We start from the raw sequence: 57,671 nt of genomic DNA, 5'->3' as shown, positions 1-57,671 counted from the left end.
GGTGGCATGAGGCCCGCTGCGCATTGCGCGCAGGCGCTCGTCGAGCGGGCGCGGCACGACCCACGGATCTGGGTGGTGGACGGCGACCTGGCCGATTCGTACGGCGTGGATCGCTTCGCGCATGCGTATCCGGAGCGCTTCCTGATGGCCGGCATCGCCGAGCAGACGATGGTGTCGACCGCGGCCGGCATGGCCGCCTGCGGGTTGCGGCCGTGGGTGTTCTCGTTCGCGGCCTTTCTGTGTTTTCGCGCCTACGATCAGATTCGCGTCGGACTCGCGCAGACCGGCGTGCCGGTCACGCTGGTCGGCTCGCACGCGGGAGGTTGCGGCGGCCCGAACGGCAAGAGCCATCAGGCGCTCAACGACATCGCGGTGATCGCATCGCTGCCGAATCTCGATATCTGGACGCCCGGTTGCGACGAGGACACGCGATTCGTGGTCGACGCGGTGCTCGCGCAGGGCCGACCCGCCTACCTGCGCTACCCGCGCGAACCGTTTGGTGCGCTGCCGGGCGAGCCCGCCGAATGTCGCTGGATCGGTTCACGCGCGCGTTTCGCGCTGGTGAGCTGCGGGCTGTTCACGCACGTCGCGCTCGATGCCGCGCGCCGGCTGCGCGAGCACGAAATCGATGCCGGCGTGATCCATCTTACGCGGCTCGCGCCGTTCCCCGGTGCGGCGTTCGCTGCGCTGCTTCGTGATGTGGACGGACTTTGGGTGGTGGACGACCACACGCGCCGCGGTGGCCTGGCCGACCTGCTGCATGCCGAGGGTTATGCGGTGCGCGACCCGGTGTTTTCCTGGCCGGTCGGCTGGAGCGGCGATTTCGGGCCAACCGAGGTGCTGCTCAAGCGCCACGGGCTCGCCGCGGACGATATCGCCGCGCGCCTTGCCGGCGAGCTGCGGGGCCGCGGACGCGCGCCGCGTGGCGCGGTGCGCGCCGCCTACGAGGCGGGCCGATGAGCTCGGATCTGCTCGTGACGGGCACCGGCTCGCTCGCCGAGGCCGTGCTGTTCGATCTCGCGACGATGCCGGCCGGCTCGACGCCGCTCCGGATCGTCTTGGCCGGGCGCAACGCAGCGCGTCTGGCGTGGCTCGTGCACGCCACCAACGCGCGTGCCGTGGTGCACGGCACGCCGCATCGCGTTGTCGGCTGTGAGCTGGACTGGGATGCGGCGGGCGCGCTCGACAGCCTGCTGGCCACGCTCCGGCCGGCTCTGGTGTTCAACGTGGCCTCACTGCAGTCGATGTGGGAAATCGCGGCCGGGCGCGATGCCTGGGCCGCGACGATCCGCGCCCAGGGCTACGGCGCGACCCTGCCGCTGCAGGTGGTGCTCGCGCTGCGCGTGGCGCGCGCGATCGCGGCGCATTCCCCCGGCAGCCGCTTCGTCAATGCCTGCTATCCCGACGCGGTCAACGAGATCCTCGTGCGGCTCGGCCACGATGTCGTGTGCGGCATCGGCAACGTGGCGACGCTTGCCGCAGCGTACCGCGCCGAGATGGAACTGGCGCCCCGCGCCCGCCTGCGCATGCTCGCGCATCACTGGCATGTCGGCGCCGCGATCGCCGGACATGGCCGCCACCATGCGCCGCACGTCTGGGTGGATACGCAGGCGTGCGAGGCGCAGGCGCTGCCGGATCCACAGCTGCCCGGCGACGCATCGCTGAACCGCATCACCGGCGCGACCGGCGCCGTGCTGCTCGCCGCGCTGCTCGGCCGCGTGGCGCGCTACGCCGGGCATGCTCCGGGCCCGAACGGGCTACCGGGGGGCTATCCGGTCGTGATCGAGGGGGGCCGGCTCTCGCTCGATATGCCGGCGGGCGTCGCGGTCGAGACGGCCGTCGCGCTGAACCGCGAATGGAGCACCCGAGAACATGTCGAACTCGATGCTTCGGGCACTGTGCGCACCGGCACGCGGGCCGGCTCGCCGCTGCCGTGCGTCTGGTCGATCGGGACGGTCGAGCAGGTGGCGCGGCAAATGCTGTGCACCCGGGCCGAATTGCAAGCGATGGCGTCGCCGCCGCCCAAACAACAGGAAACAAAATGAATGAAGACAAGCGTAGCAACGGCGTGGACATGCTCCGAGGCATTGCGATCCTGCTCGTGCTGATCCTGCATTTCCATCTGACCTATCGGCTGCATCTGCTGCCGTTCGATCTTCCTTGGCTGTCCGACGCCATCAAGGCGCTTGCGCGCAATGGCAACTACGGCGTGACGATGTTCTTTACCGTGTCGGGCTTTCTGATCACGTCCACCTCGCTGCGCCGGTTCGGCTCGCCCACGCAGATCCGGCCCGGCACCTTCTATCGCTTCCGCGCCTCGCGCATCCTGCCCTGCCTGATCCTGGCGCTTGCGATCATGGTGTTGCTGAGCGGGTTCGACATGCGCTCGTTCGTGAACAAGCCCGATACGGCGAGCATGCCGATGGCAGTGTTCTCGGTGCTGACGTTCTGGCACAACGCGCTGATGGCGCAGGTCGGCTATTTTAATTACGCGATGAACATCCTCTGGTCGTTGTCGGTGGAGGAGGTGTTCTACCTGAGCTTCCCGATCGTGTTCCTGGTGCTCCGCCGTCCAGGCTACATCGGCGCTTGGCTCGTCGTGCCCATCCTGTTCGCGCCGTATTACCGGAGCCTGCATGCCGACGACGAGATCGTGGCGCTGTACGGCTATCTGTCGTGCTTCGACGCAATCGCGATGGGCTGCTGCGTGGCGCTGTTGCCGGCACGGCGCGTCGCGCGCGGCACCAGCGTCGCACTGCGGACCGTGGCCGGGCTTGCGCTCGCCCTGACCTATCTGTCGGGTCCGATCATGCAGCACGTGGTCTGGGGTGTGTCGACGGTCGCTGCATGCACCGCCGTAATGCTGTACTGCTTCCAGCACGAGGCGGCGCCCGCGCAGCCGGCGCGCACGTGGCGCGTGGCGCGCATGATCCGCTGGTTCGGGAAGCGCAGCTACGAGCTCTACCTGTTTCACATCGTCGTGCTCGGCATCCTGCGCGAGTATGTGACGCGCGAAAACGTCGGGCTATATGCAAAGCCCCTGTGGCTGCTGTTCTATCTCTGCGCGGCGGCGCTGGTCGCGCAGATCGTATTCCGCCACTTTTCCGAGCCGCTCAACGCGATGCTCAGGCGCGGCGCATCACGTCCGTCCACGGGCTTTCTTGAGAAATGATCCGTCATCGCGTAATCCAACGATCCAGGAGTGCTCCATGCATCCGAATCAACTGAACTTCTCCGGTGGCCCGGGCGCGCTGCCGGACCGCGTGCTCGACGAGTTGCGGCGGGCGGTCGTGGCCTTGCCTGAGACGAACCTGTCAGTGCTCGGCATGAGCCACCGTTCCACGTGGTTCGCGCGGCTGTTGGAGGATAGCGAAGCCGATCTGCGTGCCCTGCTGCGCATTCCGGACGATTACAGCGTGGTGTACTTGCAGGGCGGCAGCAGCCTGCAGTTCTCGATGATTCCGATGAACTTTCGCGTGCCGGGCGCGCCGCCGCCCGAATACGTTACGGGCGGCTACTGGAGCCGTAAGGCCATCGACGAGGCATCGCACGTGATGGAGATGCGCACTGTCTGGGACGGCGCGACAAGCGGTTACCGCGCGCTGCCGAAGCTCGCCGAACTGCACTGGCATCCTCGCGCCTCGTATCGGCACTTCGTGTCGAACGAGACCGTGGAGGGGCTGCAGTTTCCGGCCGTGCCGGCCGACGACGGCGCACCTTGGGTGGCGGACATGTCCTCGGATTTCGTGTCCAGGCCGTTCGACGTCGGTGCCTACGGCATGGTGTATGCGCATGCGCAGAAGAATCTCGGGCCGGCCGGCGTGACGGTGGCGATCATCCGCAATGCATTGCTCGACCGCATTCCTGACACGTTGCCGCCGATGCTCGATTACCGCACCCACATCCGCCACGGCTCGAACTACAACACCCCGCCGGTATTCGCGATCTACGTGATGGCGCGCGTGTTGCGCTGGATCCGCGACGAGGTGGGTGGCGTCGAGCGCATGGCGGAGCGGAACGCGCGCAAGGCGGCGCAGTTGTACGCCGGCCTCGACGACCTGCATGAAGTGGTGGATGCGCATGCACAGCGCGAGTGCCGCTCCACCATGAACGTGGCGTTTCGTTTCCGCGACGCGCGGCTGGATACGCGCTGTCTCGAACTCGCGACCGCGGCGGGGTTCTCGGGGCTCAACGGACATCGATCGATCGGCGGCCTGCGTGCCTCGCTCTACAACGCCGTGTCGGAGCAGGCGGTGGGGCAACTGACGGCCTTCCTGAAGGACTTCGCGCTGCGCCACGCATGATGCGCGGCCGCACATCCATACCGATGTCATGGCCTTCGGCCGGAGGAGATTGAACCCATGCTTTCCATCATTGTGACGTGGCGCAACCGCAACGAACTGCACGGCGCGCTGCCGGGGCTCGTCGAGACGGCACGGCATCTCGGCGGCGAAGTCATCGTGGTGAACTTCGGCGGGGACGCCGAGGCCCTCGCGCGCCAGACCGATGCGCATCGTGACGCGGTGAGGATCGTCGAATTGCGCGAGCAGCCGTATTTCCACAAGACGCGCGCCCAGAACCTCGGTGCCCACTTCGCGCGGCACGACATACTGTTCTTCTGCGACTGCGACATCATCGTCGAGCCAGCCGCGATCGCCGCGCTGGTCGCGCGCTTGGGTGCTGCACCGGACCTGTTCGCGACGCTGAAAGGGGTGCGCGAGACCGAGCGCAATTCGCGCCAAGCGAAAAACGTTGTGCGATTCGGATATCGGCTCGACGTGAAGATCCGCAACGGCCGAGAACTGGCCATCGTCGACCACGAGGAGGACGCGCAGGACGGCACGCGCCAGGCGCCGGGGCTGCTGCTCGTGCGACGCGACGATTTCCTGGCAATCAATGGCTACAACGGGCGCCTCCACGGGTGGGGATGGGAGGATCAGGACATGATCTCGCGGCTCACGCTCGGAGCGGGACTCACGCGCATCCAGGAGGGCCATGCGCTGCACATTTCGCATGACGACCGTGCGCGTGTCTCGCAATATCCCGTGGAGAACCGTTGGGAAAGTCGGGACAAGATGTTCCGCCAGGCGTTGGCCTTCTATGACAACAACGATTTCCTTGGCACGTTCGCGCAGGATGCCGAGCGGTTCTCGGACGAACTCGTGTCGATCGTATGAGCGCGACCGCTTGGGCGAGGCGCAGCAGGCGTCGCACCATCAACCCATGCCGGACCACTCGGGGAGGTCTCCGATGAGCACGACGCTCGAACAATCCGCCTTCGCATCGCCGGCCGGCGCCGACAACCGCATGGGCCACCTCGACTGGCTCGAGGCCGAGTCGATCCACATCCTGCGCGAGCTGGTCGCCGAGTGCAGCAAGCCGGCGCTGTTGTTCTCGGGCGGCAAGGATTCGGTCGTCGTGCTGCACCTCGCGCTGAAGGCCTTCGGCCTCGGCGCGAACCGCAAGACGACGCTGCCGTTCCCGCTCGTGCACATCGACACGGGCCACAACTACGAGGAAGTGATCGACTTCCGCGACCGCCGCGCGCAAGAACTCGGCGCCGAGCTGGTGGTCGGCCACGTCGAGGATTCGATCAAGCGCGGCACGGTCGTGCTGCGCCGCGAAACCGATTCGCGCAACGCCGCGCAGGCCGTCACGCTGCTCGAGACGATCGAGCAGCACGGCTACACCGCGCTGATCGGCGGCGCGCGCCGCGACGAAGAGAAGGCGCGTGCGAAGGAGCGGATCTTCTCGTTCCGCGACGAATTCGGCCAGTGGGATCCGAAGGCGCAGCGCCCGGAACTGTGGAGCCTGTACAACGCGCGCCTGCACAAGGGCGAGCACCTGCGCGTGTTCCCGATCTCCAACTGGACCGAACTCGACGTGTGGCAGTACATCGCCCGCGAGAACCTCGAACTGCCGTCGATCTACTACGCGCACCAGCGCGAGATCGTGCGCCGCAACGGGCTGCTCGTGCCCGTCACGCCGCTCACGCCGATGCGTGAAGGCGAGACGAGCGAGATCGCGCAGGTGCGCTTCCGCACGGTCGGCGACATCAGCTGCACGTGCCCGGTGGCGAGCGATGCGGACGACGTCGAGAAGATCATCGCCGAGACGGCCGTGACCGAGATCACCGAACGCGGCGCGACCCGGATGGACGATCAGGCGTCCGAAGCCGCGATGGAACAGCGCAAGAAGCAAGGTTATTTCTGAAGCACACGAGGACATTCAAATCATGAGCATCATCGAGAACACCGAAGACCTCGGCGTGCTGCGCTTCATCACCGCAGGCAGCGTCGACGACGGCAAGAGCACGCTGATCGGCCGCCTGCTGTACGACAGCAAGGCCGTACTGTCCGACCAGCTGTCCGCGCTGTCGCGCGCGAAGAACAAGCGCACCGTCGGCGACGAGCTCGACCTCGCGCTGCTGACGGACGGGCTCGAGGCCGAGCGCGAGCAGGGCATCACGATCGACGTCGCGTACCGCTATTTCGCGACCGCGAAGCGCAAGTTCATCATCGCCGACACGCCGGGCCACGAGCAGTACACGCGCAACATGGTGACGGGCGCATCGACCGCGCATGCGGCGATCATCCTGGTCGACGCGACGCGTGTGACGCTCGAGAACGGCGTCGCGCAACTGCTGCCGCAAACGAAGCGCCACAGCGCGATCGTGAAGCTGCTCGCGCTGCAGCACGTGATCGTCGCGATCAACAAGATGGACCTCGTCGACTACAGCGAAGCGCGCTTCAACGAGATCCGCGACGCCTACGTCACGCTCGCGAAGCAGCTCGGCCTGACCGACGTGCGCTTCGTGCCGGTGTCGGCGCTGAAGGGCGACAACATCGTCGGCGCGAGCGAACGCATGCCGTGGTACGCCGGCGAGCCGCTGCTCGACGTGCTCGAGTCGCTGCCGGTCGAGACGCAGGCGCATGACGCGCTGCGCTTCCCGGTGCAGTGGGTCGCACGCCAGGACGGCAGCTCGGCCGACGATTTCCGCGGCTACATGGGCCGGATCGAATCGGGCGAGGTGAAGGTCGGCGACGAAATCGTCGTGCTGCCGTCGAACCGCACCGCGACGGTCGCCGAGATCGTCGCGCCGGTGCCGGGCGGCACCGCGTCCGTCGCGCACGCATTCGCGGGCCAGACGGTGACGATTCGCCTGGAGCAGGATGTCGACGTGTCGCGCGGCGACATGTTCGTCACGACCGCCGAGCCGGTCGAGCCGGCGAAGAAGCTCGAGGCCGACCTGTGCTGGCTCGACGAGACACCGCTGTCGCCGCAGCGCAAGTATCTGCTGAAGCAGACCACGAGCACGGTGTTCGCGAAGATCGGCGCGGTCAAGGAAGTGCTCGACGTGCATACGCTGTCGCACGCGCCCGACCGCCAGGAGCTGAAGATGAACGACATCGGCCGTGTCGCGCTGATGCTGCAGAAGCCAATCGTCTGCGACACCTACGATGCACATCCCGGCACGGGCGCATTCGTGCTCATCGACGAGGCGACCCATCACACGGTCGCCGCTGGGATGATTCGCGCTTACTCGGCGGGAGGCGGCCTAGTGTCGCCTGACATCGGTGTGGCGGTGCTCTCGCGGCGAAATTAGGCCCTTCACAATTCCTTTCCAGGGAAATAGCTATGGATGACGATTTGTATTTCGTAGTGAGGAGCAGGGAGGGGCAGTACTCGGTATGGCTCGACGGTAGGAACCTCCCTGCCGGCTGGGAGACGGTGGGCGACCCCGCCAGCAAGCAGACCTGCCTGCAGCGAATGGAGAAACTTTGGACGGACATGGTGCCCGCCGGTGTTCGCGAACACCTCAATCAACATTCGAGATCGGAAATTGATCATGCCGTTCGATGAAATCGTATCCGTCGCCACCTTGCACCAGCGCAAGATCTCGGACTTCCGCAAGCATTACTTGAACCAGGAACGCCCGGTGAAGGTCCCGGCCATACTAGGCGGTCACATCATCCCCACAGAGCACGCCAACCTGGTGCGCCGGGCACTGCCGTTTCGCGAGGCGCAGCGCGTGTGGGGCGAGCTGGCGAAGGCCGCGGACACGCTCAGCGTAGACGTAGCCGAGCCGCCCTACGAGTGCTTCGCACAGGCCGGCCCGCTGTTCGGCGAAGGCGTCTCGCGCATCACCGTGGAACGCATGGCGGCCCGCAAGGACTCGCTCGGCTCGTGCGGCGACCAGACTCTCGACGAGCTGCTCGCGCGGCTGCGCTCGATGCTGGCCGCCCGCCAGTGCGGCCGCTGACGGGACGACCATGCTCATGTCCGAACCAATGCGTTCCTTCAATCCTGCCCCGCATGCGGCGGCGGGCATCTCGTACTGCTCGTTCGGCGAACTGTTGCAGGGCGTGCTGATTGAGGACGAGACGGACTTTCTCGTCACACTGCCGATCCGCAAGTTCTCGGTCAGCACCTTCGTGCCCGATCACAGCAGCTCCGAGATTGTTACGCGGCCCAGCGGCAAGACCAAGGCCGCCGCGCTGGCGCGTGTGATCCTCGCGCGCCACGGCAGAACGGTCGGGGGCACCTTCCATATCGACTGCGATATCCCGGTCGGCAAGGGTCTGAGCAGTTCCTCGGCCGACCTGCTGGCCACAGCGCGCGCGATCGAAGTCTATCTGGGCCGGGAACTGCCGCTGGAACAGCTGTGCCGCGACATGAGCGGCATCGAGCCGACGGACGGCGTGATGTTCGCGGAGTCGGTGGTCTATCTGCAGCGCAAGGGCATGCTGCGCGCACGGCTGGGCCGCCTGCCGAATCTGCAAATCGTCTCGCTCGACGAGGGCGGCACGCTGGACACGCTCGAGTACCACCGCGGTGGCGGGGCCAACCGCCATAACCGCGAGCATCGCAGCGAGTTCAACGACCTGCTGGAGCGGATCGTGGCGGCCTTTGCGGCGCGCGACCTAGCAGAGATCGGGCGCGTGTCGACGCGCAGCGCCCAGATCAACCAGAAGATAAATCCGAAGCGGCACCTGGCGACGGTGCAGGAAGTCAGCGCCGCGACGGGCGGGATCGGGCTGGTGACGGCGCACAGCGGGACCTGCACTGGGATCCTCTACGAGGCGGGCCGGCCCGATCATGCGCTGAACGTGGCGCGTGCCGTCGACGCGCTGTCGGCCTATGGAGGCGTGAGGGTCTATGACACGATCTGCTGAACGCCTGCCATGGCCCCCCGCGCGGCGGCCAGCTGCCGCGCCGGTCAGCTCATCGTCGACCGCTGCGTATACAACGGGGAGGAAGCATGAAACTGCATCGTTTGCTGTACCGGGAAATGCCGTTCGCTGCGCTCACGCCGGCCGGGCTGCAACGGCTCGACAGCGCCTTCGGCGAAATGGTCGCCGCCCATCCGCTGATCTGTTACAGGGAGCACCGCGCCGATCTCGAGCAGTGGCTGATCACCGACTTCGTCCACGCCTCAATGCTTCGCTATCGCGGCGTCGAATTCGTGCAGATCGAGCGCGGCACGGTGTCCTACTACCGGCTGCCGGGCGGGGGGGGGGGCAGCACCGGCCACGAGCCGGAAGGCACCTACCAGATCTCGATCACCTTGGGCGCGTGCGCCGCGTTCCGGCTCTCAATCCGGAAGCACCGCGCCGGCCGGCTCGAACTTCTGGAATTCGCGCCGGCCGCGTCCTGCCCGGTGGGCGGCCCGCATGTCGAGCTGCCGCGCCACGTGCTGGAGCCGAGCAAGTTCGCTGACGAGCTGAAGCTCGCGATCACCAGCGGGGTGGAGTGGTTCTACCGGTGCCATCGCAGCGCCGACGCGGCGTCTCACGCCGCGCTCACCTACGAATCGCGCGCTACGCGCTGGAAGAAGGCCGTGCGCGGCACCGGCGCCGATTCGAACGCCTATCTGTGGATGCTCGAACAATCAATCGCATGAACGACACCATGATCCCGATCCCCGACCACGCCGGCGGCCTCGACGCCCGGCTCTACGACAGCGTCTCCGCCTCGCTCGACCACCCGGACCTGATCGCGCTGCGCCCCGGCCTGGTTGCCGCCGCGTTCCGCCTGATGAAGCTGGTGCCAGCCAAGTACATCATCGAGAAGGCCCTGGCCTCGGGTCAGCTCGACCCCGGCATGCCGGTGCTCGAAACCTCCAGTGGCACGTTCGCGATGGGCATCGGCATCGTGTGCGCGGAGAAGCGCATCCCGTTCCACATCGTCAGCGACGCGGCGATCGACGCCCGACTCCAGGCGCGCCTCGCGCAGCTGGGCGGTCGCGTGCAGATCGTCGGCGCCGACGCCTCGGGCTCGAACGTGCAGGTGCTACGCCTGGAAGCGCTGCAGGAACAGCTACGCGACAACCCCGGCGGCTTCTGGCCGCGCCAGTACGACAACCCCGACAACCAGCAGGCCTATCGCTCCTTCGCGCTGCAGCTGATCGCCGCCTTCGGGCGCGACCTGGTGGTGGTCGGAACGGTGGGTTCGGGCGCCTCCACTTGCGGCACCATCAAGGCGCTGCGGGAGACCGACCCCTCGATCCGGCTGGTTGGCGTCGATACCTTCGGCAGCGTGCTGTTCGGCCTGCCGGTCGGCAAGCGGGCGCTGCGCGGGCTGGGCAATTCGATCCACCCCGGCAATGTCGACCATGCCTGCTACGACGAGGTGCACTGGGTCTCCCCAGCCGAGGTCTATGCCAGCACGCGGCGCCTGCACGCCGATCACGGCCTGTACTGCGGGCCGACCTCGGGCGCGGCCTTCATGGTGGCGGAATGGGTGCGCGCGCAACGGCAGGATGGCAAGACCGTGGTGTTCGTCGCACCCGACGAGGGGCACCGCTACATCGATTCGGTCTACGACGACACCTGGCTGCGCGAGCAGGGCGTGGCCGACACCGTGCTGGCCAACGAGCCGACGCGCGCAATGAGCCCCGACACGGCCGGCGGCGCCTGGGCCCGCTTCGAGTGGGAGCGGCGCAGCTTTGCACAGGCCACCGGCCGCGACAAGCCGGCCGGCGATGCGCTCGCACAGATCCGGGCCACGCCCGCGCCGGCCGTGTCGTCCGTCTCGGCCGCTTCCGTGGCCTGAACCCGGCCATCCCCTGAACCGAAGCATCGAGCAACCGCCCTGACCATGAAGACCTTCGTATTCATCGAAAGCAATACCACCGGCACCGGCCGGCTGTGCCTGCGCCAAGCGCTGCTGCGCGGCTACCATGTGGTGTTCGTGACCGGCCGCCCGCAGCTCTATCCGTTCCTGCGCGAACTGCTGATCGAGCCGCTGGTGGTCGATACCGCCGACGTGGCGCGCATCGTCGACGCGCTCGGCGCGTTCCCGCAGATCGCCGGCGTGTTTTCGACGTCTGAGTATTTCATCGAGACGGCCGCCACGGTGGCCGCGAGCTTTGGCCTGCCGGGGGCGAGCCCAGAGGCGATCCGCACGTGTCGCGACAAGGCGAAGTTGGCCGCCTGCCTGCACCGGGCCGGTGTGGGCGCGGCCCATACCGAGGTGGTCTCCGATCTGAGCGCCTTGCGCGACTTGGCGCTGGGGCTGAGCTATCCGCGTGTGCTGAAGCCCTCGTTCGGCTCGGGCAGCGTCGGCGTGCGGCTGGTGAACGACGAGCTCGAGCTGCTCGAGCACGGTGAGCGGATTCTCGCCGCGCGCAACAACGAGCGTGGTCTGGCGGTCGCGCCGCAGTTGCTGGTGCAGGAGTTCGTCGAGGGCGCGGAGTTCTCGGTCGAGGTAGTAGGATTGGGCGCGGGCCGCGGTTATCGGGTGCTCGGCGTGACCGGCAAGCACCTCGGGCCGCTGCCGTTCTTCGTCGAAAGCGGCCACGATTTCCCGGCACCGATCCCGGCCGCACAGCGCGACGCGCTGGTGGCCGAGACGCTGCGCGCACTGGACGCCACCGGCCATCGCTTCGGCCCGGCCCACGTCGAATGCCGGATCGCGGCGGGCCGTATGGTGATCATCGAGATCAATCCGCGTCTGGCCGGCGGCATGATCCCGCAGGCAATCGAGGCGGCCACGGGCATCGACGTGCTCGGCGCGATGGTAGATCTGCATGCCGGCGTCTCGCCCGATCTCGCGCCGCGCCGCGACGGCCAGGCCGCGATCCGCTTCGTGTTGCCATCGCGGCGCGGCACGATCCGCGCGCTGTCGTTCGCCGAGCAGCCGCGCCTGGCGGGAGTGAGCATGCAATTCATGGTACTGCGCCAGCCGGGACAGCAGGTCGAGCTGGACGGCGACTTCCGCGATCGCGTCGCGCTCGCGCTGGTCGCGGCCGCCGATCACGATACGCTGAAGCGGGCTTTGGACGGCCTCGAGGCGCGTATCGCGCTCCAGCTCGACGAAGCGGCCGAGCCGAACCCGGTCGCCCACACGGGCCGCCTGCGCCGTGCCCTGCATCCCGAGGCACTGGCGATCGTGCGTCGCCCGGAGCCGCCGGCCCAGCGCCTCGCCGAACTCGAGGCCTATGCGGCGATCGACGAGGCCCATCTGCTGATGCTGGTCGACACCGGGCTGTGCCCGCCGGCGCGCGCGGCGGTGGTGCTGGCCGAGCTGGCGCACCAGCGCGAGGCTGGTTTCGCCGCGATCGTCGAGGCGGTGGCGCCGCGCGGCAGCTACGCGCTCTACGAGCAGTTGCTGATCGATCGGGTAGGGCCGGACGCGGGCGGCGCCGTGCACACCGCGCGCTCGCGCAACGACATTAATGCCTGCATCGCCAAGCTGCGTGCGCGCGACTGGTTCGACAGCGCGGCCGAGCGGCTGTGGCGGCTACGCTCGACCCTACTCGACAAGGCCAACGCGACGCTCGACTGGCCGCTGCCGGTCTACAGCCAGTACCAGGTGGCCCAACCGGGCAGCTTCGGCTACTACCTGTGGTCGGTCGAGGCCGCGCTGCGGCGCGACCAGGCCGCGCTCGACGCGCTGGACGCGGATCTCGCCACCTGTCCGCTCGGCGCGGGTGCCGGCGCGGGCACCGATTTCCCGATCCGCCCGGAAATCAGCGCCGCGCTGCTCGGCTTCACGCACAGCTTCGACAGCGCGCTGGACGCGGTGGCGAGCCGCGACCTGGTGCTGCGCCTGCTGTCCGCGCTGGCGATCGCGGCCAGCACACTGAGCCGGCTGGCGCATGACCTGCAGCTCTGGACCATGCGCGAGACCGATTTCCTGACACTGCCCGACGAGCTGAGCGGCGGCTCCTCACTGATGCCGCAAAAGCGCAACCCGTACCTGCTCGAGATCGTCAAGGGCAAGCTCGGACACGTGGCCGGCGCGCTGAACACGGCAGTGTTCGCCTCGCAGCGCACGCCGTTCAGCAACTCGATCGAGATCGGCACCGAGATGCCCGCGCATTGCGCCGAGGTCGTGCGGGAGTTCAGCGAGAGCTGCGAGCTGCTGCGGCTGATGATCGATGGTCTCGAGGGTCACCCCGCGGCGATGCGCGCAGCCGCCAACCAGGGGCTGGTGACGGCCACGCAGGTGGCCAATGCGCGGGTGCGCGAGACGGGGATCAGTTTCCACGCCGCGCATCACGAGGTCGGCGCGCTGATCACCGCGACCCTGGAGGCCGGCGGCGACGCGCCGGCCGCGCTGGCGGCTCTGTTGCGCGAGCCGCTTGCGCCAGTCGAGGCGGCCGCCGCGCGGCTCGCCCACGGCGGCGGGCCCGGCGCAGCCGAGGCAGGCATCGAGCGTGCGCGGGTGTTGCTGCGGAGCGCCGCCGAGGCTGCCTGGAAGCGCCGCGCGGCCTGGCAGGCCGGCGCGCGGCAGCGCTACACGAGGGTCGCCGCGCTGTTGGCCGCCACGCCGCATTGAGGATCGCGTCCGCAACTCTATTTTGCAGCGTGCCAAAGGCTCATCTGTCCGATGCTGGTGCTTACAGCGAAATGGAGCGAAGGGCGAGAAATGTTTCGCCCGTCGACTCGTGGTCTAGTTGGGCTCGGCTTTAGCGTCGTTCCTTGCACACCGTTTTTGAATTGCGCCAACTCAACACCGTATTTGTGCAACAGTCTGTTGCACAAATACGGGCCGCGGAAAGGCTTCTGCGAGGGCCGCACGTACATAAGGATGCGCGGAGAAAACCGGCGCATATCACGAAATGCTGCCTTAAGATCCCGTGCCAGGCGGTCGACGCCACCAGCATCCCAGCCTTGTTTTTTGCTGTCGATCGAGAATGTCGCGGCTAATCGGTCAATACAGTGAAACAAGCTCGCAATTCGCGCTGGCCACGGCGCGCTACCGCAAGCGCTTGACGCGCTGCTTGAGCTAGGCGAATCAGTGGCGACGTCGGCCAACGTGGGGGCCCAGATCTGGTTAGTTGGCGAGAGAAATTATCTCGGTGGAACCGACAATCGACCAGCACGATTGATATGAAGCAGAAATTCTCACGCGACAATTTTTGATAAATGTTAATTATGTGAATTCAGACCGAGCTGAATTGCTTCCGCAACTTTACGTTCATAACGACCGACGCATGCTGGGTGACCAGGGGTAGCCAAAGCAGTCCGATCTAGGCGCGAAAGACGGGCGCCTAGGAATGGACGACAATACTGCTTGCGGTGTTATGGTTCCTCGTTGAATGTGCTCACTGGACCGTATTCTAGCCAGGAGATTCCCCTGTCAAGGGAGCAAGGCCCCATTCCAGGCGGTCCCCAAAACGTGTCGCGGGTCTATATCGGTTCGCCGCCAGGCATTGCGTGGTGATCGATGATCGGCCACCGACGATCCTTACGCGAACGCACCGTGATGTGCGACAGATGAGGTCACTCTCGGTCATCGATTGCGTCCGCAGATTCGGCTAGCAGGCGCAAACGTGGACCTTCTCGAACGGAGGTGCAAGGTGAACGAAATCTAGCACGTACGTCAGAGCGGCCTGGCTCATGACCAAACAGCGCTGGAAGCATTTCGCCTGCATCGAGTTTTGGAGTCAAATGGAGCTATTATGACAAGAAGGGTTGTCAAAATTTCTTATCTGGCTCGCCAGACCACATAGCCCATATGTGTCACTCCCACAAATCCGCGATCGGACGACGACCCAACGCGGGCGAGTGTACCGCTACAGGTAAGATGTGCCGGCCCATAACTTATGGGCATCGACACAGTGCATTCGGCTCTTCGAACGCCTCGAGCCTCGTCGATGAAAGAGTCAACGCGCTTGCGAATGCTCATCAACGTCGTTCGCAAGAACCTTAGCCTCGGGCTTCAACAGCCCGCATGAGATCAGATACTCGATGTCACTTTTATGGCCGCGCAGCCCCTCGAACATGGCTTCTTCGGCGGTGTAGGACCAGACCGCGTTGTCGACAGGATCCAATGCTGGTCCAGAAACTGTAAGTGTTCTTGCGCTCATCTGTTTAGCGCGTGCGGTCGCGAATGGGGACGCTGGGAGCTTGTAGGTAAAATCCCGTTCTTCTTGCAGCAGACTCGGCAAGGTATTCGCCTCCTTCACGAGATCGCCCGGGACACCTTGTCCGTTCTGGCGGCGTGATGCGGCTGCCAATCGCGCCTTTAGCGCTGAGATGGCCGGAATCGCGAAATCACGCATCCGGAAGTATTGCGACATTTGCATCGACAGCGCGTTTTCCCCAGTCTCGCGAAGTAGCTTGCTCTGATCATTTGATGTGCCAACACGAAGCTTCGCGTTCGGGCAAGCTGACTTTGCATAGTCCACGGCGCTCCGTTCAAATCCCAGTTCCATGTCAGCTGCGATGAGCAACTGGCGAAAATCTGCATTCAGGTAGTCTGTCGCCGTGACAACTTCGGTATACGCATCGGTATTCATTACTCCCGCCATCTGATCCCGCTGTCTGCCTAGCTTCAAGAGCGCCGACTTGATCGGTCCGATGCAACTACCTTGCAATTGGCTGTAGAAGACGAAGGCCTTGCCGCCCATCGACTCAACGCACTTCACATAGACATCCTGCAGCTCGTCGAGCGTCAAAACGACCTGCTGCAATCCTGATACGGTCGTCCTCCTGTTTGCGTCCGTGGCAGCGAGCCACTGTTCGACTCGATGCGAACCAAGCATGCCGGCGACACCGACAGCGGTTGCCACAAAGGCCGCCGATGCGATGAACTTCAACGAAGGTTTGCGCCACCATTGGCCATAGAATGTCTCCATCACCCCGGGACAGCTCCGGATCTGGTCCGACATCGATTGCCAGCCCCATAGCGTAACGGGAAACTTGCCCGCGGCTTGGCGGCTTCCGCTCACGCCTATGACGTATTGTTGGAGGACCGCATCTTCGTTTGCGGTGGTGACAATATAAAGTTCATCGAGCGTATCAGGAAACGTTTCCGCTTCTACAATCGCATTGTCAATCTGCTGTTGCGTGAGTTTCTTCCCCATGGACGAGGCGCGCCCCTTGCATTGCACGCCGATCAAAGCGCCGGTCCGCAGGCGTCCTAGTACGTCAATACCGTTTTGCCGCTGCCCACCACGACCGAACCGGCTGAACTTAGCTTGAAACGCTTCACTGAAGAGCGCTCGGGATAGTCTCTCAAACTGTTGCCAGTCTGCAGGCGCGGGTATATCTACCGATGTTGGCGATGTCATAAATCCTCGTGGATTATTCTAAAATTTTGCCGAATTCGCATTCGTATGTGTAGGTAGTGGCGAGGGCGGGGTGATTAAAAGTATAACTCAAGCAATAATTTATATTTGTTATTATTCGATTGAGTTTTGATCGACGCTGATCCGTATGGCATAATTTTCTTGCTAGAGCAGGGCGAAATGAAGGGCGAGAATTTTGCCGTGGACGCATTGATGCATTTCGGTGCGCCTGATCCTATGGGCGATCGTCACTCACGACCGACGACGCGATCGCATAGGCGCATTCCCGCGCCGCCCCACGCCGCGCGAGCGTTGGGTCGGGCCGTTGCGGCCGGGCCTCTGTCCGAACGGCGGCCGTTCAATTGGCCCGCTGTCGGCACGATCCGCGGTATACGCACTGAACGTCCTGTTGGCGCTTTTCCGCTAGCTGATCGAGTAGCGCTACGTGCTCCCGAATCCGTTCGCCCGCGTGAAGGTCAAGAACCACGCGCCGTGCGCAGGTCTGGACGTGTCGCGCGGCTTCTCCGAGGGTGTGTCATTTCTTATCCGCACGCTGGCCGACGGCCTCGAGTGATCCTATGGTTGGAGCGTGCCGGCCGCTCACCGCCTGCGCCTCCTGCTGGAATTTGGGTATGCAACCAGCCTACGCGCGAGCGAGCTGGTTGGCGCGACGCTCGCCGACGTCCGCCGGGACGAACACGGCGATCACCGGCTGCACGAGTTGCACTCGCTGTTTACATTGACTCGAGCACGATCAGATCGGCCGTTATGACGGCGATACGCGAAAGCCAGGACGGCAGTGCACGCGAGCAACGCTTCCTTGTCGAATTCGGTCGACAGCCTCTATCGGCAAGGGACAGCCGCTGGAGAAGGCGATCAACCTGATGCGTTCGCAGAGTTGTAAATGGGCCGATGCGCTGAGATGAGCGGTTGCGCGCGGCAGCTCTAGGAGCTTGGCTGCTTGTTGCAACCGGACGTTAGCCGGGCCGATGGCCTTTCTCCATCCATCCTCGAGTTGCGTATCGCCGACGGGTTCATAACGCATGTTTTGAACTCCTTGATTTCGTTTGAGCCGGAGGAACGTGTAGATCGGACTTTATCGATCAAACTCTGGTTGAACGTGGATTGCGGGGTAATCTATCAATTCGATCTATCTCGATGAGTGGCATAATTCGAGTGTTGCGATCTCTCGCAACCGACAACTTTGGGAGAACAGAACATGGCCAATAGCGACTACAAGACGTTGAAGGCGCAACTCGACGCTTTGCAGGAAAAAACAGAGGCGGCACGCGTTGCAGAGCTGGAAGCATTGATTACTGACATTCGTGAAAAGGTGGCTGAATACGGAATCACGACCGAGCAGATTTTCGGTCGTCAACGCGTAGGGAAGGGCAAGAAGGTCGGCGGTCACGTGGCGGTGAAGTACCAGAATCCGAAGACGGGTGAAACCTGGAGCGGTCGAGGTCGCGCGCCGGCGTGGATCAAGGACGTGAAGGACCGCACTCGCTTTCTCATTGGTGCAGCGGCCGCGACTGCGAGTACCGCCGGCAATGGCGCAGCTGGGGCCGCAATCAAGAAAGCTGCGGCAAAGAAAGCAGCCGCAAAGCCCCAAAAGGGCGACGCGAAGTCCGTAAAATCGGCCGGCGCGACGGCGGCTCGCAAGAACGCGCGCCCATCTACTACTGTTGCTGCAAAAAAGACGCGAGTCCGGCGCACTTCTGGCGTGAAAATGGCGGCAGGCACCGCGGTCAAGCCGGAAGTGGTCACCGAAGCCGCGAGCGAGTAAGACGGCGTTGGTCGGGCAGGCGGGTGGCAAGGAAAGGATTGTTCCCTGCCACTCACTTTTATTGTTTGCTCCTGCTGACGTTGCATCGTTTTTCACCTGATCCGGGCGAATTTGGCCCAGTGCCCGGATACTGCCACAGTCGTGTAGGTCAATTGGGATACCGACATTGTTTCGGGTGAACCTGGCCCGCTAGCGACACGATCGTCGAATGGTTTTGCTCCCTCGAAGGGTGAACTCCGATCGGCCCGATTCAACTTCCTAAGATGACCACGCATCCGGCATCCCCACACGTCCCTCGCATCGTTGTGCCACGCCCTCCCATCCATGGCCGCAGCGTATTTGCTCGTCGTGCTCTAGCCCTTGGTGAAATCCTGGTCGAGTAAGTCGGCGAGCGTATCGATTGGGAGGTCGCCATCAACAGACCGCCAGCCGATCCCCGTCAATCGAGATCACACCTTCTTCTTCGACCTCGGCGATGGGCGCGTCATCGATGGCGCGGCAGTGGGCAACTCGTCGCGTTGGATCAATCGTTCGTGCGCGCCGAATCCATGGTGGCGATTCGGAGGCGCCGTAAGCAGGCGCATGAAGTTGACCTCGTCAAATACGGAGGTATGGGTGATCAACGATCTGCAGTGCCTCCAGACTCGGCCCGGTCAACGGTGCGCATTTTGGAGCGGCCGGGATCCTGCCGCCTCATCGTGTCGTGGCGGCAGGCCGGGTGGGGCGTTGCAGCGAGCAGCTTTAGCTGCTGCGTTGGCGACTGCTGGCGGAATCTGCGTGGTGTCGGGACAGGCTTACGAACGTGGTGATGCCGTATTTCAGCCAACGGGTTCACCTGTACCGCTCAATCAGGCTGAGCGCATCTGCGCGGACAGTATTGCGAACATTCCCGTCGACGAAGCCGCGCCCGGTGTCGTTGCCGACGAGTTTAGCTTAGGGTCACACGGCCGTGATACCGTTGTTTTGCTCGCCCTTCACATGCGCGTTTCGTGGGCGATCCTGCATGCGGTAACGGGGGTGATCTAGATATGACTTGGACGGGTGGCCACGGTGCCGCCCTGACGGAGATTGGGAATCGGAGACGAGTCCGTTCCGGCAAGGAATCTCTTCAGCTGCTGATCGGCGTCGATCACCTTGTAACGTGGCGCGACATTCAGTTGCCAATCATGCAGCATAAGCAGCCGTTCAAATGCCGACACGGCGTCCGCTGCGAGGATCCACTCATTCGACTCATCGGCATGCATGTGGGTGGCCTCGACTGCATGCTCGACTGCCTTGTAGCGTTCAACGGGCTCATCCCCGTAGCCACCCTGTTGCAGGAACCACGCGATATACGTGGTGCGTATCAGCTCATTGAAAAGATACGCGTTCCCTTGGCCGTCCCGACAGGCCGCCAGCGCAAGATGATGTGACAAGGACTGTGCCTGCACCGAGGTTTTGTCCAGCGGCAACAGCATGGTTTTTGTTAGGGTGCGTCGAGGCGCGGCGGGCCGTCCGCGGCTTTTCTTGGAACTCATCTTGCGTCACATCGACCTTCTAGAGAAACTTCTCGCTGGGTGAGGCTGTTGTCGCGATACCGATCAGGTATTCACGGTATCTTTGAATGCTTTGCCGGCGGTAAACTTGACCGTTTTTGCGGCGGCGATTGTGATGGCTTCCCCGGTAGCGGGATTGCGGCCGGTCCGCTCGGCGCGGGCTCCTGCGGAGAAGGAGCCAAAACCGATCAATTGCACCGTATCACCGCGGGTGACTGCGTGCGTCACGGCCTCGAGAATGGCATCAACAGTGGCCCCGGTGCTGGCTTTAGTGTCGCCCGTGGCAGCCGAAACAGCGTCGATGAGTTCTTGCTTGTTCATTTGTGGATTCCTCAGTCATGTCCGCCAAAGCGGGTTTGGCCACTACCCTATAACATCTACCGCAGGCAACGCAACTACACTCCTGATTCGCAGTGACTACATGGTGGCTGGAGCATCGGCGGCTTATGCAGCTCGGCTCGGTAGCGGTTAAGCCGGTCGTCGGGCACATTGAAGCGCGGCGACCATGCCTCGCTTGCCACGGTTGTATGGAGTAATGGTAAGCGGCCTTGAACTGCTGCGCGGAGCGTGGAGCCCGGGGGTGCGACGTTTGCTAAGGAATTATGCGGTCGCATCTGGAAGATCGGGACGGAGCTCAGCTTCGATCTGATCGATCGTCGGGAGACCGGTCTCCAGCGACGGCGGTACCTCGCGCATGAGCTGATACTCGGCCACGCCCATCGGTTTAGTCACGCCACGCAGCGCGTACTCCGCGACGAGCCGATTCTTTTCTTTGCACAGAAGCAGTCCGATAGTTGGTTGATCGTCCGGCGCCTTGACCTGCGCGTCGAGCGCTGAAAGGTAGAAGTTTAGCTGCCCCGCGTATTCGGGCTTGAACGGCGTTGTCTTCAGTTCGACGACGACATAGCACCGAAGCTTCAGATGGTAGAAGAGTAGATCGATGAAAAACTCGTCGCCGCCTACCTCGAGTCGATGCTGACGCCCGACGAAGGCAAACCCGGCGCCCAGCTCGAGTAGGAAGCGCGTGATGTGCTCCGTAAGCGCACGCTCGATATCGCGCTCTTGGGCATTCTCGGTCAGGCCGAGGAAGTCGAAGATGTAGGGATCCTTGAGCGTTTCGCGGGCAAGATCCGACTGCGGTGGCGGCAGTCGCTCGGCGAAATTTGTCACGGCGTTGCCAGCCCGCGCATGCGCAGCCGTCTCAATCTGCATGGTTAGCACGCTGCGCGACCAGCCGTGCTCGAGCGACTTTGCTGCATACCAATGCCGCTGCAGTGCGTCATCGAGCTTGTCGAGCAGTGTTACAACGTGCGACCACGGCAATTGTGCAACGGGCTGTTGCACAAATTCCGGATGCGGAAAGGCTTGCGCGAGCGCGCGCATATACTTGAGGTTGCGCGGCGAAAATCCGCGCATGTCGGGAAACGCCGCCTTGAGATCACGCGCGAGTTGGTCGACGACGCCGGCACCCCAGCCTTGTTTTTGCTGTCGGTCGAGAATGTCGCGGCCAATCTGCCAATACAGTGAGACCAGCTCGCGATTCGCGCTGGCCACGGCGCGCTGCCGCGCGCGCTCGACACGCTGCTTGAGCTCGGCGAACCAGTGACGGTAATCATCCGCCCACGCGGGCGTCCCCAGATCTTTGGTCATGTGTTTCGTTGGCAAGTAGCAGCGGTCGCAGTGGGAGAGAAATTATCTCGGTGGAACCGGCAATCGACAAGCGCGACCGGCAACAAGCGAAAATTCTAACATGACCCCAATTAATCGATAACTTCTATTATGTCAAATATGATGGCGATGCTGCGCCGATCGCTCCGAGCAATCAAGGCAACCATTTCCACGGCACTGCCGCGACCGGCAGCAAGCTAAAAAGTCCAGCACCTCTCGTTTCGTCACGCCTGCCTCGAGCAGGCGTTTTTTTGTACCGTTGACCTGCCGCCATCAATACCAAGGTCTGATGCGTACGGCAATTCTGCCGAAGCATCATCCCGTTTTCGCGCAACGACCCGATATTCGGTTGGCGACTTCTGCAAGTGCTGGCGAAACAGTTTGGCCATGCGGTCGCCGCTGCCGAAGCCCGTTCGTCTCGCGACCTTGTCCGCCGGCAGATCCGTCTCGATCAGCATACGGCACGCCCTTTCAAGGCGGATTCTCAACACGAACTCAGTTGGCGTGATGCCTATTTCGTTCTTGAAGCGCCGCAGGAAATTGCGCTCGCTCATCGCGGCGGCCTGCGCCGCGTCCGCGATGGAGATGCGATTCTCGCTGTTGACGCGCAGGTGATGCGCCGCAATCCGGATCAGCGTGCTGGCCTGCGCGATGCGCGTGCCGAACAGTACGTCAGTTAGTTTCCGGTTCGCACTGGACACCATGCATGTCACGATCTCCTGCGCGATTTCGTAGCCCATGTCCACCCCGACGATCGCCAACGCATCCGAGAACGGCCCGTCGTCTTCGTCACCGGGGCTTTCGACATCACCGTGCCAGGCGTATGACGCACCGCCACCATCCGCAGCCGGCGATGCCTTCTCCGCCTCCTTCTGCGGTAGATGAATCTGCGCGAGTAATTTCCGGCCGCCGCTTCCGCCCCTGACGACGCGTGCACGCGCGTGCGCATGTCTGAGCCACGCTATCAGTTGCTCGTCGATTTCGTCGATCTCGTCTTGGCCGCTCAACACGAACATCGCGTGGACCGCGCTTGCTTCGAGCGTGCGGATTGCGTCTGTCCAGACTTCGACGCCCGACGACGAACGAGCCGGCCCGCCGTGAACCGAATACAGGCGTAATTCGTAGCGGTCGACGATTGCGCCGCCGGCACGACCGAGCTGGTTCGCGAGTTCGAAAACCGCAGCCAGCTTGCCGATTTGCATAATGGAAAAACCATCAAGCAACAGTACGATCACGCTTGCTCGTTGGTACCCATTGATGAGGCTTCTACCACGATGCACCCTTAGCCCCGCGGACAAGCGATCCGGTACTGTTTGCATCATGATGGCCCCTTAACAATTTCTTACAGTCTCTGTTTTCTGCACTGCAGCATAAGCCCCTCCCCGCCAGCCGATTTATAAATGTCTGTTTTCACCGTACTGCTGTCTGAATAAATCAAGCCGGCGGTGCGGCACTATTTTTTTGAGATTCATTTGGCGCGATAAAAATGATTTCGCGTAACCCCTAGCCATAATTGATATGAATCACTGACCCGTAATTTCAGCCGGAATGATGTGAACCGTTACACCCCAGACGCAGTGAATTTCGCTAGTTCACTGCCAGTACTAGCTGGCGCCGTCGGAGCGGATGGACGGAGGTATCGCACCGACCACTTCGCCGAAACGGTAGAGTCGTCTAGATCGAAATTGGCAACTATCGCCCGGCCTGAATGAAGCTAGCGGACAACGCACGGCGCAACGACATAGCCCACATATCGCCGGGCCCGAATCCAGCAGCCATCCCGGCAGAGTGCAGAGATCGAGCGCGGCGCACCAGTTTTTGACGCAGTACGCTAGATTAGCGACAAAATTGGGCTCACTCGGGCCGCTCGTCACTGAACACGGATCGGCGACGTCGCGGTTTCATCGTACACGCTTCAGTTTCGCGCAACGATTCGCCCGACGATTTTCGCCTGAAATTATTAGACGATCACGCAGCCGGCTCTCCCGGGTCCGCAATCGAATCTTGGAAGTCGTCATCAAATCTTCCGATACCATGCATGCACACGATATAATCGGATCCTGAATTTACCATTGAAGAAATGCACGGAATTCGTGCATGATTTGAATTCGTTGCCATTTTATCTGGACCGCGGATTTCTCAGATTAATTCTCGGATATCGAACCCAATCGAATCGTTTCCATGGGCATTACGCTTTCGTCTAATTCGATGGAATGCAGGCATCGCCGGGCGCATCGACAGAATTGCCCCATGTCGGTGCAGTCATTCAGCGCACTCCGGGCGGCGGGGAACGATCATCCGCGAAACCGGCGGCACGAACTGGGTGACCTGGATGGACGGAAGTGGAAGCCGCTTATGAACGTTCGCGAGAGCTCAAGTCACGATAGTTTCGGGCGCCCCGGCGGCGGGGGCGGCGCCGACCAGCGACACGATATTCAAATGCGTCGTAATTGGTTGGTGGCACATTGGATTCGGCCTCAGCCGAGAAGCCTTGCACCACCTCTGCCACGGTCGGATCGCCCGACATCAGTGCGTGGCTTCGTGCGAGGTCGAATCAGAACAGAAGAGCCTTCTCCTGCGCATCCCGCCCCGGGACACGCGTGCAAGGCAGCGTCGCGTTCAGGCAGAGGATATCGGCTGGAGCCTGAGCAGCAGCCTTCAGCCGAACATGGGTGCCAGGAAAAGCCGGTCGCCCCCCGCACGCTGATGGGCAAAGGTGCCACATCGTTCGTTGATCTTCGTCAACGCCGCGGGATCCGCACGCTTTGATCGCGCGTGGCATGTGATCAATATGGAAGTGACGATCCAGGGCTTCATGGGCGCCGTCTAGTAAGGACGTGAGCCGCCGGTTCGTTCGTTATCGCTGTGGGGGGGAAATGCCATTGCTCGGGCCGCGTAGCGCTGTAACCGTCATCCGCCGCGAACACGATCAGTTGTCTACCGTAATCGACGGCATGCGGCGCTTTGTCCATCTGCTTGTTGCCGGCGCGCCCGTCCCGGGCCTCATCGTGCTTCGGGCAATGCTTTATTACATCCGGGAATATCCACAGCAGATACATCATCCCAAAGAGGATCTCTGTAAGCGTCATTTCGTGGCCGCATGGACAGAGCTGAAGCCGGTGTCCAAAGTGATGTCCGTTACTTCAAGTGATGGGGACTACTTTGGACACACGGAATGCGCGATCATCGAACCGCAAGGGCCGACCGAACTACACACCAGAGTACCGACGGCAAGTTGCCGTCGCGGCGTGCGAGCCGGGTATTTCGGTGGCCAAGCTCGCGCAGGCGCACGGACTGAATCCGAATATGGTGTTCAAGTGGCGCCGGCAACTGCGGGCGGGCCTGCTTGAAGGGGTGGCGCACAGCACAGCGGTGTTGCTGCCCGTAGCGCTACCAGATGCACCGATCGGCGAGACCGCAGAACCGGCGTCGCTCGCTCTACAGCCTGTCGAGCCACATCGCGAGAGCGTGCCGGCAGCGTCGGGCATCGAGATCGAACTGAACGGTGCCCGTGTACGCGTCACGGGCATGGTCGACCCCGTGCAGTTGCGCCTCGTGCTGCGCTGCCTGATGCCAGCATGATTGCGCCGCCAGGCGGTACCCGCGTATGGCTGGCAGCGGGCGTTACCGATATGCGCCGTGGCATGGATGGACTTGCCGCACTGGTGCAGTCAGCGCTCGGACGTGATCCCTTCTCGGGGCACATCTTCCTGTTTCGTGGGCGTCGCGGTGACCTCATCAAGATTTTATGGTGGAGCGGCGACGGCATGAACCTGTACGCGAAACGACTCGAGCGTGGACGCTTCGTGTGGCCGCAGGCGGACTCGGGAACAGTCCATCTGTCAGCCGCCCAACTGTCGATGCTGCTCGAGGGGATTGACTGGCGGCATCCAGAGCGGACGTGGCAGCCGACGCACGCCGCGTAGCGGGAACCCACAAGCGCATGGGCTTCATTTACACTGGCATGCATGCCAGCCAACCATCTGCCCGATGACATCGCCGCCCTCAAGCGCATCGTTGCCTCGCGCGACGAGACCATCGCGCAGTTGCTGGCCGAGATCTCGCGACTGAAGCGATGGCAGTATGGCCGCTCATCGGAGCGCATGACAGAACTGATGGACCAGTTGCAGCTCGCGCTCGGTGAGCTGCCTGTTCCTGAACCAGATGTGGCCGCACCGGAGAAGGCGCCTGATGCCGACGCGACTGCGGATACGGCGGCTACTACGAACCTTATTCCACTGCGCCGTAAACCGCGGCACTTTCCTGCCCATTTACCTCGCGATACGGTTGTTCATGCGCCAACGAACTGCGGATGCCCGGAATGCGGCAAACAGATGCGCGCGCTCGGCGAAGACGCCTCGGAGGTGCTCGACTATGTGCCCGGCTACTTCAAGGTACTGCGTCACGTACGTCCGAAGCTGAGCTGCCCGCGCTGTGCTGCAGTGGTGCAGGAGCCAGCACCTTCGCGACCGATAGCGCGCTCGATGACGGGTGCCGGGCTGCTCGCGCAGGTCGTCGTCGCGAAGTACGCTGACCATATGCCGCTGTACCGGCAGGCCGGCATCTATCGCCGCGCGGGCATCGAACTGGACCGGGCAACACTGGCATCGTGGGTTCGTGAAGCGGCTGCGCTGCTGCAACCGCTGTCCGATGCACTCGGTGGTTACGTGCGCGCCGCAGACAAGATCCATACCGACGACACGCCCGTGCCGGTGCTGGAGCCGGGGCGTGGCAAGACACGCACGGCGCGCCTGTGGACCTATGTGCGGGATGACCGCCCAGCAGGGAGCCGCGCGCCACCAGCAGTCTGGTACAGGTACTCACCCGACCGCAAAGGTGAGCGACCTCGGGAACATCTGGCGGGCTACACGGGAATCCTGCAGGCAGATGCCTTCAGCGGGTATGACGCGCTGTATCGTGACGGCACGGTCATCGAGGCCGGGTGCTGGGCCCATGCGCGGCGCAAGTTCTACGATCTGTACAAGCTGGACAGCTCACCGATTGCCGAAGAAGCACTGCGCCGCGTCGGGGCGCTGTATGTTGTTGAACGCGAGGTTCGCGGCCAGACGCCAGACGTGCGCCTGTCTGCGCGTCAGCAGCGCTCGGCCCCATTGCTCGCTGAGCTGAAGGCCTGGCTCGAACACACGCTGTCACAGGTCTCAGCGAAGTCGGGGCTGGCGAAGGCGATCAGATACTCGCTGGGGCACTGGCACGCTCTCACACGCTATTGTGAAGACGGGCGCGTCGAGGTGGACAACAATACGGCGGAGCGCGCGATCAGGCCGCTGGTTCTCGGCAGGCGCAATTATCTGTTCGCAGGCTCCGACGGCGGTGGCCAAAGCGCGGCGGTGATCTATAGCCTGATCGGTACGGCGCGCCTGAACGGCATCGAGCCGTTTGCCTACCTGCGCACGGTGTTTGAGCGCATCGCCGATCATCCCATCAACCGCATCGACGAGTTGCTGCCGTGGCGCCTGATGCCGGCTGCACACATTGAGCAGCAAGCCGCCTGACAATCAATCCGATGGTCCAACCCCGCAAACCTGCCGTGCGCCTGGTCAAGGCGCCAGTGCCCGATTACGTACTGCGCATTGAGCTGAAGTACATCAAGCCGGCGATCTGGCGACGAATCATCGTTCCCGGCTCGATCCGGCTGGGCAAGCTGCACGTCGTGCTGCAACTGGCCATGGGCTGGGAAGGCGGGCACCTGCACGAGTTCGTCTTCGGCGAAACCAACTATGGTGAACCTGATGACTTCGGATTCCAGAGCGATCCACCGATGCTCAATGAAGCACGGGTCACGCTGGCGAAGGCGCTGGGCGAGCTGAAGTCATTCACCTACATCTACGACTACGGTGACAACTGGCAGCATCGGATCAAGGTCGAGAAGGCGCTGGCGCCTGATCCAGACATGCGCCGGCCGCTGTGCCTGGACGGGCAGAATGCGTGTCCACCGGAAGACGTCGGTGGAGTGCCAGGATATGCCGACTTCCTCGAAGCGATCACCGGCCCGACGCACGAGGAGCACGACCACTTCCTCGAGTGGTGTGGCGGCAGCTTCGATCCTGCCGCCTTCGATCTCGTGCTCGCGAATCAGCGACTCTCAGAGGTCAAGTTCTGATCGTCAAGACGGCCTCAGATTGACGCTTACGGATCTCTACCTGTTCAGCCCATTGCGGAATCGAACGAACGAGTTCGACAGCGTCCTTGACGAACTGGAGGCTCAGCACGAAAGAGGCGACCTGGAGCTGCGAAATCTGGAGCATGCGTTGACGCGGTACGAGTTGAAGGGCGCCTCTGCGCTTCGCACACTGGGCGCACTGATGGACAATTACGCGGAGTTTTATGCGGACCATCGGTGCCTGGAAGAGACACTGATCTTGCCGGCCGCCGAACGTCTGTTGACGAGGGACGACTGGGCCGAGATCGACGCCGCCTTCGAAACAAATCGCGATCCGTTCGAAGACGAAAGGCTCGAGGGCGATCTAGAAAGATTGTTCTCGATTATTGTCCATGCGATCCCGGATGAGGTGAGCTAGCCTCGCAATCGGCCCGCTGACGAGAACCGGGAGTCGATAGCGGTTACCGAGACTCCAGTCACTCCGCGACGGCTTTCGCTTTATCGGCACCCGATGTGTGCGCCACAGCTGTCATGACCGGCGCATTTGCGCGCGTCCCCCGCCGCTGGACGCGTCAGAATCGGCACACCGTCCCGCGCTTCGACATTTCTCCCGGTATCGCGACGACGATGGTGCTTGACAAAGGTCAAACCGGAAAAACCGCGCAAGCGAAAAATTGCCGCAGGTACGTTCGGCGGTTCCCATCGGGAGACATTCATGAGCACAACGACTTCCCCCCTCCAGGCAGTCCCCGCTCCCCAACGGGTGCTGATCGCCATCGACGGTTCTACCGCATCCGCTCATGCACTCGCGTATGCCAAAGCCTTCGTTCCGCCGAATGCAGCGGTGCGCATCGTCAGCGTTGCGGAAAACCCGAGAACGCTCGTCCCGCTCGGATCGAAAACCATGGCATTTCTCGAAGCGGCGCGCGACGAGTTGCTTCGAGACGCATCCGACGCGCTGTCTCGCGCCAAAGCCGCGATGGATCGCGACGACCTCGCCATCGACACGGAAGTCATCGACCTGTCAACGCACGGCGGGGATGTCGTGGATGCGCTGATCGACAGCGCGCAAACCTGGCAGGCCAAACTCCTGATCGTCGGCGCACGTCAGCATCATGGCCTGCTCGGATGGGTCGAAGGGACGGTTTCAGGCCCGCTCGGCAAACTCGTCGGGTGCCCGCTGCTCATCGTTCCGGAAGGTTTCGCGTCGGTTGCCGAGCACCTGCCACGGCGGATGTTGTTCGCCGTCGACGGAAGCGCGATCGCACTCGACGCATTGCGGACAGGGTTGACATTCTCGCGGCCCGACACCGAATTCCGTGCGATATACGTGGTTGATCGCCCACCAATGTTGGGCGACTTCGTCCTTGGCGGGGAACTGGAAGAAGCATTGATCGGCGAAGGAAATCATGTACTCCAGGGTGCCACGGCCATACTCGAAGGCACGGCCAGACATGCGCAGTCGCAACTGATTCACGCGGATCGAACCGGCGCGGACGTTCCCCATCTGATCGTACGCGACGCGATCGAATGGAATGCGGACATGATCGTCATGGGCACTCACGGGCGGCGAGGCGTCACGGGGGGGCTCGTCGGCAGCGTGGCCGGTCGCGTGGCTCGCATCACGAAAACGCCGGTCCTGCTCGTGAACCCGTCGCGTGCGTGATGCGTTTCGTCATCACGCATCCCCTCCCACGGCGTGGAACAGCTCTTCCTCCTGAGCGCAATGCAGGCGTACGATTGCCTCCAGCCCGTACAGCAAGCGTTGTATCGCATGCACCTGCGTGGTGTTCGTTCCGTCGCGCGGCAGGTCCACGGCCATCTGTCTGAGTGATCGGACCATCCTGAAAATCTCCCGGTGGGCGCCGCTCATCGCTGCAAGCGGATCCTCGCCACCGAGAAGCGGAGCAAGACGCGCGTATACGTCCAGATCGTCGGTGCGTTCGTGCGGCAGCAACCGTTCTTCCAGCGAGTCGATTACCTGGGCAAGCTCGCGGGTCATGGTCGCTCCGGATAATTGCGGCATGCGATCCGCGAGATCCCTGATCTGGTCGAGCAACGGTGACAACGCCGTGTGCTCGCGCTTGAGTTGCTCGACGTCGACATCGGCCAGCCGAGCATCCGTCGGCCGTGGGCGAACCAGCAACACGCGCAACGCATTGACGATGACGACGACATCGATGACTTCCTGAATCACCGCACCGGCGATCGGCTGCAGGAGTCCGGCCGCTGCAATCGTCATTGCGACAACCGACAACGACATGCCGGCCACCACGCTCTCGAGCGCGATCCGGCGTGACCGCCGTGCGATGCGCATCGCGTCCACGAGTCGATCCAGCCGATCCACCAGCAGTACCACGTCGGCTGCTTCGGATGACGCGGCCGCGCCTCGCGCGCCCATCGCGATACCGACATCGGCCGCCGCCAGCGCCGGCGCATCGTTCACACCGTCGCCGACCATGATCGTCACGCCCTCCTTGCGAGCGGCCTGAATGGCGGCAAGCTTGTCTGTCGGTGTCTGCTCGGCGCGCACGTCGGTGACACCCAGCAGCTCGCCAACGGCCTGGGCAATGTCCCGCCGGTCGCCGGTCAGCATGATGAGGCGCTCGACGCCCTCACGTTTCAACAGCCGCAATGCGCGTGGCGCTTCCAGCCGCACCTGGTCGGCCATCTGAATCGCGCCGATCATGACACCATCGACACCGACGAATACGGCAGCGCCGCCCTCGTTGCCAACCCGCTTCAGGAACGCGCCGCTCCAAGGTGCAACCGCCGAGGAGGCGGAGACGTACCCGAACTTCCCGATCACGACGGCCCGGTTATCGACCCGCCCGGTCACGCCCTCACCCGCCGTTTCCATGACGATCGACGGCGGCGACAGATTGATCCGACGTTCCCGCGCGGCGACCGTCAGTGCATCCGAAATGACGTGCCCCGATGCCTGGGCCAATGACGCCGCGAAGCGCAGCACATTATCCGCTTCGACGTCCGTGCCGCATTCGATCGCAACGATGCGCGCCCGCCCTCCTGTCAGCGTCCCGGTCTTGTCGAAGAAGAGGATCGTCGCCTGAGCAAGACGTTCCAGCGCGCCTCCGCCTTTGACCAGGATGCCGCGTTTCGAACAACGCGACATGCCGGATACGATGGCGACCGGCACGGCGAGGATCAACGGACAAGGCGTGGCCACGACGAGCACGGCGAGCGCACGCGCGACGTCGCCGGTGAGCAGCCAGGACATGCCCGCGACGAGCAGCGCAGCGAGCACGAAGAATGCGGCGTAGCGATCCGCGAGACGCACGGACGGACTGCGCTCGTGTTGCGCACGTTCGACCATGCGGACGATGCCGGCAAACGTGCTGTCGCCTGCCGTCGTGCGGGCGACCATTTCGAACGGCGCGCCGGCGTTGACCACGCCGCTGCATGCGCTTTCTCCGGAGCGTCGCGGCTGGGTTGACGACTCGCCAGTCAGCATGGATTCGTCGAGTTCCGCGTCATCGGTCAACGTTCCGTCGACTGGCACGCATTCGCCGCTTCGCACGAGTAGCCTGTCACCCGGGCGGATGGTTTCCGGCGCAATGGAACGCCATTCGCCGTTCTCGAACCGGGTTGCCTGCCGAGGGGCACGGCCGAGCAGCGCGGTCATCTCGCGTTGCGCGCGGTTCTGCGCATACTGCTCCAGCGCACGGCCGCTTGCCAGCATCAATGCAATTACCGCGGCAGTCAGCATCTCGTCGAGCGCGATCGCGAGGCCGATCGCCAGCCACGCGAGCACGTCGATGCCGGGCCGCCGCTTCGCCACGGCCGTTGCAAGGGATACAGTCAACGCGAGCAAGACGGGCAACGTACCAAGCAGCCAGACGACTCGCGCGAATGAAGACAGACCGAACGCCACGCACACGCCTCCTGCGGCGAGCGCAACGCCAGCCACGACCAGCAACACAAGATCGGTCGACCAACGGATTCGGGACATGACAATTTTTCCAAGCGCCGCGCGTGGACGGATTCGCTGAGATCGAACCCGGTTGCAGACGGCGTGGCACCAGTCTAGAAAACACCGCGCTTCGACCGTTGACATGGGTCACGAGGAAGGGCCTCCCGCGGACTGCGGGCACGGCAAGTTGCTTGACGTGAGTCAAGCGGTCGCCTCCTTTCTTCAGCAAAATCGAGGCGTGATACCGGATGGCCGGGAGTCGATATCGTGCTGACGCTGGCTGTGCTTTTTCTGCTGATTCTTCTGCTGAATCTCATGCCGGCGTTCGCTCCGCCCACGTGGATGGCGATGTCATGGGTCGGGTTCAACGTGCCTGACGGCAATCCGTTGATCTTTGCCGTCGTGGCGGCCGGCGCGGCGACAACCGGCCGCGTCATTCTGGCGACCTTCGCACGATCGCTCGTCCGCTCCCGCTGGATACGGGAATCCGATCGAGAGAATATCGACGTCGCCACACGCTGGCTGCGAAAGCACAGGACGCTCACTGCCGGCGCATTCTTCTTTTACGCATTGAGCCCGCTTCCGTCGAACTATCTCTTCATCGCATACGGACTTTCCAGATTGCCGCTCAGAATCATCGCGGTGGCGTTCTTCATCGGCCGCGCGACGACTTATGCGATCTGGGCGCACCTCGGCCGCTTTGCGTCGAGCCGGCTGGACATGGAATCTCAACTCGAAGGCACGTACCTCGGCGGATACTTCGTGGTCACGCAACTGGTGTTGCTCGGCCTCGTGTTCGGGTTGATGAAGCTCGATTGGCGCGCGCTCGTCGATGAACGCCGGTTGACGTTCCGGCGCGGCCATCGTCCACGCGGCTCTGAATGACACCAGACGTGCATGACATGTCGAACGGCCGCGTCGGCCGACCGTTGTCTGCTATCGGCCGCGAATCACGGATGTGACTTTGGCGAGGCTTTCCCGCTTGCGCGGATCGACGTGCGTCATCACGTTCAGGACACGGTGATGCCGCATCACGCGAGCACGCGCCGCCACGGCGATGTCGTGCCCTTGCGCAACGGTGAGATCGGCGTCGATGTCGAGATGCACGTCCACGAGGATCAGATCGCCGGTCTTTCGCGTGCGCAGGTCGTGCGCGTCGAGCACGCCCGGCGTCGCAAGCAGCGTCGCGCGGATCGCCTGCACGTCTTCGGCATCGGCCGCCCGATCCATCAGGTCGTGCAATGCGTCCCAGCCGAAGGTGGCGCCCATTTTCACGATCATTCCGCCGACGACCAGCGCGGCGACGGGATCGAGCAGCGGATAGCCGAGCAGGTTGCCGACGATGCCGCACGCGACCACCAGCGAGGATGCGGCGTCCGAGCGCGCGTGCCATGCGTTGGCGACCAGCATGCCCGATTTCACTCGCGTTGCCACCGCAAGCATGTAACGGAACAGGCATTCCTTCGCGGCGAGCGCTACGAGCGCCACCCAGAGCGCCGCAACGTGGACGCGCGCGATCGCTTCCGGATGCTCGAGCTTCTGGATGGCGGACCAGAGCATCCCGCCAGCCACCAGCAGCAGGATCGCCGCGAGTGCGAGCGACGCGCCGGTTTCGAAGCGCTGATGGCCGTAAGGATGCTTTTCGTCGACAGGCTTGCGACTATGGTGACCGGCTAGCAGGACGACGAAATCCGCGATCAGGTCGGACAATGAGTGAATGCCGTCTGCCACGAGACCCTGCGATCGGGACAGGATGCCGATCACCACTTGTCCGATGCTCAGCGCAAGGTTGACCGCAACGCTCACCCAGGTGCTTCGCGTGGCCGCTGCGGCCATCGCGGGTGTCGCGAGTGTCGCGTCGGCGACGGTTTCCGAAACAACGTCAGGGTTCTTTGACATCACGATTCAGGTCACGTTCGAGGGTCGAGCAAGGCCGGACGTCACGTCGACAGCTCGTCGAACGCGATCAACGCATGTGCGGCGTACATCATCGACGGGCCGCCGCCCATGTAGACGGCGACACCGGCGACCTCGTCGATCTCCTCGCGCGTCACCTTCAGCTTGATCAGCGATTGCATATGAAAACCGATGCAGTCGTCGCAGCGGCACGAAATCGCGATGCCCAACGCGATCAGCTCGCGGGTCCTCTTCGTCGGCGCGCCCGGCCGCATCCAGCGCGCCGAAGGCGGACAAGAGGTCAGGCTGCGACTGCCGAAGCTTACGCATCTGCTCGGCAACTTCCGCGGTTCTTTCACGATAACGCCGTGAATTCGACATGGCTGGCAGCTCCGAAATGACAGGAATCGAGTCGCGCACCACGCTTCGTCACCGTGACGTCGAACGATGCGCCGCACGTTTGACAACAGCGTGATCGCCGGCATGTATTCGATGGTATTGGCGGCTACTCCGGCGTACTTGATCTGCGGCAAAGGTTCGACCGCCGGCTTTGCGTACGGTTGAAACCATGCAAACGATCGGGAGAGCGTCATGTCCGCAGTGAACAGGTTCACCGTTTCGTGCCTGATCGGCGTCGCGATCGCGATGACGGCTGGTCTGGCCGATGCCCAGCCACGCCAGCCCGCTGGCGGTTCCGCCGTCGAGCCGGGCGGCATGATGTACGGCAGCCAGTTGATGGCGCCCGCCGAGCGGAACGGCCGTCGGCGAAGCATTGTTCGATCGCAAGCCGTCCGGCATGCTTGCAACGCCGGTCGGTCGTGCGGTGCTCAAGCGCGGCGAACGCGTGATCGCCGAACTCGGCGCCCTCGCGAACTGGTGTGCGCTCCGCCAGTCGCGCCGCCGCGCATCGGCCGACGGCGGCCTGCCGGCTTACCTGCTCAACACGCGGCGGCTCCAGCTGTTCTCGACCCTCGCACGGCGCCGTCACATGCCGAGCGCCGCGCGTGCGCTCGGCGTCACGCAGCCGGCCGTCAGCAGCGCGATCCGGATTCTCGAGAGCGGCGCGGGTTTCGCGCTGTTCCATCGGCATCCGCGCGGCCTGCTGCTGACGGCCGACGGCGAGACGTTCCTGCTGCACGTGCGGCGCGCGCTGAACGAACTGCGGCACGTCGCCGACGACGTCGCCGCGCTGCACGGCAGCATCCAGGGCGTCGTGACCGTCGGCGCGCTGCCGCTCGGCCGCACGCTGATGCTGCCCGAAGCGGTCACGCGCTTTCCGAAGGTGCGTGTGATCACCGACGAAAGCGCATACGAGGCGCTCGTCGCCGGCGTGCGCGCGGGCGACATCGACTTCATCCTCGGCGCGCTGCGCGCGCGCGATCCGGCGAGCGACCTCGAGAACGAACGACTGATGTCCGAGAACCTCGTCGTGCTCGCGCGGCGCGATCACCCGCTCGCCGACGTGCGCAATCTCGGGCTCACGAGCCTCGCCGGCGCGCAATGGATCCTGCCGCGCAGCCACTCGCCCGCGCGCGGGCTGTTCGAATCGCTGTTCCGGCGCATGAAGCTCAAACCGCCGATGCCGACGGTCGAGAGCGCCGATCTCGCGGTGATACGCGGCGTGCTGCTGCACACCGACATGCTTGCGGTGCTGTCCGCGCAGCAACTGCATTACGAATGCGAAGCGGGGTTGCTTGCCGTGCTCGACGTGCCGATGCGCGAAACGACCCGCGACATCGGTCTGATGACGCGCGCCGGCAGTCCGCCGTCGCCGGCGGCACGCGCGTTGATCGATGCGATCCGTGTGGTCGCGACCGAAGTCGCGCGCACGCCGCACGCCACGGCCGCTGCGCGATAACGAAAGCGCATGGCTGCCGCGCCGGAGTCGCATCGCGCCGGTCGCGTGCGTTGCCGCACAATCCGGTCGATATACCGCGCGGTTCCTGGCCAAAGCGCGACGCTGTGATCACGCGTTGTTGATTTGTACGGAATCCTGACCCACGGAGGATGCGGCTATTTTCTTGGATTGGTTTACGTTGTTAACCCGAGGCTTTCGGCTGAGATACCCAAGGGAGCCTTTGATCCGTTTTTCGTTGTACCAGCGCTGCCAAGCGGACAGGCGTGCCTGAAGTGCCGCGCGATGGCTGGTAGCCTTCATTCGGTGTCGAGGCAAGGCGAAGTGCTGACGGATGGCACCCATGCGCGAGAGAAACGCCTGGGTACGCCGCGGGTCGCGAAACCCCTGCGTTTGGCGCTCACGCCAACGCGTGGGCTGCTGACTGTTTTCCGCGCGGTTATTGACCCGGGCCGATGCCTTGACGAACACGTGCTTCACGCCGGCCAGCTCGGGCACCTCGGCTTTCGCTGCGGGTAGCTGCGCAACTGATCGGTAACGATCTTTTTCGGCACCGGGTACAAGCGCAGCATCCGCCGAAAGAAGCGTTTGGCCGCTGCCTTGTCGCGACGCTTTTGCAGCAGCACATCCAGCTCGGCACCGTGTTCGTCCACCGCGCGCCACAGCACGTACGGCTCGCCGCGCAGTGTCACGAACATCTCGTCGAGATGCCACGTCGAACCCGGCTTGCCGCGGGCGGCTTTTGCGCGGAGCGCAAACTGCGTGCCGAACCGGTCGCACCAGTTACGTATCGACTCGTAGCTAGCCGTCACACCGCGCTCGAGCAGCAACTCCTCGACGTCGCGCAGGCTCAGGTTGAAGCGGTGGTACCAGCGCACCGCGCAGCTGATGACCGCTGCCGGAAACCGGAAACCTTTGTAAGGCGATTGGCTCTTCTTCATGCCATCATTCTAACCAGCACGGCACTCAACTTGACATCGCCCTTTCCGATGCTCGCCGCTCGCGGAGGCGGGCGAATACATCTCTGAAGGCCCGAGCCGGCTCGATGGCACGCTTTGCCAGTGCTAACATGCGTCGATCAAAAGCGACTCCGCGCAAACTAGGCATGAGCAAAACGAAAACCCCGACCAAATCGCGCCCGACCCGCAGCGACGCACAGCGGCAGGCGATTCTCGATGCTGCATCGCTGCTGTTCATCGAGAAAGGATTCGGCGGTACCAACATCAACGACATTGCCGACGCAGTCGGCATGACGCGCACGGCGCTGTACTACTACTTCCCCAGCAAGGAATCGATGCTGGAGGCGTTGACGCGGGAAGTTACCGAACGCGCCAGCGACCTGACGAAGGAAGTCGCGCAACGCGCGGAGCTTCCGCCCGACGAGGGGCTGCGCCAACTGATCCTCGGCCACGCCGGCCTGATCCTCGCGCATCCATTGCAGTTCCGTGTCGTAGAACGCAGCGAGAGCAGCCTGCCGGACGTGCAGCGCAACGCTGCCCAGGCAGCGCGACGCGCCGTGCGAAACGATTTCGTGAACGTGATCCGGCGCGGCATCGAGCAAGGCGTTTTCCACGCGGTCGACGCCGATGTCGCGGCCTTCTCCATCATCGGCATGTGCAACTGGTGCGCGTGGTGGTTCGATGATCGCCGGCACGCGTCCAGCGACGCGGTCGCCGAACTCATCGCGTCGCTCGGGCTGCGCATGCTCCGCGTCGAAAGCGCCGCCGACAACACCCGTCCTGCCGCCGCGCGCGCCGACGTCCGCCGCGCGCTGGCCGGCATGCACGAAGCGCTGGCCACCCTCGAAAGCAGCCTGCACGGCAAGGACTGACGCACCGGCAGTTCATCGGTCGCATCCGAATCGGCGTTTACACTTACGTCAAAAATTTGACGCTTCCGTCAAATTTACTTAGCATTGGCACATGGTCAATGTCAGGAGCGCGCACGCGCGATTCGTCCGATGAACGGTTTATCTTCCTCCAGCAAGCCGGCCGCCCAGGCCACCGCGGGCTTTCTCAACACCGACTGGAACCCGCGCGACGTTCCGCTGGGCACGGTCACGACCAACGTCGTGCTGCGCACCGCCGACCAGGCAGCCACCGGCGGTTCGCTGTACCGCCCGCCGACGGCGACGGACACCGTCGTGTGCGTGATGCATCCGCGCGAGTTCATGGCGTGCCATTACCTGATTCCGGATATCGTGGGCGCCGGCTACGCCGCCTGGTCGCAGTCGCCGCGCTCGGTCGGCAACGACCTGCGGCTGGAACACGAATTCGCGCTGCACGACGTGGCCACAGGGCTGCAATACCTGCGCGCGGCCGGATTTCGGCGCATCGTGCTGCTCGGCAATTCGGGCGGCGCGGGACTGTATGCGCTGTACGTGCAGCAGTCCGCGCGACCCGGCGCGCTCCGCATCGCACGCACGCCGGGCGGACGCCCGACGCAACTGGCCGAACTCGACATGCCCGCCGTCGACGGCTTCGTGCTGGTCGGGCCGCACCCCGGACAGGGCGCGCTGCTGCTCAACTGCATCGATCCGAGCGTCACGGACGAGAACGATCCGCTCTCCGTCGATCCGTTGCTCGATCCGCTGTCGCCGGCCAACGGCTACGCGGGCAAAGACAACACCCGCTATAGCGCCGAATTCGTCGACCGATACCGCGCTGCCCAGCGCGCACGCGTGGCGCGCCTCGACGCGTACGCCCGGACGCTGATCGCGCGGCGGCAGGACGCTCGCAAGCGTGTGAAGGAAAACGGCGCGAACGGCCTCGACGTCACGCCGGAAGACCGGCGCGTCGCCGCGCACACGCCGATCTTCAACGTCTGGCGCACGGACGCCGACCTGCGTTGCTTCGATCTCGGCCTCGATGCGTCGGACCGCAAGTTCGGCTCGCTGTGGGGCGCCGACCCGTACGCGTCCAACTACGGCGCGGTCGGATTCGCGCGGCAGTGCACACCGGAAAGCTGGCTGTCGACGTGGTCGGCGCTGTCGTCCAACGCGTCGCTGGCCAGCACCGCGCCTTCGATCGTCCAGCCGGTGCTCGTTATCGAATACACCGGCGACCAGGCGTGCTTTCCGGGCGACGTGCAATGCATCGTCGATGCGATCGCGTCGCCGTCCAAACATCACCACCGCGTACGCGGCGATCACCATGGCCGCGCGTTGAGCGCCGACGAAGCACCCGGACGGCTCGAGGCCGGCCGCCTGCTCGCGCAATGGCTGCGCGAGCACTTTTCGCTCTGACCGGACCACCTGCCGTTCCCGGCCCTTCTTCGTCATCACGACCCTTCACGGACGACACGACTCATGCCTGCTCACCCTCTTCCCCCGCTGACGCTGCACGGCGTCGACCACACCGCGCGCCCCACCTGGCGACTGCGCGAAACCGTCGAGTTCTACCGCGACAAGCTCGGGCTGCCGCTCGTGCATGTGATTTCCGCACGCGGCTGGGGACCGGCGACGCACCCGGACTTCCTGCATTTCTTCTTCGACAGCGGCAACGGCAGCACCATCGCGTTCTTCTACTACCTCGGCAGCGACGAGCCGGCCGAGATGGCGGCGCGATCAGCCGCTCGTCCGCTGCCGGACGACCACGTCGCCGATGCCACGCATACCGCGTGGCTCGTCGATGGCCCGGACGCGCTGCGCGCGTGGAAGCGGCATCTCGATGCGCAAGGGCTGGACGTATCGGTGGAAACCCGGCACGAAGTGATCGAATCCGTCTACGTGCGCGATCCCAACGGCTACTTCGTCGAGTTCACGCACAAGCTGCGCCCGCTGACCGCTGTCGATGCCACGGACGCGCAGCTCACACTCGAAGCGGCGATGACGCTGGAAGACGCCGCACGCGCGACCGGCCGCGCACTGGATACCGTCGACGCGATCTGGAACCGCAAGGCGGAACTGCTGGCCGAACGCGGCAACGCCTCCGCTGCGCCAGTGCGTATCTCGGTACCCCGCGTGGCGGAATTCGCGCCGCTGGTGCGCGCCGCACTGCAGCATCCCGATTGCCGCGTGCACGAAGGTAAGGAATACGATTCAATCGAAGCCGACAGCCCGATCGAATTCGAGCGCCGGGCGCTCGGCTTCAAGCCCGCGCTCTGGTACGGCATGCTGACCGGTGGCCTGCACGGGCGCATCGAGCGGTTCGACCGCGACGTCCTGCGCATCGCGCCGGTACGGTCCTGAGCCGCGACGGGAGGAGACATGATGGAGACTCGAATCGAACAGCCGATTGCCGGCGTCGTCTACCCCGGCCGCATCCGGGCCGAAGCGGCACTCGCCAGCGGCGCGTGGATCGCCAGCACCGTCGGCGACGCGCTGCGCGCGACCGCACAGCGCCATCCGGCGCGCAGCGCGTTCATCGGTCACGACCGCACGATCGACTTCGCCGAACTCGACGAGGCCACCGAGCGACTCGGGGCCGCGCTGCTCGCGCTGGGCCTCGCGCCCGGCGACCGTGCGATCTTTCAACTCGGCACCACGGTCGAAACCACGATCGCGCTGCTCGCCTGCTTCAAGGCCGGCATCGTGCCGGTATGCTCGCTGCCGCAGCATCGCGAGATCGAAATCAGTCAGCTCGCGCAACTGTCCGGTGCCCGCGGCTACTTCGTGCAGGCGGATTTCAGCCCCCGCTTCGACCTGCCGGCCTTCGCCGAATCGATGGCGACGCGTCATCCGTCGATTGCGCATCGGGTGATCGTGCGCGGCGAACGTGCCGGCGCAGTCGGCATGCAGGCACTGATCGACGGCATGCCGCTCGCGCAGGCCCGCGAACGCCTCGCGCGCGTGCCGATCGGCCTGTCGGACGTACTCAGCTTCCAGCTCTCCGGCGGCACCACGGGCGTCCCCAAGATCATTCCGCGGTTTCATGCCGAGTATCTCGGCCACTCGACGGGCTGGATGCGGCGCTATCGCGTCGATGCCGACAGCCGGCTGATCTGGTCCCTGCCGCTGATGCACAACGCCGGCCAGCTCTACGCGCTGATTCCGGCCGTGCTCATCGGCGTGCCGGTCGTCCTGATGCCGCAGGTCGACATTCCGCTGATGCTCGACCTGATCGGCAGACACCGCATCACGCATGCGCTGTCGATCGGCCCGATCGCGCCGCAGCTGATGGCCTACCCGGATATCGCGCGTCACGACCTGTCGTCGCTCGAGCTGTTCTCGACGATGAGCCGCGCCGATACGCTGGAGGCGCACCTGCGCGTGCCGTGCTCGAACCTGTACGGCATCACGGAAGGCCTGCTGCTGGGCTCGCCGGCCGATGCGCCGGCCGAGGTGCGCCATCGCACGCAAGGGCGCTCCGGTTGCGACGACGACGAGATCCGCCTGCTGGAGCCCGGCTCGGAGCAGCCCGTCCCGCCCGGCCAGATAGGCGAACTGTGCTTTCGTGGGCCGTCCACGCTGACCGGCTACTTCGCGAACGCCGAGGCCAACGAGCAATCCTTCACGTCCGACGGCTTCTACCGCACCGGGGACATGGCCACCGCGCATGCGGTGGACGGCGCGCTGTACTACACGTTCGAAGGGCGCTTGCGCGACAACATCAACCGCGGCGGCGAAAAGATCGGCTGCGAGGAAGTCGAGAGCCACGTCAGCCAGCATCCGTCGGTCGCCGATGCCAAGCTGGTGCCGATGCCCGACCCGTTCTACGGCGAAAAAGGCTGCATTTTCATCATCCCCCGCCCGGGCATGCAGGCGCCCGACGTACAGGCGCTCGGGCAATTCCTCGTCGACCGCGGGCTGGCCCGGTACAAGTGCCCCGAGCGGGTCGAGGTGGTCGATGCATTTCCCGTCACGCGCGTCGGCAAGGTCGACAAGCCGGCGATGAAACGGCTCATCGTCGACCTCCTCGCGCAGGAGGCCGGACAATGAGCGCGCCCGCACCGATCGAATACCTGCTCGGCGAACGGCCGCTCACGGTGCGCCGCCGAGTGAAATGGGGCGAATGCGATCCGGCCGGCGTGGTGTATACCGCGACCTTCGCCGATTACGTGATCTGCGCAGCCGAACTGTTCTACGGAGCGTTGCTCGCCGATACGCCACAGCGTGCTAAGCGCGCGCTCGGCTTCGGCACGCCGAGCCGGGCGCTGTCGTTCGATTTCATCGGCTCGCTGCGACCCGACGACGAATTCGACATGACCGTGCAGGTGGCGGACGTGCGCCAGCGCTCGTACGTGCTGGACATCGTGGCCCGCACGCCGCAGGGCGCGGCCGTCTTCAACGCACGCCTGACGCCCGTCTGCGTCGCGCACGACGAGCGCAGGTCGATCGACATCCCGCCCGCGTTCCGCCAGGCGTTGCTGAACTACCAGCGCGACTGTGCCGGCGCCGCTTCGAATCCATTCATCCAGGACGACGCATCATGAAAATCGACATCGTCGGTGCCGGCCCGGCCGGTATGTATTTCGCACTGCTTGCAAAAAAGCACGATCCTTCCCATCGAATCACGATTTACGAACGCAATCCAGAGGGCGCGACCTACGGCTGGGGCGTGGTGTTCTCCGATATCGGGCTGTCATTCCTGAAGGAAGCCGATCCGGCGTTCTTCGACGAATTCATCGCGCATCACGAACGTTGCGACTACATGGAAATCGTTCACCGTGGCACGCATGTGCAGGTCCACGGCAATCATTTCTCGCGCACGTCGCGCATCGACATGCTGCGGGTCCTACAGCGCGCCTGCGAGCGCGAAGGTATCAGGATCGAATACGGTCGGCGCATCGAGGATGCGCGCACGCTCGCGTCCGGCTGCGACTTGCTGGTGGCCGCCGACGGCGGCAACAGCGCGATACGCACTCAACTGGCCGAACACTTTCGCCCGCAGTTCGTCCAGCGCCGCAACAAGTTCGCGTGGTACGGCACGAATCAGCGCTTCCATCCGGTTTCGCTGATCTTTCGCGAAACCCCGCACGGCGTGTTCATCGCGCACTGCTACCAGTACAGCCCCGACCTGTCGACCTTCCTGATCGAAACGGACCCCGACACGTGGCGACGCGCCGGGCTCGACCATGCCAGCGAGGACGAAAGCCGCCGCTTCTGCGCCGACGTGTTCCGCCCCGAGCTCGGCAGCAACGAACTGCTGACCAACCGCTCGCTCTGGTTCGAAGCCAACATCGTCAGCAACGCTAATTGGCATCACGACAACATCGTGTTGCTCGGCGACGCATTGCGCACGGTGCACTTCTCGCTCGGCTCCGGCACCCGCATGGCGATGCAGGACGCCATCGCGCTGCATCGCGCCGTAGCGGCGGCGCCCGGCGACCTGCCGGCCGCGTTCGCGGCTTTCGAGGCCGCGCGCCGGCCCGCGTCGTCCAGCTTCCAGGGCGCGGCGGCAAAGAGCCTCGACTGGTACGAGAACGTCGCCGGCAAGCTGCATCTCGACCCGGTCAGCTTCGCCTACGACTACATGTGCCGCACCGAAAAAGTGACCCGCGACGATCTCCGGCAACGCGACCCATTGTTCGTCGACGCCTACGACGCACTGCGGGCCAGCGCCCGCTAAAGGACTGCACCATGACCCCAACCACCGTCAATGTCGTCGACGTCATCGGCCGCAGCCGTCTCGGCGCCTTGCAGTATCTCGTCCTCGGGCTGTGCACGCTGTGCCTCGTGATCGACGGGTTCGACGTGCAGGCGATCGGCTATGTCGCGCCGGCCATCATCAAGCAGTGGGGCATCGCCCGGGCCGATCTCGGGCAGGTGTTCGGCGCGGGCCTGGTCGGCATGACGATCGGCGCGCTGCTGCTCGGCCCTGTCGCGGATCGCATCGGCCGCCGCCCGGTGCTGATCGGCGCGATGCTGTGCCTGGCCGCGTGCATGTATGCGACGGCGCAAGCCGGCTCGGTGCCGCAGTTGCTGCTGCTGCGCTTCGCGGCCGGGCTGAGCATGGGCGCGATCATTCCCAATGCGGTCGCGCTCGCGGGCGAGTTCAGCCCGACCCGCATTCGCGTCACGACGATGATGATCATCTCGTCCGGATTCATCGTCGGCGGGGCGATCGGCGGCGCCATCGCCGCGGCGATGATTCCGGCGTTCGGCTGGCGGTCGGTGTTTATCGTCGGCGCGGCGGCCCCGCTGCTGGTGGCCCTCGTGATGATCGCGGGCATGCCGGAATCGCCGCAATTCATGGCGATGCAGCAGCGCGGCCGGGATCGCGTCCGCGCGCTGTTGCGGCGTATCGATCCCACGCTCGCGATCGACGCGCACGTCGAATTCGTCGTGCCCGACAAGAAGACGAGCGGCGTACCGTTCGTGCATCTGTTCCGCCATGCGCTCGGCACCGGCACCGTGCTGCTGTGGATCCTGAATTTCATGAACCTGCTCGCCGCCTACTTTCTCGCGAACTGGCTCCCGATGATCATGAACGGCGCCGGCCATGCCACGTCGCAGGCCGTGCTCGCCGGCATGATCTTCTGGGTCGGCGGCATCGCCGGCAACCTGCTGCTCGGCTGGCTCGTCGACCGCTACGGCTTCGGGCTCACGCTGACGCTGACCTTCGTCGGCTCGGCACTGGCGGTCGCCGCGATCGGTCAGGTGGCCGGTTCGCTCGCGACCGCGTTCGTCGCGATCGCGATCGCCGGCTTCTGCGTGCTCGGCGGACAGACTGCACTGAATGCGCTGGCCGCCGTGTATTACCCGACCGCGCTGCGTTCCACCGGCATGAGCTGGGCGCTCGGCGTGGGCCGGATCGGCTCGATCGTCGGCCCCGTGATCGGCGGCGAACTGGTGCGATTGAACTGGCCGTCCTCCAGCCTGCTCGTCGCCGCGGCCGTACCGTGCGTCGCGGCCCTGCTCGCGATTCTCGCCTTCTGGCGCGCCGGCGACCTGCCGGCGTCGGCGCACGCGGTCGAACCGGCACCGAATGACGCCGCCTCCCGCACCTGATCCCTCACACCGCAAGAAAAGGACCCTACCGTGACCAGACACTTCCGTATCGGGCAGATCGTGCCCAGCTCCAACACGACGATGGAAACCGAGATTCCCGCGATGCTCCGCGCTCGCGAGGCGGCCAGTCCCGACGAGCGTTTCACTTTCCATTCGAGCCGCATGCGCATGCACAAGGTCACGAAGGAGGAACTGGCCGCGATGAACCGGGAGGGCCTGCGCTGTGCCGCCGAACTGGCCGACGCCCGCGTGGACGTGATGAGCACCGCGTGCCTCGTCGCGATCATGGCCATGGGCCTCGGCTATCACCGCGAGACCGAACTGGAACTGACCGAGGTCGCGCGCGCCAACCATTGCCTCGCACCGGTCATGACGTCGGCCGGCGCGCTGGTGGACGGGTTGAAGACGCTGGGCGCCCGCCGTATCGCGCTGATGGCGCCGTACATGAAACCGCTGACCGACCTGGTCGTCCAGTACATCGAGCACGAGGGCATCGAGGTCGTCGATGCGATCTGTTTCGAGATTCCCGACAACCTCGAAGTCGGCCGGCGCGATCCGTTGCAATTGCTGGACGACGTCAAACGCCTGAATACCGCAGGCGCCGACGTGATCGTCGCGTCCGCTTGCGTGCAGATGCCGTCGCTGCCCGCCGTGCAACGCATCGAGGATGCGACCGGGATTCCGACGGTCTCCACCGCGGTGTGTACCGTCCGCCGGATGCTCGACCATCTGGGTCTGGAACCCGCAGTCCCCGGCGCGGGCGCCCTGCTGCAGGCACGCTGACCCGTTGCAAACACGCCGGCATTCCGGCCGGCATGAAGCCTCATCTCTCCGGTGAGTCACGATCGATCCGGACAGCGCGTTCGGATCAAATTCAATTGTACTAATTGATTGGCATGCGCAAGCGTGCGCCACGCGAGCGTCGAACGCGCAGACAAATCAAAAATATTTCAAACAAGGCGCTGTAGCGCCCGGAATGGAGATAGGACCGTCATGAAGATCAAATGGAGCGCCGCCGTGTTCGCGGCGGCGTCAGGGCTCGCATACGGGCAAAGCAGCGTCACGCTCTACGGCATCGTCGATACCGGTGTGTCGTATTACAACCATGCGACCGCACACGGTGGATCGTGGGTCGGCCTGCCCGTTCTGACCGGCGAATTGCCGTCTCGTTTCGGCTTCAGGGGCAGCGAAGACCTCGGCGGCGGCTACCGCGCGTTCTTCGTGCTCGAATCTGGTTTCCAGCCTGGCACCGGCGCACTGAATTACGGGGGCCGCCTGTTCGGGCGGCAGGCCAACGTCGGGATCGACAGCGATTACGGTGCCCTGACGCTCGGCCGGCAGATGAACATGACGACGTACGCGCTGGCGAAGGCCGACGTGATCGGGCCGTCGATTCATTCGCTGTACGTGTTCGACGGGTATCTGCCGAACGCACGCAGCGACAATGCGATCGGCTATCTCGGCCGTTTCCGCGGCATCACCGTCGGAGCGACATACAGCTTCGGACGCGATGCAGCCGGCCCCGCCGGGCCGGGCGCGACGAATTGCGCCGGGCAGGTGCCGGGAGACATCCTCGCGTGCCGGCAATACACGGCACTCGTCGCCTACGACACCGCGAGCTTCGGCGTGGCGGCGTCCTACGACGTGATGCGCGGCGGCACCGGCGCTTCCGCGCCATTGAACCGGAACACGTATACCGCGACGCGCAATATCGTCGACGGCTATCTGGTCGCGGGTCCGGTCAAGATCGGGATCGGCTGGATACGCAACAACATCGCGGCCGCCTCCCACCTGCAATCGGACATCTTCTTCGCCGGTGCAACGTATTCGATTACGCCAGCGTTCTCCGTCGACGCGCAGGGCGTCCGCCACCTTCAGCGCGGCCGGGATGAAGTGACCCACAGCGCGAACTCGACGCTGCTCGTCGCGCGCGCGAACTACGCGTTGTCGAAGCGCACGATCGCCTATACGTCGCTCGGATACATGTTCAACAGCAAGCTGGCCGCCAACCCGGTTGCCGCAGGTGGAACGGTCGGGACCGGGATGAACCAGTTCGGCGCCATGGTCGGCCTCCAGCAGAAGTTCTGACGAAGCGCCGTCCGTTTGCCGCGGTCATGCGTGGCCGTGGAAAACGGACGACGACTGTCGACGCCCCCCTCCCTTCCCCTCCGATTCCGCCCGTACACCGGGCTTGCGTGCAGGCGCGATGCACGTTTTGGCAAGAATGTACCGGCGCTGGCCAGCGGATGGTAGCGACCTGGTCCGCACGCGCCTAACTTGACGTCTGGTTCGAACCACGACGGCGCTACGCCGAGAACCTCGAGCGCGACACCCGCGAATAGACGATATCAAGGAGACGACCTCAATGACCGCGACCACCCCATCCCGCGCGCCTGCCGGCGCCGGCTTTCTGCACGAATATGGCCAGTTCATCGACGGCACGTGGACGCCGGGCGATGCCGGCAAAACGATCGATCTGCACAATCCGGCGACGGGCGACGTGCTCGCTCGCATCGCGGCCGGAAACGGCAAGGATGCCGAACGGGCAATCGATGCGGCAGCGCGCGCGTTCCCGGGCTGGGCGCGCACGCCGCCCGCCGCGCGTCAGGAGATCCTGTACGAGATCATGCGCCGCCTCAAGGCTCGGCAGCAGCACTACGCGCTCATGGATACGCTGAACAACGGCAAGCCGATCAGCGAATCGATGCACTTCGACATGCCGATGGCGATCGAGCAGTTCGCGATCTTCTCCGGCGCGCCGTGGCAACTGAACGGCGAATCGATGCACTACACATCGTCGCTCGGCACGGATTCGATCGGCATCGTGCATCGCGAACCGCTCGGCGTGGTCGTGCAGATCATTCCGTGGAACGTACCGATGATCATGCTCGCGTGCAAGATCGCGCCGGCCCTCGCCGCCGGCAATACGATCGTGCTGAAGCCGTCCGAAATCGTATGCCTGTCGGTGCTCGAATTCGCGCGCGAGATGGCGGACCTGCTGCCGCCCGGTGTCCTCAACATCGTGACAGGTTACGGTCCGGATCTCGGCGAAGCGCTGGTGACCGACACACGCGTGCGCAAGGTCGGCTTCACCGGTTCGCGCCCGACCGCGCGCAAGCTCGTCCAGTATGCAGCGGCCAACATCATTCCGCAGACGATGGAGCTCGGCGGAAAATCAGCGAACATCGTTTGCGAGGACGCCGACCTCGACGCCGCAGCCGAGGGCGCGGCCATGTCGACGGTCCTGAACAAGGGCGAAGTGTGCCTCGCGGGCTCGCGCCTGTTCGTCCACGAAAAGGTTCGCGATGCGTTCCTCGACAAGCTGCAGCGCATTCTCTCCGGCATCCGGATCGGCGATCCGACCTTGCCCGACACGCAGCTCGGCCCCCAGGCATCGCGGATGCAGATGGACAAGATCCTCGGCTATCTGGAAGACGGCCCGCGCGAAGGCGCCAAGGTGCTGATGGGGGGCGGCCGCGCCAGCGTGCCGGGTTACGAAAACGGATTCTTCATTCAGCCGACCGTGTTCGTCGACGTGAAGAACACGATGAAGATCGCTCAGGAGGAGATTTTCGGCCCGGTCACCAGCGTGCTGACCTGGAAGGACGACGACGAGGTCGTGCGGTTGGCCAACGCATCCGTCTACGGCCTCGGCGGCGGCATCTGGACCTCGAATCTCGCGCGTGCCCATCGCATGGCCTGCGCGCTGGAAACCGGTACGGTCTGGATCAACCGCTACTACAACTTTCTCGGCGGCATGCCGATCGGCGGCTACAAGCAAAGCGGCTTCGGCCGCGAATTCGCGCACGAGGTGCTGAATCATTACACGTTGACGAAGAGCGTGATCGTCGACCTGCAGCCCGGCGCACTGGGCATCTTCGGCGCACGGCAATAGCCCGCGCGCAAAGGAGATTCCCATGTCCTTTCCACTCGGCCGCGCGGCGGCCGGCATCGTCGCGCTGGCAGCCGCACTGGGCATGCAGCCCGCGGGTGCGACGGAGGGCGGCGGCTCGGTCTATCCGTTCGGCGCGGAGAACTACCTGACCGGTGCGCTGCCGCCGCCTGGCCTCTACTCGCTGTTCTATGGCGAAGCGTACTTCGCGCGCAAACTGGTCGGCAACGACGGGCAAGACGTGACGCCGCCGGGCTTCAGGCTCAATGCCAACGCACTCGTCAGCCGCCTCGTGTGGGTCACGCCGCAAAAAGTGCTGGGCGGCGACTTCCTGCTGAGCCTGATCGTGCCGATGGTCAACCTGCATGTGGAAGCTGCCAGCCGCAGCCAGACCAAGACCGGGTTGGGCGACATCACGCTGTCGCCCGGTATCGGCTGGCATTTCGGCCCGAACCTGCACGTCATCGGCGCGTTCGACTTCTTCGCGCCGACGGGCGGCTACAACAAGAACGATCTCGCCAACATCGGACGCAATTACTGGGCCTTCGGCCCGGTCTACGCGGCGAGCTGGGTCGATCCGCATGGCATAAATGCGGACGTGAAGCTCGGCTACCTGTTCAACCAGATCAACCACGCGACCGGTTATACCTCCGGAAACGAGCTCTATGCCGACTATTCACTCGGCTGGGCGGCCACGCCGCAGTGGGTGCTCGGTGTCGGCGGCTACGTGACGGTTCAAACCACGGACGACCAGGACGACGGTCGGACCGTCGCCGGCAATCGTCACAGGGCATTCGCGATCGGCCCGAGCATCAAGTACGCGAGTCGCCAGGGCTGGTTCGTGACCGCCAAGTGGCAACGCGAAATGGCCGTCCGCAACGGCGCGGAAGGTCATGCTTTCTGGATCAGGGCGGTATTCCCGCTTTGAAGTGTCTGCGGTACCCATTCATCCATATCGAAGGAGACATCATGAACAACACCCACGAAGGACGCGTGGCAGTGGTCACCGGCGCCGGCCGCGGCATCGGGCGCGAAGTCGCCGTCCGGCTGGCCGCGCGCGGCGCGCAACTGGTATTAATCGATCTCGACGTCCCGTCGGAAACGCGTGCGCTGATCGATGGCGATCCGCTCGTGCTCACCGGCGACGTCAGCGACCCGCAGGCATGGGCGGGATTCGCGCGAGCCGTCGACGAACGGTACGGGCGCGCCGACATCGTGGTGAACAACGCCGGCATCTATCCGTTCGCGGCGTTCGACGACCTCGATTTCGACCTATGGTCGCGCACGCTGCGGGTGAACCTCGATTCGCATTTCCATTCGGCGAAGGCGTTCGTCCCGCTGATGCGGGCGAACCGATGGGGGCGTTTCGTGAATTTCTCGTCGAATTCGATCGGCACGCCGCTCGCGGGACTCAGCCACTACATGGCGGCGAAGATGGGCGTGATCGGTTTCGTTCGCGGACTCGCCAACGAACTGGCCGACGACAACATCACCGTCAACGCGATCCTGCCGGCGCTCACGCGCACGCCCGGCACCAGCGGCATTCCCGATGAGCTCGCGCGCAGCGTATGGCAGCAGCAGGCCATCAAGCGCTTCGCGACGCCGGAAGACATCGTTGGGCCGATCCTGTTCCTCACGAGCGATGACGGTGCCTTCGTGACCGGCCAGGCACTGGCCGTCGACGGCGGGATGTACAAGATCTCATAACCCCGCCGCTAGAACGCGCCATCGCAAGCCCGCTTGCGGGTTTGCGATGGCGTTTCGCCGTACCGGCGCCGGTATTGCTGGTTGAATGCGCTCAGGTGACCGAATCCGTATCGCAGCGCGATCGTCGAGATGGTGGTCGCGGCATCGGCGTCCGACAGCAGCTCGCTGCGTACTTTTTCCAGTCGCAGATGATTCAGGTGCTGCATCGGTGTCGTCTGGCGGAATGCGCTGAACGCGCGCGACAGCGAACGGATGCTGCAATCCGCCGCCTCGGCGATTTCCGCGAGCGTCAGCGCCTGTCCAAGCCGCGCCTCCATGAACTCGACGGCCCGACGCAACTGCTTCGGCGCGATCACGCCACTCGATCGATGCAACTCGGCCGTGTAGTTGTGCGGTTGCGTATCGAGCAACGTGACGGTCAGCATTTCCTCGATGCTCGGCGCAAGATACTCGCGCAGCGCGGCGTCGCATTCGTTCAGCGTCGTCACAACGAAATCCAGCAGCATGAACCAGCGCGTCAGCGCGTGCGAATCGCGCATCGCCGTCTCGAAGCGTAGCGGCGCGCGGCCCGGATGCCGCATCATGCGCCAGCACGCCGCGGACACGCGCCGATGATCAAGCTGCACCTTGAGCACTTCGGCGGCCGGATCGTAATGGAACCGCGGTCGGTCCGACGCCACACTGAGCACGGTCGTGCCCGGGCCGCCGCCGTAGTGCGCGTGGCCGGCGGTGATCCCCGTCCGCCCGTTCGTGGTGGTCGTGACAAGCAGGCAGGCGCCCAGGTCGTCGGGCTCGATTTCGATGTCGCGCCCGAACGTCAACGTCGATACCGCTATCGCGCCGCATGCCGTGCCGTGCAGAACGACCGGCGCGATCGCGCCGGCGTCCGGGCCGCGCTCGCGGTACGCGCAATACCGGTTGGCAATCGTCGCATGGGCCGCCGTGGGTTCCGCGGCGGAAATTTCGAGGAATCGCGCGTCGAGTCGGGTCGAAGGAATGGTTTGCATGCCGAAATCGATAGGGCGCGGCTGAGGTGCGCTGACCGGTACAGGCCTGCATGCGAGCCGCCGCACATCGGGCCAGCCTTGCGACATACGCGTCTCGCGGAGGCCGGACGGGGTCCGGCGCGTCCGAGTCGTCCGGGGCGTGATGGGTCGCAACAGCGCATGCGACCGGACGCGGCGGGTTTTGATTCGACTCGAGTATAGATTTTTTGACACTTCCGTCAAATCATCGAAAACCCGATCCCGCATGAGCCCTTGCTAGGAGCGCATGTCGGCGCTTGTTTCCGCACTAACCGACGGTCCAAGCAACGATCCCGATCAATTCCGCCACGAGCAGCATGGTCGCCCCGATCACAAGCGCCGCGAGCCAGCCGCCGCGGCGTCTGCTGCGCGCAGTCATCGGCTCTCCTCCGGATTCGACGCAGCGTGTACACGGCCTGCATGCACGACATCTCCGCTGGCCGCGCGATACATGACGAGCGACTCGTGCGTATCGCCCAGCCGAGCCCCCTGCCAGAATGGCGTCCACGACGCGCCCGGATCCGGCACGGCGCCGCGCAGGCCCTGGACGATCAACCAGCGGCACGACCACGCATGCGGGTCGTGCGCCGGCACGTAGCGAATGCCGGCGAAGTAGTCGAGCATCGGCGCCTCCGATTCGCCAAGTCCCGGGCTGGCGACGCAATCGTGCTCGCGCCACTCACTCGCGAGCCGAGTCTTCAAATCGACGAACGGCAAACGGTAGCTTTTCGCGACATCGATCCACGGCAGCAGCAGTGTGTACACGAGGCCCCACGCGAGCACCACACCGCTCGCCCATGACAGCGCGCCGCGCCACGGGCCCGCGCCGCGCAACAGCGGCAGTGCCGCGAGCCAGCTGGCGCTGAGCATCAGTGCTGCACAGAGCGCCACCGGTTGCAGCGGGATCGTCCAGTCGAACGGCAACCACGCGCCGAGCCATGCGACGACGTCGCGCGGCAACATATCGCCCGTCATCGCGAACCACACGTACCAGACGAGCAACGCGAACGCGCCGAACAGGCACCGGCTCGCGTAATCCCATCCCGTATGCCATCGTGCGTCGATACGCTCGATGCTGCGCGTGGCGATCAGCGACAGCGGCCCGACGAACGGCAGGATGTACAGCTGCCGCGACGTCGCGGCGACATGCAGTACGGCGAGCCCGAGCGCGGCGAATGCGACCGGCAGCGCGATCGCCGGATTGCGCCAGCCGCGCAATACGCCACCGGCAATCGCGACGACCGAGAGCGGGCCGACCGGGAATCCGACCGTCAGCAGCGCGCGCCCGACAAACAGCGGCTTGTCGTTCTCGGCACCGAGCATTGGTACCGAAAAGCCGAAGAAGCGGCCGACGTTGTTGTCCCAGAACCAGATCGCAAAGAGCGTCTCCGATCGCAGATAGAGCGCGACTGGCCACACGAGCGCGAACGGCGCAACGACCGCGGCGGCCACCGCAAGCGCCCGCGCGCATGCACGCGTGCGGCATGCCGGGTACAACGCGAGCGCCACGCACAGCGTCGCGCCGAACACGAGCGGCACGAACAGGCCCTTCGACATCAGCGCAATGCCGACGCCGGCACCCAGCCACACCGCGGCACGACGTTCGGGACGAACGCCGCGCGTGCACGCAGCGACGAGTTCGAGCAGGCCGCTGAAACCGATCGCCGTACCGGCCATCAGCGCGACGTCGGTCATCATGTCGTGCGTATGCTTGATCACGACGAGCGTGCCCGCGCACAGCGCGACCGGGCCCGTCACGCCCGGATCGAGCCAGCGTGTCGCGCCGGTCGCCACGCGCGCGGCGTACGCGGTAAAGCCGAACGCAAGCGCCGCGAAGAATCCGCTTGCGAGGCGGGCCGCATCGTGCAGCGGTAGCAGCCCACCGAACAGTCGCGCGAATGCGACGGCGACCCAGTCATACAACGGCGGTTTCTCGAGAAACGGCACGCCGGCGTTGGTCGGCACGATCCAGTCGCCGCTATCGAGCATGTGCCGAACGATCCCGAACGTGTACGTTTCGTCCTGCTTCCACGGGTCGTGCCCGACAAGTCCCGGCACCAGATACGCGATCCCGAGCGCGACGAGCATCAGTACGCGGGCTGCCGGCCGCTCGAACCAGCGCGTGTCGAACGCAGTGGCAGCGCGCGCGGTGTTCGCGACAGACGTATCGCGCCTCACCGGAAGAATCGCCCGATGAATCGCACGATTCCGCGCCCGCCCGGCACTGCCAAGCGGGGCAGCAAAAACGGGTCGGTGCACGCTGTCGCGCGGCCGCGCGCGGTCGTCGTCGCATTATGGAAACCCGCTTCGACGACGAGTCGCCTCACTTTCGTATCGAACGATCCGTACGGATAGCAAAACGACACGATGGCGCGTCCGGTCGCCTCCTCGAGCTGCGCTTTCGAGTGCGCGATCTGCCGCCGTGCAGTCTGTGCTGGGACTCCGGATAGTGCGACGTGATCGACGGTGTGCGCACCCACTTCGTGTCCGTGTGCGAGCCATTCGCGCATAGCACCGCAATCCATCAACGCCGCCTCGGCCGTCGCGAGCCCACGATCCCAGTCGTTGCTTCGTCCGAGCTTTCCCGACACGAAATAACAGGTCGCTGTGAAGCCGAGTTCGTCGAGCACGGGCAACGCGTAGTCGAATACGTTGCGAAAACCGTCGTCGAATGTAATCGCGAACAGCTTCCCACCCCGCGCCTGCGCCTGTTGCCGTTGCAGTTCGGCGACCGACACGCCGCGATAGCCGAGCGCCTTCAGCACGCGCATCTGGCGGCGAAACGCACGAGGGTCGACGCTCAGCCCGCGCAGGACGTCAGAACGTAGCGGCAGCGGCCGAATCTGGTGATACATCAGGATAGGACAAGACGCAGCAGATCGGATCGGCGCCGGCACACTCGACAGCACCGCCGGTTGCATCGAGCGATCGGTCATGTGCGCGTCGCCGCTTTTCGAACCAATGCCCGATAGACGGACGTGGTTTCGTCGATGAACCGCTGGAAACCGAATTCGCACTCGCTCCTTGCCCGAGCGGCGCGGCCCATCCGCGCCATGCGCTCCGGATGTGCGGCGATCTCGAGCAGCACGGCCGCCACCGCGTCCGGTGAGCGCGGCGGGACGATCCATCCGTCGACGCGATCGCTCACGTTCTCCGGCAGGCCGCCGACCGACGTCACGATCACCGCCCGGCCCATCGACATCGCTTCGCGGCACGCATACGACAGGCTCTCGTGATACGACAGCACGAACGATACGTCGCATGCCGCCAGCACGTCGTGTGTGCGATCCGTTGGTCCAACGAACGCGACCAGTTCACCCACGCCGCTGCGCTCGACGAATGCGCGCTGTTCGGGCGAAGGCCAGTCGCCGGCCAGCATGACGCGAAACCGCGCGCGCAGCGCGGGCGACAGTCGCGCCAGCGCGATGACCAGATCGCTCCAGCCCTTGTGCTCGGCCGTGCCGGCTACGCTGCCGAGCACGATCGCATCGGCGCCGTCCTCCCCGAAATATCCGACCCTGCGGTGGCGGATCTCGGCGTTCCCGAGGGCCTGCGACGGCGGTTGAACGCCGTGCTTGATCACCGTGATGTCGCCGTACGGCGATTGCCGTTCCAACATTCCCCGCACATAGTCGCTGACGGCGATCGTGCGGTCCGTCGCGAAACGCGCGCGCAGGAAATTGCCGACGCTGCCGGCCGCATACGTATTGTGTTTCGTGAAGACGACCGGCGGCCGTTTGCGGCAGCCCGCGAGGGCGAGCATGATCTGCCGATGGTCGGCCGACCCGTTCACGTGTATCACGTCGAACGCCGATTGCGCGATCAGCCGCCGCAACCGCAACAGTTCCGGAACGAATACGCGCCAGCCCGGCTTGAACTGCATGTCGACAACGGACACGCCCGGCAGCGCGTCGACCATCCGCGACAGACGGCTGCCGGCCGGCGACGCTACCGCCACGCGATACCGGCGGCCCAGGCCGGCCGCAAGTTGATAGATATAGGTGTCGTGCCCGCCACCATTGCCGCCATGAAAGTTGGTATAGAGAATGTTCATCGCTCGTTTTCTGCGGCTGGTGCAGCGCAAGCGCGCCTGCTTGCCGACGGGCACGCCCCCATTCACGGACTCCGTGAACCGGTTTCATTCCGACGCGCCGGATAACGTCGCATGATTTTTAATTGAGTCATTCATGCACTTCCGGCCGTATTCGCCCGGCATGAACTGTAACGATCAGCGCCATTGTATTGATTCTGAAAAAATATTTATTTCAGAATATCGATGGAATTTCTCAAAAATGATCGATTTCAGAAAAATACGATTCGTGGGTGTTTTTGTACTGTGGAACTGAATTGTTTCGCCACGCATCAGTGTCGCCGGCTGCAAACCTCATATACGGCCCGACGGCTTATCGAGCGGCTCGCATTTCCCCACGATGTTGGCCGCGAATTGCGCTGCTTCCCGCTCCGATTGATTCCTCATGGAATTCAATCTAGGCACCAAAGGCCCGACCAACCATCATGATGAGCGAGTCACCAATCCAGACGCATAGTTTTCGCAGCAACGATCCGGATGGGCGTTGTTGCATAAATTGGACGGGCATACGGCCGGCTGACGTTTGCGCACAATAGCCGGTACAGCGCCCCTGTTAACAATTCGGGTTCCCGCGTAGACTCTCGATTTTTGGCTTCGAGAAGATGCGCAGGGATACAAGCAAGAAGAGTGCGAGTCGAAGACGCGCTACCGTGTCAGGAACTGGTCTGACTACAACGCCGGCCTGATCAACCGAGGTAACGTCATGATATGGATCGATGAAGCCGCCCTTGCCGACATACCGGATGCCGAGCCAACGCGCGGCCGGTCGCGTCTGTACAGCGACCGCTGATTCAGGCGTTGCTGTGCGTCAAGACCGTGTCCACCTGCCGATGCGTGCGCTGCAAGGCTTCGCGCAAAGCCTGCGCGCGCTGGCCTTCGCCACCTTGCGCGTGCCGAACTACACGACGCTGTGCCGTCGTGCGCAGACGCTTGAGATCCAATTGCCGATCGTTGGCGACGGCGAGCCGATCCAGCTGGTGGTCGACAGCACCGGCGTGAAGGTCTACGGCGAGGGCGAATGGAAGGTGCGCCAGCATGAATATTCGAAGCGTCGCTCGTGGCGCAAGGTGCATCTTGGGCTCGACGCGAACACCGGTCAGGTGCGTGCTGTGCTGATGACGCATCAGGATGTCGCCGACGGTGACGTCCTGGCCGAACTGCTGAACCAGATCCCGGAGGACGAGTTGCTCGATGTCATCGGCGCTGACGGTGCCTACGACACCAAACCGTGCCATGCCTCGGTAATCCCCCCGCAGAACCGGCGGGATCAGAAGTAGAATTTTCTCGTTGAGGGAGTTCTACAGAATTAAGAAGTCGAGATTCACGGACAGCCAGATCATGGATGCGCTCGGCTCTCTCAGCCCACTCGAATATCGGGAAAGTCTCGGAATCGCGGCATAAACCAGTCCAAGATTTTAGCCGCACCCCCGGTTGCCGCCGTTGGAGCCGATGGGCAGGTAGCCGATCTCGTCGACGATGAGCAGGCTGTTACGGGCAAGGAAGCGCACGCGCTGCGCCAGGCTGCCTTCGCGTTCGGCCTTGGCCATCGAGTTCACGATCTCGGCCAGCGAGCCGAAGTAGACGCTCTTGCCCGCGCGTAAGGCTTCCACGCCCAGCGCAATGGACAGGTGCGATTTGCCCGTGCCGGGCGGCCCCAGGAAGTGAACGGTCTACCGTCGTTCGATGAACTCGAGTTGCGCAAGCGTCATGATGCGATCGCGATCCAGGCTCGGCTGGAAGCTGAAGTCGTAGCCGGCCAGCGTCTTGATCGTGCCGAGCCGCGCGGTCTCGGGGTGGGCCCTGGGCAGCCCACGACGTTGATCCATTCGCATTGAAATCGAATGCTCAACGGTGAGCGCCGCGAACGGCGGAAGGGAAAATACGTCGCGCCGGACAGTAGTTCAGCGACCTGCTAACGATTCCGTTATAGATGGCACCATTTAATCTATTAAGTGTTACCCTCCCGATCCCGGTTGGCAGCGTCTTGCTCAGTCCTGCCGGTGGTGATCTGATACGAGTGCCACGGAGATTTTTTCCACGCCCAATGTCCCGGCGGAAACCCGGCAAGTTGTGGCGCAATACTCCCACCGGCAAAGGTCGCGTAGCGCGAACTTTTATATAAGGCGTTACTCTTATAGCGGCCTTCTGTACTGAAAGAAACTTTAACCCAACCTTTGACCTGGTCGAATCGAATGCCGCCTAATGCCGAGTATTCTTGCTCTCTTGACTTACTATATGTGCCGCCCAATGTTCCAGCTGCATCAATGAAATTCGGCGTTATTTTTATTTCATACAAGTAACCATTTCCTCCCAACCTTTCAACCAAGAACCGAAATGCACTCATGCGTGAAATAGAGGTAGATACGTAGCCGGATGTATGTGTGGACATCCCAGTTGGACTGCCATTTATATGATTCCATAGACTAATATCCGCAGGTGGCTGATTGGGGCGAGTTCCATTGATGGCTCGTGGAAAAAACATTCCCTGACGCTTCAGATCATGCGGAGAGATTGCATCCCCACGCCAAACTGTGAGAGCGCGGCCGGTCGATTCAAGTGACGTTGAATCTGGTTCATTCTCGCTAAGTCGGTCTTTGCGGCGCGACCTCGAATCACCTTTAAATATTGTCATCCTAAGCATCACTTACCTCCGTGATAGAAATATTATCGGCGGCCTCAAATCTGAAGTGCAACACTTTCGTCATCCGTTAATGTCCGCGAATGGCAAAGAAAACGTACCAACAACTGCAACC

General features: G+C 64.0%; 47 protein-coding genes and 8 pseudogenes (1 of these 55 running past the window's edge). 38 read left to right on the top strand and 17 right to left on the bottom strand.

The genetic code is table 11. From position 1 onward, the window contains the following. The 14 genes from SB786_RS28030 to SB786_RS27965 form a co-directional block, all read left to right on the top strand. Nucleotides 1–10, top strand: partial view of a transketolase gene (locus SB786_RS28030; RefSeq protein ID WP_410730315.1) — the 3' end only. Its footprint begins 809 nt before the window's first position; the window shows 10 of its 819 coding nt (coding positions 810–819); its start codon lies beyond the left edge, outside the window; its stop codon occupies nt 8–10. Then, complete coding sequence (locus tag SB786_RS28025; protein ID WP_410730314.1) at nt 7–960, top strand: transketolase family protein; 954 nt, start codon at nt 7–9, stop codon at nt 958–960. The genes SB786_RS28030 and SB786_RS28025 overlap by 4 nt, the downstream gene beginning before the upstream one ends. After that, nucleotides 957–2,045 carry a hypothetical protein gene (locus SB786_RS28020; RefSeq protein ID WP_410730313.1) on the top strand — a complete coding sequence of 363 codons (1,089 nt, stop codon included), beginning with the start codon at nt 957–959 and terminating at the stop codon, nt 2,043–2,045. The genes SB786_RS28025 and SB786_RS28020 overlap by 4 nt, the downstream gene beginning before the upstream one ends. Further along, a complete protein-coding gene (locus tag SB786_RS28015; RefSeq protein ID WP_410730338.1) occupies nt 2,042–3,172 on the top strand; it encodes an acyltransferase family protein in 1,131 nt (376 codons plus the stop codon). The genes SB786_RS28020 and SB786_RS28015 overlap by 4 nt, the downstream gene beginning before the upstream one ends. Nucleotides 3,173–3,209: 37 nt before the next feature. Beyond that, nucleotides 3,210–4,304 carry a phosphoserine transaminase gene (locus SB786_RS28010; protein ID WP_410730312.1) on the top strand — a complete coding sequence of 365 codons (1,095 nt, stop codon included), beginning with the start codon at nt 3,210–3,212 and terminating at the stop codon, nt 4,302–4,304. Between the two features lie 57 nt (nt 4,305–4,361). Further along, a complete protein-coding gene (locus SB786_RS28005; protein WP_410730311.1) occupies nt 4,362–5,177 on the top strand; it encodes a galactosyltransferase-related protein in 816 nt (271 codons plus the stop codon). Between the two features lie 73 nt (nt 5,178–5,250). Further along, on the top strand, nt 5,251–6,213 hold the full coding sequence (gene cysD, locus SB786_RS28000) for a sulfate adenylyltransferase subunit CysD (RefSeq protein ID WP_410730310.1): 963 nt from the start codon (nt 5,251–5,253) through the stop codon (nt 6,211–6,213). Between the two features lie 22 nt (nt 6,214–6,235). Next, nucleotides 6,236–7,606, top strand: coding sequence for a sulfate adenylyltransferase subunit 1 (locus SB786_RS27995; RefSeq protein ID WP_410730309.1), 1,371 nt, complete (start codon nt 6,236–6,238; stop codon nt 7,604–7,606). Nucleotides 7,607–7,638: 32 nt separating this feature from the next. After that, nucleotides 7,639–7,863 (top strand): MbtH family protein, encoded by a 225-nt coding sequence (locus SB786_RS27990; RefSeq protein WP_410730308.1) that lies wholly within the window; start codon nt 7,639–7,641, stop codon nt 7,861–7,863. Continuing rightward, nucleotides 7,850–8,263: a hypothetical protein gene (locus SB786_RS27985; RefSeq protein WP_410730307.1), complete on the top strand. Its 414-nt coding sequence runs from the start codon at nt 7,850–7,852 to the stop codon at nt 8,261–8,263. The genes SB786_RS27990 and SB786_RS27985 overlap by 14 nt, the downstream gene beginning before the upstream one ends. Nucleotides 8,264–8,291: 28 nt before the next feature. Beyond that, a complete protein-coding gene (locus SB786_RS27980; RefSeq protein WP_410730337.1) occupies nt 8,292–9,176 on the top strand; it encodes a kinase in 885 nt (294 codons plus the stop codon). An 86-nt stretch (nt 9,177–9,262) separates the two neighbouring features. After that, nucleotides 9,263–9,904 (top strand): hypothetical protein, encoded by a 642-nt coding sequence (locus SB786_RS27975; RefSeq protein ID WP_410730306.1) that lies wholly within the window; start codon nt 9,263–9,265, stop codon nt 9,902–9,904. Next, entirely contained in the window at nt 9,901–11,055 is a 1,155-nt protein-coding gene (locus tag SB786_RS27970; RefSeq protein WP_410730305.1) for a pyridoxal-phosphate dependent enzyme, read from the top strand. Before SB786_RS27975 ends, SB786_RS27970 begins: the two co-directional genes overlap by 4 nt. A 45-nt stretch (nt 11,056–11,100) precedes the next feature. Next, the gene (locus SB786_RS27965) at nt 11,101–13,785 is read left to right on the top strand and encodes a lyase family protein (RefSeq protein WP_410730304.1); all 2,685 of its coding nucleotides are present in this window, start codon (nt 11,101–11,103) and stop codon (nt 13,783–13,785) included. Between the two features lie 1,330 nt (nt 13,786–15,115). Here SB786_RS27965 and SB786_RS27960 read toward each other — a convergent pair. After that, a complete protein-coding gene (locus tag SB786_RS27960; protein WP_410730303.1) occupies nt 15,116–16,525 on the bottom strand; it encodes a hypothetical protein in 1,410 nt (469 codons plus the stop codon). Nucleotides 16,526–16,767: 242 nt separating this feature from the next. Here SB786_RS27960 and SB786_RS27955 point away from each other — a divergent pair. Then, a pseudogene (locus SB786_RS27955) lies at nt 16,768–17,240 on the top strand (integrase); the annotation flags it as partial. 48 nt (nt 17,241–17,288) lie between these two features. On the opposite strand, the gene SB786_RS27950 reads toward SB786_RS27955, so the two are convergent. Continuing rightward, the gene (locus SB786_RS27950; RefSeq protein ID WP_410730302.1) at nt 17,289–17,567 is read right to left on the bottom strand and encodes a hypothetical protein; all 279 of its coding nucleotides are present in this window, start codon (nt 17,565–17,567) and stop codon (nt 17,289–17,291) included. Nucleotides 17,568–17,741: 174 nt separating this feature from the next. On the opposite strand from SB786_RS27950, the pseudogene SB786_RS27945 reads away from it, so the two are divergent. Continuing rightward, nucleotides 17,742–18,038: pseudogene (locus SB786_RS27945) on the top strand (H-NS family nucleoid-associated regulatory protein); the annotation flags it as partial. A gap of 1,047 nt (nt 18,039–19,085) precedes the next feature. Then, nucleotides 19,086–19,334, top strand: coding sequence for a hypothetical protein (locus SB786_RS27940; RefSeq protein ID WP_410730301.1), 249 nt, complete (start codon nt 19,086–19,088; stop codon nt 19,332–19,334). Here SB786_RS27940 and SB786_RS27935 read toward each other — a convergent pair. The 4 genes from SB786_RS27935 to SB786_RS27920 form a co-directional block, all read right to left on the bottom strand. Continuing rightward, on the bottom strand, nt 19,331–19,825 hold the full coding sequence (locus tag SB786_RS27935) for a hypothetical protein (RefSeq protein ID WP_410730300.1): 495 nt from the start codon (nt 19,823–19,825) through the stop codon (nt 19,331–19,333). The two genes, SB786_RS27940 and SB786_RS27935, sit on opposite strands and share 4 nt — an antisense overlap. A gap of 63 nt (nt 19,826–19,888) precedes the next feature. Next, a complete protein-coding gene (locus tag SB786_RS27930; RefSeq protein WP_410730299.1) occupies nt 19,889–20,164 on the bottom strand; it encodes an HU family DNA-binding protein in 276 nt (91 codons plus the stop codon). Between the two features lie 279 nt (nt 20,165–20,443). After that, on the bottom strand, nt 20,444–21,493 hold the full coding sequence (locus SB786_RS27925) for a PDDEXK nuclease domain-containing protein (protein WP_410730298.1): 1,050 nt from the start codon (nt 21,491–21,493) through the stop codon (nt 20,444–20,446). A gap of 242 nt (nt 21,494–21,735) precedes the next feature. Then, on the bottom strand, nt 21,736–22,746 hold the full coding sequence (locus tag SB786_RS27920) for a helix-turn-helix domain-containing protein (protein ID WP_410730297.1): 1,011 nt from the start codon (nt 22,744–22,746) through the stop codon (nt 21,736–21,738). Between the two features lie 1,915 nt (nt 22,747–24,661). Between SB786_RS27920 and tnpA the strand changes: the two genes are divergently transcribed. From tnpA to SB786_RS27895, 5 genes are read left to right on the top strand one after another with little or no spacing between them, the layout of a single operon-like run. Continuing rightward, nucleotides 24,662–25,093, top strand: a complete 432-nt coding sequence (tnpA, locus tag SB786_RS27915; protein WP_410730336.1) for an IS66-like element accessory protein TnpA — start codon at nt 24,662–24,664, stop codon at nt 25,091–25,093. Further along, the gene (gene tnpB, locus SB786_RS27910) at nt 25,090–25,437 is read left to right on the top strand and encodes an IS66 family insertion sequence element accessory protein TnpB (protein ID WP_074295443.1); all 348 of its coding nucleotides are present in this window, start codon (nt 25,090–25,092) and stop codon (nt 25,435–25,437) included. Before tnpA ends, tnpB begins: the two co-directional genes overlap by 4 nt. 42 nt (nt 25,438–25,479) lie before the next feature. Continuing rightward, on the top strand, nt 25,480–27,024 hold the full coding sequence (gene tnpC, locus SB786_RS27905; protein WP_410730296.1) for an IS66 family transposase: 1,545 nt from the start codon (nt 25,480–25,482) through the stop codon (nt 27,022–27,024). A gap of 11 nt (nt 27,025–27,035) precedes the next feature. Next, the gene (locus SB786_RS27900; RefSeq protein WP_410730295.1) at nt 27,036–27,632 is read left to right on the top strand and encodes a plasmid pRiA4b ORF-3 family protein; all 597 of its coding nucleotides are present in this window, start codon (nt 27,036–27,038) and stop codon (nt 27,630–27,632) included. Between the two features lie 19 nt (nt 27,633–27,651). After that, nucleotides 27,652–28,050 (top strand): hemerythrin domain-containing protein, encoded by a 399-nt coding sequence (locus SB786_RS27895; RefSeq protein ID WP_410730294.1) that lies wholly within the window; start codon nt 27,652–27,654, stop codon nt 28,048–28,050. A 58-nt stretch (nt 28,051–28,108) separates the two neighbouring features. On the opposite strand, the pseudogene SB786_RS27890 reads toward SB786_RS27895, so the two are convergent. Then, nucleotides 28,109–28,201 (bottom strand): annotated as a pseudogene (locus tag SB786_RS27890) (cytochrome C); the annotation flags it as partial. A gap of 146 nt (nt 28,202–28,347) precedes the next feature. On the opposite strand from SB786_RS27890, the gene SB786_RS27885 reads away from it, so the two are divergent. Next, the gene (locus SB786_RS27885) at nt 28,348–29,298 is read left to right on the top strand and encodes a universal stress protein (RefSeq protein ID WP_410730335.1); all 951 of its coding nucleotides are present in this window, start codon (nt 28,348–28,350) and stop codon (nt 29,296–29,298) included. Between the two features lie 12 nt (nt 29,299–29,310). On the opposite strand, the gene SB786_RS27880 is transcribed toward SB786_RS27885, so the two are convergent. Continuing rightward, nucleotides 29,311–31,602, bottom strand: coding sequence for a heavy metal translocating P-type ATPase (locus tag SB786_RS27880; RefSeq protein ID WP_410730293.1), 2,292 nt, complete (start codon nt 31,600–31,602; stop codon nt 29,311–29,313). Nucleotides 31,603–31,830: 228 nt separating this feature from the next. Here SB786_RS27880 and SB786_RS27875 point away from each other — a divergent pair, with 228 nt between their 5' ends. Further along, a complete protein-coding gene (locus SB786_RS27875) occupies nt 31,831–32,448 on the top strand; it encodes a VTT domain-containing protein (RefSeq protein ID WP_165753281.1) in 618 nt (205 codons plus the stop codon). 51 nt (nt 32,449–32,499) lie between these two features. On the opposite strand, the gene SB786_RS27870 is transcribed toward SB786_RS27875, so the two are convergent. Beyond that, complete coding sequence (locus SB786_RS27870) at nt 32,500–33,462, bottom strand: cation diffusion facilitator family transporter (protein WP_410730292.1); 963 nt, start codon at nt 33,460–33,462, stop codon at nt 32,500–32,502. A gap of 41 nt (nt 33,463–33,503) precedes the next feature. After that, a pseudogene (locus tag SB786_RS27865) lies at nt 33,504–33,840 on the bottom strand (carboxymuconolactone decarboxylase family protein). Between the two features lie 376 nt (nt 33,841–34,216). Here SB786_RS27865 and SB786_RS27860 point away from each other — a divergent pair. Continuing rightward, nucleotides 34,217–35,317: pseudogene (locus SB786_RS27860) on the top strand (LysR family transcriptional regulator); the annotation flags it as partial. Between the two features lie 108 nt (nt 35,318–35,425). Here the strand turns inward: SB786_RS27860 and SB786_RS27855 are convergent. Next, nucleotides 35,426–36,255: pseudogene (locus tag SB786_RS27855) on the bottom strand (IS6 family transposase). A gap of 104 nt (nt 36,256–36,359) precedes the next feature. Here SB786_RS27855 and SB786_RS27850 point away from each other — a divergent pair. The 12 genes from SB786_RS27850 (at nt 36,360) to SB786_RS27795 (ending at nt 49,803) form a co-directional block, all read left to right on the top strand. Next, nucleotides 36,360–37,145, top strand: coding sequence for a TetR/AcrR family transcriptional regulator (locus tag SB786_RS27850; RefSeq protein ID WP_410730291.1), 786 nt, complete (start codon nt 36,360–36,362; stop codon nt 37,143–37,145). A 129-nt stretch (nt 37,146–37,274) separates the two neighbouring features. Beyond that, complete coding sequence (locus SB786_RS27845) at nt 37,275–38,558, top strand: alpha/beta hydrolase (protein WP_410730290.1); 1,284 nt, start codon at nt 37,275–37,277, stop codon at nt 38,556–38,558. A gap of 63 nt (nt 38,559–38,621) precedes the next feature. Beyond that, nucleotides 38,622–39,503, top strand: coding sequence for a VOC family protein (locus tag SB786_RS27840; protein ID WP_410730289.1), 882 nt, complete (start codon nt 38,622–38,624; stop codon nt 39,501–39,503). 21 nt (nt 39,504–39,524) lie between these two features. After that, the gene (locus SB786_RS27835; RefSeq protein ID WP_410730288.1) at nt 39,525–41,192 is read left to right on the top strand and encodes an AMP-binding protein; all 1,668 of its coding nucleotides are present in this window, start codon (nt 39,525–39,527) and stop codon (nt 41,190–41,192) included. After that, nucleotides 41,189–41,686 (top strand): acyl-CoA thioesterase, encoded by a 498-nt coding sequence (locus SB786_RS27830; RefSeq protein WP_410730287.1) that lies wholly within the window; start codon nt 41,189–41,191, stop codon nt 41,684–41,686. The genes SB786_RS27835 and SB786_RS27830 overlap by 4 nt, the downstream gene beginning before the upstream one ends. Continuing rightward, a complete protein-coding gene (locus SB786_RS27825) occupies nt 41,683–42,822 on the top strand; it encodes an FAD-dependent monooxygenase (RefSeq protein ID WP_410730286.1) in 1,140 nt (379 codons plus the stop codon). Before SB786_RS27830 ends, SB786_RS27825 begins: the two co-directional genes overlap by 4 nt. Before the next feature lie 11 nt (nt 42,823–42,833). After that, nucleotides 42,834–44,204, top strand: a complete 1,371-nt coding sequence (locus SB786_RS27820) for an MFS transporter (protein ID WP_410730285.1) — start codon at nt 42,834–42,836, stop codon at nt 44,202–44,204. Nucleotides 44,205–44,285: 81 nt separating this feature from the next. Next, on the top strand, nt 44,286–44,987 hold the full coding sequence (locus tag SB786_RS27815) for an Asp/Glu racemase (RefSeq protein WP_410730284.1): 702 nt from the start codon (nt 44,286–44,288) through the stop codon (nt 44,985–44,987). Nucleotides 44,988–45,197: 210 nt separating this feature from the next. Further along, nucleotides 45,198–46,292, top strand: a complete 1,095-nt coding sequence (locus tag SB786_RS27810) for a porin (RefSeq protein WP_410730283.1) — start codon at nt 45,198–45,200, stop codon at nt 46,290–46,292. Nucleotides 46,293–46,569: 277 nt separating this feature from the next. Continuing rightward, a complete protein-coding gene (locus SB786_RS27805; RefSeq protein WP_410730282.1) occupies nt 46,570–48,099 on the top strand; it encodes an aldehyde dehydrogenase family protein in 1,530 nt (509 codons plus the stop codon). Nucleotides 48,100–48,121: 22 nt separating this feature from the next. Continuing rightward, the gene (locus tag SB786_RS27800) at nt 48,122–49,024 is read left to right on the top strand and encodes a transporter (protein WP_410730281.1); all 903 of its coding nucleotides are present in this window, start codon (nt 48,122–48,124) and stop codon (nt 49,022–49,024) included. Between the two features lie 41 nt (nt 49,025–49,065). Next, nucleotides 49,066–49,803, top strand: a complete 738-nt coding sequence (locus tag SB786_RS27795; RefSeq protein ID WP_410730280.1) for an SDR family NAD(P)-dependent oxidoreductase — start codon at nt 49,066–49,068, stop codon at nt 49,801–49,803. An 8-nt stretch (nt 49,804–49,811) separates the two neighbouring features. On the opposite strand, the gene SB786_RS27790 is transcribed toward SB786_RS27795, so the two are convergent. The 4 genes from SB786_RS27790 to SB786_RS27775 all read right to left on the bottom strand — a co-directional run bounded on the left by SB786_RS27790 (nt 49,812) and on the right by SB786_RS27775 (nt 54,882). Then, nucleotides 49,812–50,810, bottom strand: a complete 999-nt coding sequence (locus SB786_RS27790) for an AraC family transcriptional regulator (protein ID WP_410730279.1) — start codon at nt 50,808–50,810, stop codon at nt 49,812–49,814. Nucleotides 50,811–51,203: 393 nt separating this feature from the next. Further along, the gene (locus SB786_RS27785) at nt 51,204–53,006 is read right to left on the bottom strand and encodes an ArnT family glycosyltransferase (protein ID WP_410730278.1); all 1,803 of its coding nucleotides are present in this window, start codon (nt 53,004–53,006) and stop codon (nt 51,204–51,206) included. Next, nucleotides 53,003–53,764, bottom strand: a complete 762-nt coding sequence (locus SB786_RS27780; RefSeq protein WP_410730277.1) for a polysaccharide deacetylase family protein — start codon at nt 53,762–53,764, stop codon at nt 53,003–53,005. The genes SB786_RS27785 and SB786_RS27780 overlap by 4 nt, the downstream gene beginning before the upstream one ends. Continuing rightward, a complete protein-coding gene (locus tag SB786_RS27775) occupies nt 53,761–54,882 on the bottom strand; it encodes a glycosyltransferase (RefSeq protein WP_410730276.1) in 1,122 nt (373 codons plus the stop codon). Before SB786_RS27775 ends, SB786_RS27780 begins: the two co-directional genes overlap by 4 nt. A 638-nt stretch (nt 54,883–55,520) precedes the next feature. On the opposite strand from SB786_RS27775, the pseudogene SB786_RS27770 reads away from it, so the two are divergent. Next, nucleotides 55,521–56,162 (top strand): annotated as a pseudogene (locus tag SB786_RS27770) (IS5 family transposase); the annotation flags it as partial. A 186-nt stretch (nt 56,163–56,348) separates the two neighbouring features. On the opposite strand, the pseudogene istB reads toward SB786_RS27770, so the two are convergent. Next, a pseudogene (istB, locus tag SB786_RS27765) lies at nt 56,349–56,708 on the bottom strand (IS21-like element ISBcen28 family helper ATPase IstB); the annotation flags it as partial. 158 nt (nt 56,709–56,866) lie between these two features. Then, nucleotides 56,867–57,550 (bottom strand): enterotoxin A family protein, encoded by a 684-nt coding sequence (locus SB786_RS27760; RefSeq protein ID WP_410730334.1) that lies wholly within the window; start codon nt 57,548–57,550, stop codon nt 56,867–56,869. Nucleotides 57,551–57,671 lie beyond the last annotated feature (121 nt).

The sequence above is a fragment of the Burkholderia sp. SIMBA_062 genome, from assembly GCF_046534765.1.
Classification (GTDB): domain Bacteria; phylum Pseudomonadota; class Gammaproteobacteria; order Burkholderiales; family Burkholderiaceae; genus Burkholderia; species Burkholderia ambifaria.
The sequence above is the reverse complement of the archived record's forward strand: the minus strand, read 5'-3'. Positions and strand labels throughout refer to the sequence as shown.

Excerpts from the sequence above, each read along its gene's own strand:
- SB786_RS27990 (WP_410730308.1), top strand. The coding sequence starts at position 7,639 with ATGGATGACGATTTGTATTTCGTAGTGAGGAGCAGGGAGGGGCAGTAC.
- SB786_RS27925 (WP_410730298.1), bottom strand. The coding sequence starts at position 21,493 with ATGACCAAAGATCTGGGGACGCCCGCGTGGGCGGATGATTACCGTCAC.
- SB786_RS27835 (WP_410730288.1), top strand. The coding sequence starts at position 39,525 with ATGGAGACTCGAATCGAACAGCCGATTGCCGGCGTCGTCTACCCCGGC.
- SB786_RS27975 (WP_410730306.1), top strand. The coding sequence starts at position 9,263 with ATGAAACTGCATCGTTTGCTGTACCGGGAAATGCCGTTCGCTGCGCTC.
- tnpB (WP_074295443.1), top strand. The coding sequence starts at position 25,090 with ATGATTGCGCCGCCAGGCGGTACCCGCGTATGGCTGGCAGCGGGCGTT.
- SB786_RS27970 (WP_410730305.1), top strand. The coding sequence starts at position 9,901 with ATGAACGACACCATGATCCCGATCCCCGACCACGCCGGCGGCCTCGAC.
- tnpA (WP_410730336.1), top strand. The coding sequence starts at position 24,662 with ATGGGGACTACTTTGGACACACGGAATGCGCGATCATCGAACCGCAAG.
- SB786_RS27980 (WP_410730337.1), top strand. The coding sequence starts at position 8,292 with ATGCGTTCCTTCAATCCTGCCCCGCATGCGGCGGCGGGCATCTCGTAC.
- SB786_RS28025 (WP_410730314.1), top strand. The coding sequence starts at position 7 with ATGAGGCCCGCTGCGCATTGCGCGCAGGCGCTCGTCGAGCGGGCGCGG.
- SB786_RS27810 (WP_410730283.1), top strand. The coding sequence starts at position 45,198 with ATGAAGATCAAATGGAGCGCCGCCGTGTTCGCGGCGGCGTCAGGGCTC.
- SB786_RS27950 (WP_410730302.1), bottom strand. The coding sequence starts at position 17,567 with ATGCGTTATGAACCCGTCGGCGATACGCAACTCGAGGATGGATGGAGA.
- SB786_RS27820 (WP_410730285.1), top strand. The coding sequence starts at position 42,834 with ATGACCCCAACCACCGTCAATGTCGTCGACGTCATCGGCCGCAGCCGT.
- SB786_RS27795 (WP_410730280.1), top strand. The coding sequence starts at position 49,066 with ATGAACAACACCCACGAAGGACGCGTGGCAGTGGTCACCGGCGCCGGC.
- SB786_RS27800 (WP_410730281.1), top strand. The coding sequence starts at position 48,122 with ATGTCCTTTCCACTCGGCCGCGCGGCGGCCGGCATCGTCGCGCTGGCA.
- SB786_RS27985 (WP_410730307.1), top strand. The coding sequence starts at position 7,850 with ATGCCGTTCGATGAAATCGTATCCGTCGCCACCTTGCACCAGCGCAAG.
- SB786_RS27900 (WP_410730295.1), top strand. The coding sequence starts at position 27,036 with ATGGTCCAACCCCGCAAACCTGCCGTGCGCCTGGTCAAGGCGCCAGTG.
- SB786_RS27845 (WP_410730290.1), top strand. The coding sequence starts at position 37,275 with ATGAACGGTTTATCTTCCTCCAGCAAGCCGGCCGCCCAGGCCACCGCG.
- SB786_RS27935 (WP_410730300.1), bottom strand. The coding sequence starts at position 19,825 with ATGAGTTCCAAGAAAAGCCGCGGACGGCCCGCCGCGCCTCGACGCACC.
- SB786_RS27850 (WP_410730291.1), top strand. The coding sequence starts at position 36,360 with ATGGCACGCTTTGCCAGTGCTAACATGCGTCGATCAAAAGCGACTCCG.
- SB786_RS27780 (WP_410730277.1), bottom strand. The coding sequence starts at position 53,764 with ATGACCGATCGCTCGATGCAACCGGCGGTGCTGTCGAGTGTGCCGGCG.
- SB786_RS27965 (WP_410730304.1), top strand. The coding sequence starts at position 11,101 with ATGAAGACCTTCGTATTCATCGAAAGCAATACCACCGGCACCGGCCGG.
- SB786_RS28020 (WP_410730313.1), top strand. The coding sequence starts at position 957 with ATGAGCTCGGATCTGCTCGTGACGGGCACCGGCTCGCTCGCCGAGGCC.
- SB786_RS27870 (WP_410730292.1), bottom strand. The coding sequence starts at position 33,462 with ATGTCAAAGAACCCTGACGTTGTTTCGGAAACCGTCGCCGACGCGACA.
- SB786_RS27775 (WP_410730276.1), bottom strand. The coding sequence starts at position 54,882 with ATGAACATTCTCTATACCAACTTTCATGGCGGCAATGGTGGCGGGCAC.
- SB786_RS28010 (WP_410730312.1), top strand. The coding sequence starts at position 3,210 with ATGCATCCGAATCAACTGAACTTCTCCGGTGGCCCGGGCGCGCTGCCG.
- SB786_RS27830 (WP_410730287.1), top strand. The coding sequence starts at position 41,189 with ATGAGCGCGCCCGCACCGATCGAATACCTGCTCGGCGAACGGCCGCTC.
- SB786_RS27840 (WP_410730289.1), top strand. The coding sequence starts at position 38,622 with ATGCCTGCTCACCCTCTTCCCCCGCTGACGCTGCACGGCGTCGACCAC.
- SB786_RS27805 (WP_410730282.1), top strand. The coding sequence starts at position 46,570 with ATGACCGCGACCACCCCATCCCGCGCGCCTGCCGGCGCCGGCTTTCTG.
- SB786_RS27815 (WP_410730284.1), top strand. The coding sequence starts at position 44,286 with ATGGAAACCGAGATTCCCGCGATGCTCCGCGCTCGCGAGGCGGCCAGT.
- SB786_RS27885 (WP_410730335.1), top strand. The coding sequence starts at position 28,348 with ATGAGCACAACGACTTCCCCCCTCCAGGCAGTCCCCGCTCCCCAACGG.
- cysD (WP_410730310.1), top strand. The coding sequence starts at position 5,251 with ATGAGCACGACGCTCGAACAATCCGCCTTCGCATCGCCGGCCGGCGCC.
- SB786_RS27880 (WP_410730293.1), bottom strand. The coding sequence starts at position 31,602 with ATGTCCCGAATCCGTTGGTCGACCGATCTTGTGTTGCTGGTCGTGGCT.
- SB786_RS28005 (WP_410730311.1), top strand. The coding sequence starts at position 4,362 with ATGCTTTCCATCATTGTGACGTGGCGCAACCGCAACGAACTGCACGGC.
- tnpC (WP_410730296.1), top strand. The coding sequence starts at position 25,480 with ATGCCAGCCAACCATCTGCCCGATGACATCGCCGCCCTCAAGCGCATC.
- SB786_RS27825 (WP_410730286.1), top strand. The coding sequence starts at position 41,683 with ATGAAAATCGACATCGTCGGTGCCGGCCCGGCCGGTATGTATTTCGCA.
- SB786_RS27960 (WP_410730303.1), bottom strand. The coding sequence starts at position 16,525 with ATGACATCGCCAACATCGGTAGATATACCCGCGCCTGCAGACTGGCAA.
- SB786_RS27930 (WP_410730299.1), bottom strand. The coding sequence starts at position 20,164 with ATGAACAAGCAAGAACTCATCGACGCTGTTTCGGCTGCCACGGGCGAC.
- SB786_RS27995 (WP_410730309.1), top strand. The coding sequence starts at position 6,236 with ATGAGCATCATCGAGAACACCGAAGACCTCGGCGTGCTGCGCTTCATC.
- SB786_RS28015 (WP_410730338.1), top strand. The coding sequence starts at position 2,042 with ATGAATGAAGACAAGCGTAGCAACGGCGTGGACATGCTCCGAGGCATT.
- SB786_RS27760 (WP_410730334.1), bottom strand. The coding sequence starts at position 57,550 with ATGACAATATTTAAAGGTGATTCGAGGTCGCGCCGCAAAGACCGACTT.
- SB786_RS27790 (WP_410730279.1), bottom strand. The coding sequence starts at position 50,810 with ATGCAAACCATTCCTTCGACCCGACTCGACGCGCGATTCCTCGAAATT.